Annotated in this window: 61 protein-coding genes and 1 other RNA gene (2 of these 62 only partly in view); 14 read left to right on the plus strand and 48 right to left on the minus strand. The window is 52.0% G+C overall.

Annotated elements, in window-relative coordinates:
- The 6 genes from recG to T458_RS43150 form a co-directional block, all read right to left on the minus strand.
- Positions 1 to 1,232, minus strand: the 5' portion of a protein-coding gene (gene recG, locus T458_RS43125) for an ATP-dependent DNA helicase RecG (protein ID WP_031305868.1). It extends 814 nt beyond the left edge of the window; the window shows 1,232 of its 2,046 coding nt (coding positions 1-1,232); the start codon lies at positions 1,230 to 1,232; the stop codon falls past the left edge of the window.
- Between the two features lie 5 nt (positions 1,233 to 1,237).
- Complete coding sequence (gene sdaAA, locus T458_RS43130) at positions 1,238 to 2,125, minus strand: L-serine ammonia-lyase, iron-sulfur-dependent, subunit alpha (RefSeq protein WP_023557294.1); 888 nt, start codon at positions 2,123 to 2,125, stop codon at positions 1,238 to 1,240.
- 37 nt (positions 2,126 to 2,162) lie between these two features.
- Positions 2,163 to 2,828 carry an L-serine ammonia-lyase, iron-sulfur-dependent subunit beta gene (sdaAB, locus tag T458_RS43135; RefSeq protein ID WP_023557295.1) on the minus strand — a complete coding sequence of 222 codons (666 nt, stop codon included), beginning with the start codon at positions 2,826 to 2,828 and terminating at the stop codon, positions 2,163 to 2,165.
- Positions 2,829 to 2,980: 152 nt separating this feature from the next.
- Positions 2,981 to 3,835 carry a DegV family protein gene (locus tag T458_RS43140; RefSeq protein WP_023557296.1) on the minus strand — a complete coding sequence of 285 codons (855 nt, stop codon included), beginning with the start codon at positions 3,833 to 3,835 and terminating at the stop codon, positions 2,981 to 2,983.
- 20 nt (positions 3,836 to 3,855) lie between these two features.
- On the minus strand, positions 3,856 to 5,556 hold the full coding sequence (locus T458_RS43145; RefSeq protein WP_023557297.1) for a DAK2 domain-containing protein: 1,701 nt from the start codon (positions 5,554 to 5,556) through the stop codon (positions 3,856 to 3,858).
- A gap of 12 nt (positions 5,557 to 5,568) precedes the next feature.
- The gene (locus T458_RS43150) at positions 5,569 to 5,934 is read right to left on the minus strand and encodes an Asp23/Gls24 family envelope stress response protein (protein ID WP_023557298.1); all 366 of its coding nucleotides are present in this window, start codon (positions 5,932 to 5,934) and stop codon (positions 5,569 to 5,571) included.
- 250 nt (positions 5,935 to 6,184) lie between these two features.
- On the opposite strand from T458_RS43150, the gene rpmB reads away from it, so the two are divergent.
- Entirely contained in the window at positions 6,185 to 6,373 is a 189-nt protein-coding gene (gene rpmB, locus T458_RS56535) for a 50S ribosomal protein L28 (protein WP_005831020.1), read from the plus strand.
- A gap of 89 nt (positions 6,374 to 6,462) precedes the next feature.
- Here rpmB and spoVM read toward each other — a convergent pair whose 3' ends face one another.
- The 6 genes from spoVM to T458_RS0128945 all read right to left on the minus strand — a co-directional run bounded on the left by spoVM (position 6,463) and on the right by T458_RS0128945 (position 9,879).
- Complete coding sequence (gene spoVM, locus T458_RS43155; RefSeq protein ID WP_023557299.1) at positions 6,463 to 6,546, minus strand: stage V sporulation protein SpoVM; 84 nt, start codon at positions 6,544 to 6,546, stop codon at positions 6,463 to 6,465.
- Between the two features lie 20 nt (positions 6,547 to 6,566).
- Positions 6,567 to 6,743 (minus strand): hypothetical protein, encoded by a 177-nt coding sequence (locus tag T458_RS57245; RefSeq protein WP_023557300.1) that lies wholly within the window; start codon positions 6,741 to 6,743, stop codon positions 6,567 to 6,569.
- A gap of 207 nt (positions 6,744 to 6,950) precedes the next feature.
- Positions 6,951 to 7,514 carry an energy-coupled thiamine transporter ThiT gene (gene thiT / locus T458_RS43165; protein WP_031305870.1) on the minus strand — a complete coding sequence of 188 codons (564 nt, stop codon included), beginning with the start codon at positions 7,512 to 7,514 and terminating at the stop codon, positions 6,951 to 6,953.
- Between the two features lie 139 nt (positions 7,515 to 7,653).
- Positions 7,654 to 8,376: an amino acid ABC transporter ATP-binding protein gene (locus T458_RS43170; RefSeq protein ID WP_023557302.1), complete on the minus strand. Its 723-nt coding sequence runs from the start codon at positions 8,374 to 8,376 to the stop codon at positions 7,654 to 7,656.
- Positions 8,369 to 9,028, minus strand: a complete 660-nt coding sequence (locus tag T458_RS0128940) for an amino acid ABC transporter permease (RefSeq protein WP_031305872.1) — start codon at positions 9,026 to 9,028, stop codon at positions 8,369 to 8,371. Before T458_RS0128940 ends, T458_RS43170 begins: the two co-directional genes overlap by 8 nt.
- Before the next feature lie 35 nt (positions 9,029 to 9,063).
- Positions 9,064 to 9,879, minus strand: a complete 816-nt coding sequence (locus T458_RS0128945; RefSeq protein WP_031305873.1) for a transporter substrate-binding domain-containing protein — start codon at positions 9,877 to 9,879, stop codon at positions 9,064 to 9,066.
- A gap of 205 nt (positions 9,880 to 10,084) precedes the next feature.
- On the opposite strand from T458_RS0128945, the gene T458_RS43175 reads away from it, so the two are divergent.
- Positions 10,085 to 11,212: a M20 family metallopeptidase gene (locus T458_RS43175; RefSeq protein WP_023557303.1), complete on the plus strand. Its 1,128-nt coding sequence runs from the start codon at positions 10,085 to 10,087 to the stop codon at positions 11,210 to 11,212.
- Positions 11,213 to 11,321: 109 nt separating this feature from the next.
- Positions 11,322 to 11,750 (plus strand): RDD family protein, encoded by a 429-nt coding sequence (locus T458_RS43180; protein ID WP_023557304.1) that lies wholly within the window; start codon positions 11,322 to 11,324, stop codon positions 11,748 to 11,750.
- 64 nt (positions 11,751 to 11,814) lie between these two features.
- On the opposite strand, the gene rpe is transcribed toward T458_RS43180, so the two are convergent.
- From rpe to T458_RS43250, 14 genes are all read right to left on the minus strand, one after another.
- Positions 11,815 to 12,462: a ribulose-phosphate 3-epimerase gene (gene rpe, locus T458_RS43185; RefSeq protein ID WP_023557305.1), complete on the minus strand. Its 648-nt coding sequence runs from the start codon at positions 12,460 to 12,462 to the stop codon at positions 11,815 to 11,817.
- A complete protein-coding gene (gene rsgA / locus T458_RS43190; RefSeq protein ID WP_023557306.1) occupies positions 12,456 to 13,346 on the minus strand; it encodes a ribosome small subunit-dependent GTPase A in 891 nt (296 codons plus the stop codon). The genes rpe and rsgA overlap by 7 nt, the downstream gene beginning before the upstream one ends.
- Before the next feature lie 18 nt (positions 13,347 to 13,364).
- A complete protein-coding gene (pknB, locus tag T458_RS43195) occupies positions 13,365 to 15,344 on the minus strand; it encodes a Stk1 family PASTA domain-containing Ser/Thr kinase (protein ID WP_023557307.1) in 1,980 nt (659 codons plus the stop codon).
- A 5-nt stretch (positions 15,345 to 15,349) separates the two neighbouring features.
- Positions 15,350 to 16,105, minus strand: a complete 756-nt coding sequence (locus T458_RS43200; protein WP_023557308.1) for a Stp1/IreP family PP2C-type Ser/Thr phosphatase — start codon at positions 16,103 to 16,105, stop codon at positions 15,350 to 15,352.
- Between the two features lie 9 nt (positions 16,106 to 16,114).
- A complete protein-coding gene (gene rlmN / locus T458_RS43205; protein WP_031305876.1) occupies positions 16,115 to 17,185 on the minus strand; it encodes a dual-specificity RNA methyltransferase RlmN in 1,071 nt (356 codons plus the stop codon).
- Between the two features lie 201 nt (positions 17,186 to 17,386).
- Complete coding sequence (gene rsmB, locus T458_RS43210; RefSeq protein WP_023557310.1) at positions 17,387 to 18,733, minus strand: 16S rRNA (cytosine(967)-C(5))-methyltransferase RsmB; 1,347 nt, start codon at positions 18,731 to 18,733, stop codon at positions 17,387 to 17,389.
- Positions 18,734 to 18,736: 3 nt separating this feature from the next.
- Positions 18,737 to 19,687 (minus strand): methionyl-tRNA formyltransferase, encoded by a 951-nt coding sequence (gene fmt, locus T458_RS43215; protein ID WP_023557311.1) that lies wholly within the window; start codon positions 19,685 to 19,687, stop codon positions 18,737 to 18,739.
- Positions 19,688 to 19,693: 6 nt separating this feature from the next.
- On the minus strand, positions 19,694 to 20,170 hold the full coding sequence (gene def, locus T458_RS43220) for a peptide deformylase (protein WP_023557312.1): 477 nt from the start codon (positions 20,168 to 20,170) through the stop codon (positions 19,694 to 19,696).
- A 16-nt stretch (positions 20,171 to 20,186) separates the two neighbouring features.
- The gene (gene priA, locus T458_RS43225; RefSeq protein ID WP_023557313.1) at positions 20,187 to 22,622 is read right to left on the minus strand and encodes a primosomal protein N'; all 2,436 of its coding nucleotides are present in this window, start codon (positions 22,620 to 22,622) and stop codon (positions 20,187 to 20,189) included.
- Positions 22,619 to 23,872 (minus strand): bifunctional phosphopantothenoylcysteine decarboxylase/phosphopantothenate--cysteine ligase CoaBC, encoded by a 1,254-nt coding sequence (coaBC, locus tag T458_RS43230; protein ID WP_023557314.1) that lies wholly within the window; start codon positions 23,870 to 23,872, stop codon positions 22,619 to 22,621. Before coaBC ends, priA begins: the two co-directional genes overlap by 4 nt.
- 77 nt (positions 23,873 to 23,949) lie before the next feature.
- Positions 23,950 to 24,156 carry a DNA-directed RNA polymerase subunit omega gene (gene rpoZ / locus T458_RS43235; protein ID WP_023557315.1) on the minus strand — a complete coding sequence of 69 codons (207 nt, stop codon included), beginning with the start codon at positions 24,154 to 24,156 and terminating at the stop codon, positions 23,950 to 23,952.
- A gap of 2 nt (positions 24,157 to 24,158) precedes the next feature.
- On the minus strand, positions 24,159 to 24,779 hold the full coding sequence (gmk, locus tag T458_RS43240; protein ID WP_023557316.1) for a guanylate kinase: 621 nt from the start codon (positions 24,777 to 24,779) through the stop codon (positions 24,159 to 24,161).
- 15 nt (positions 24,780 to 24,794) lie between these two features.
- Positions 24,795 to 25,055: an extracellular matrix/biofilm regulator RemA gene (remA, locus tag T458_RS43245; RefSeq protein WP_015891999.1), complete on the minus strand. Its 261-nt coding sequence runs from the start codon at positions 25,053 to 25,055 to the stop codon at positions 24,795 to 24,797.
- A 23-nt stretch (positions 25,056 to 25,078) separates the two neighbouring features.
- Positions 25,079 to 25,969 carry a YicC/YloC family endoribonuclease gene (locus T458_RS43250; RefSeq protein WP_023557317.1) on the minus strand — a complete coding sequence of 297 codons (891 nt, stop codon included), beginning with the start codon at positions 25,967 to 25,969 and terminating at the stop codon, positions 25,079 to 25,081.
- A gap of 230 nt (positions 25,970 to 26,199) precedes the next feature.
- Between T458_RS43250 and T458_RS43255 the strand changes: the two genes are divergently transcribed.
- The 3 genes from T458_RS43255 to T458_RS43265 are packed head-to-tail and all read left to right on the plus strand — an operon-like array spanning position 26,200 to position 28,776.
- A complete protein-coding gene (locus T458_RS43255; RefSeq protein WP_023557318.1) occupies positions 26,200 to 27,927 on the plus strand; it encodes an Rqc2 family fibronectin-binding protein in 1,728 nt (575 codons plus the stop codon).
- 51 nt (positions 27,928 to 27,978) lie between these two features.
- Positions 27,979 to 28,323, plus strand: coding sequence for a DUF2512 family protein (locus T458_RS43260; RefSeq protein ID WP_023557319.1), 345 nt, complete (start codon positions 27,979 to 27,981; stop codon positions 28,321 to 28,323).
- Positions 28,324 to 28,344: 21 nt separating this feature from the next.
- Entirely contained in the window at positions 28,345 to 28,776 is a 432-nt protein-coding gene (locus T458_RS43265) for a hypothetical protein (protein ID WP_023557320.1), read from the plus strand.
- 95 nt (positions 28,777 to 28,871) lie between these two features.
- Here T458_RS43265 and ssrS read toward each other — a convergent pair.
- The 5 genes from ssrS to T458_RS43285 form a co-directional block, all read right to left on the minus strand.
- Positions 28,872 to 29,065, minus strand: a non-coding RNA gene (gene ssrS / locus T458_RS56540) — 6S RNA.
- Between the two features lie 57 nt (positions 29,066 to 29,122).
- Entirely contained in the window at positions 29,123 to 29,887 is a 765-nt protein-coding gene (locus T458_RS43270) for an enoyl-CoA hydratase/isomerase family protein (RefSeq protein ID WP_023557321.1), read from the minus strand.
- Between the two features lie 18 nt (positions 29,888 to 29,905).
- Positions 29,906 to 31,018 carry a CaiB/BaiF CoA transferase family protein gene (locus T458_RS43275; protein ID WP_023557322.1) on the minus strand — a complete coding sequence of 371 codons (1,113 nt, stop codon included), beginning with the start codon at positions 31,016 to 31,018 and terminating at the stop codon, positions 29,906 to 29,908.
- 122 nt (positions 31,019 to 31,140) lie between these two features.
- Positions 31,141 to 31,497, minus strand: coding sequence for a DUF4870 domain-containing protein (locus T458_RS43280; protein WP_023557323.1), 357 nt, complete (start codon positions 31,495 to 31,497; stop codon positions 31,141 to 31,143).
- 441 nt (positions 31,498 to 31,938) lie between these two features.
- Positions 31,939 to 32,883, minus strand: coding sequence for a GntR family transcriptional regulator (locus T458_RS43285; protein ID WP_023557325.1), 945 nt, complete (start codon positions 32,881 to 32,883; stop codon positions 31,939 to 31,941).
- 138 nt (positions 32,884 to 33,021) lie between these two features.
- Here T458_RS43285 and T458_RS56545 point away from each other — a divergent pair, with 138 nt between their 5' ends.
- A complete protein-coding gene (locus T458_RS56545) occupies positions 33,022 to 33,192 on the plus strand; it encodes a YjzC family protein (protein ID WP_023557326.1) in 171 nt (56 codons plus the stop codon).
- A gap of 63 nt (positions 33,193 to 33,255) precedes the next feature.
- Here T458_RS56545 and T458_RS43290 read toward each other — a convergent pair whose 3' ends face one another.
- Positions 33,256 to 33,501 (minus strand): hypothetical protein, encoded by a 246-nt coding sequence (locus tag T458_RS43290; RefSeq protein WP_023557327.1) that lies wholly within the window; start codon positions 33,499 to 33,501, stop codon positions 33,256 to 33,258.
- Between the two features lie 87 nt (positions 33,502 to 33,588).
- On the opposite strand from T458_RS43290, the gene T458_RS43295 reads away from it, so the two are divergent.
- Positions 33,589 to 34,125: a DUF309 domain-containing protein gene (locus tag T458_RS43295; RefSeq protein ID WP_023557328.1), complete on the plus strand. Its 537-nt coding sequence runs from the start codon at positions 33,589 to 33,591 to the stop codon at positions 34,123 to 34,125.
- A 54-nt stretch (positions 34,126 to 34,179) separates the two neighbouring features.
- Here the strand turns inward: T458_RS43295 and T458_RS43300 are convergent, their stop codons facing one another.
- On the minus strand, positions 34,180 to 34,860 hold the full coding sequence (locus tag T458_RS43300; RefSeq protein ID WP_023557329.1) for a CPBP family intramembrane glutamic endopeptidase: 681 nt from the start codon (positions 34,858 to 34,860) through the stop codon (positions 34,180 to 34,182).
- A 181-nt stretch (positions 34,861 to 35,041) separates the two neighbouring features.
- On the opposite strand from T458_RS43300, the gene T458_RS43305 reads away from it, so the two are divergent.
- Positions 35,042 to 36,247: an MFS transporter gene (locus T458_RS43305; protein ID WP_023557330.1), complete on the plus strand. Its 1,206-nt coding sequence runs from the start codon at positions 35,042 to 35,044 to the stop codon at positions 36,245 to 36,247.
- A gap of 113 nt (positions 36,248 to 36,360) precedes the next feature.
- Positions 36,361 to 36,840: a CcdC family protein gene (locus T458_RS43310; RefSeq protein ID WP_023557331.1), complete on the plus strand. Its 480-nt coding sequence runs from the start codon at positions 36,361 to 36,363 to the stop codon at positions 36,838 to 36,840.
- Between the two features lie 73 nt (positions 36,841 to 36,913).
- Here the strand turns inward: T458_RS43310 and T458_RS43315 are convergent, their stop codons facing one another.
- Positions 36,914 to 37,732, minus strand: coding sequence for a VOC family protein (locus tag T458_RS43315; RefSeq protein ID WP_023557332.1), 819 nt, complete (start codon positions 37,730 to 37,732; stop codon positions 36,914 to 36,916).
- 116 nt (positions 37,733 to 37,848) lie between these two features.
- Here T458_RS43315 and T458_RS43320 point away from each other — a divergent pair, with 116 nt between their 5' ends.
- Complete coding sequence (locus T458_RS43320; protein WP_023557333.1) at positions 37,849 to 39,015, plus strand: CapA family protein; 1,167 nt, start codon at positions 37,849 to 37,851, stop codon at positions 39,013 to 39,015.
- Between the two features lie 60 nt (positions 39,016 to 39,075).
- Here the strand turns inward: T458_RS43320 and glpK are convergent, their stop codons facing one another.
- The 5 genes from glpK to zwf are packed head-to-tail and all read right to left on the minus strand — an operon-like array spanning position 39,076 to position 44,669.
- The gene (gene glpK / locus T458_RS43325; protein WP_023557334.1) at positions 39,076 to 40,569 is read right to left on the minus strand and encodes a glycerol kinase GlpK; all 1,494 of its coding nucleotides are present in this window, start codon (positions 40,567 to 40,569) and stop codon (positions 39,076 to 39,078) included.
- A 31-nt stretch (positions 40,570 to 40,600) separates the two neighbouring features.
- The gene (locus T458_RS43330) at positions 40,601 to 41,218 is read right to left on the minus strand and encodes a cyclase family protein (RefSeq protein WP_023557335.1); all 618 of its coding nucleotides are present in this window, start codon (positions 41,216 to 41,218) and stop codon (positions 40,601 to 40,603) included.
- Positions 41,215 to 42,234 carry a Gfo/Idh/MocA family protein gene (locus tag T458_RS43335; RefSeq protein WP_023557336.1) on the minus strand — a complete coding sequence of 340 codons (1,020 nt, stop codon included), beginning with the start codon at positions 42,232 to 42,234 and terminating at the stop codon, positions 41,215 to 41,217. The genes T458_RS43330 and T458_RS43335 overlap by 4 nt, the downstream gene beginning before the upstream one ends.
- Positions 42,235 to 42,273: 39 nt before the next feature.
- Positions 42,274 to 43,170 (minus strand): phosphogluconate dehydrogenase (NAD(+)-dependent, decarboxylating), encoded by an 897-nt coding sequence (gnd, locus tag T458_RS43340; RefSeq protein WP_023557337.1) that lies wholly within the window; start codon positions 43,168 to 43,170, stop codon positions 42,274 to 42,276.
- A 29-nt stretch (positions 43,171 to 43,199) separates the two neighbouring features.
- Positions 43,200 to 44,669 (minus strand): glucose-6-phosphate dehydrogenase, encoded by a 1,470-nt coding sequence (zwf, locus tag T458_RS43345; protein WP_354702692.1) that lies wholly within the window; start codon positions 44,667 to 44,669, stop codon positions 43,200 to 43,202.
- Positions 44,670 to 45,147: 478 nt separating this feature from the next.
- Between zwf and T458_RS43350 the strand changes: the two genes are divergently transcribed.
- Positions 45,148 to 46,350, plus strand: a complete 1,203-nt coding sequence (locus T458_RS43350) for a saccharopine dehydrogenase family protein (protein ID WP_023557339.1) — start codon at positions 45,148 to 45,150, stop codon at positions 46,348 to 46,350.
- Positions 46,351 to 46,423: 73 nt separating this feature from the next.
- On the opposite strand, the gene kynB is transcribed toward T458_RS43350, so the two are convergent.
- On the minus strand, positions 46,424 to 47,047 hold the full coding sequence (kynB, locus tag T458_RS43355; RefSeq protein WP_023557340.1) for an arylformamidase: 624 nt from the start codon (positions 47,045 to 47,047) through the stop codon (positions 46,424 to 46,426).
- 143 nt (positions 47,048 to 47,190) lie between these two features.
- Here kynB and T458_RS43360 point away from each other — a divergent pair, with 143 nt between their 5' ends.
- Complete coding sequence (locus T458_RS43360) at positions 47,191 to 47,835, plus strand: TetR/AcrR family transcriptional regulator (protein WP_031305881.1); 645 nt, start codon at positions 47,191 to 47,193, stop codon at positions 47,833 to 47,835.
- Between the two features lie 7 nt (positions 47,836 to 47,842).
- Here the strand turns inward: T458_RS43360 and T458_RS43365 are convergent, their stop codons facing one another.
- The 4 genes from T458_RS43365 to T458_RS43385 form a co-directional block, all read right to left on the minus strand.
- Positions 47,843 to 48,322, minus strand: coding sequence for a hypothetical protein (locus T458_RS43365; RefSeq protein ID WP_023557342.1), 480 nt, complete (start codon positions 48,320 to 48,322; stop codon positions 47,843 to 47,845).
- Positions 48,323 to 48,389: 67 nt separating this feature from the next.
- Positions 48,390 to 49,565 carry an AAA family ATPase gene (locus T458_RS43370; protein ID WP_023557343.1) on the minus strand — a complete coding sequence of 392 codons (1,176 nt, stop codon included), beginning with the start codon at positions 49,563 to 49,565 and terminating at the stop codon, positions 48,390 to 48,392.
- 145 nt (positions 49,566 to 49,710) lie between these two features.
- Positions 49,711 to 50,361 carry a FusB/FusC family EF-G-binding protein gene (locus T458_RS43375; RefSeq protein WP_023557344.1) on the minus strand — a complete coding sequence of 217 codons (651 nt, stop codon included), beginning with the start codon at positions 50,359 to 50,361 and terminating at the stop codon, positions 49,711 to 49,713.
- A gap of 641 nt (positions 50,362 to 51,002) precedes the next feature.
- The gene (locus T458_RS43385) at positions 51,003 to 51,404 is read right to left on the minus strand and encodes a sigma-70 family RNA polymerase sigma factor family protein (protein ID WP_051410079.1); all 402 of its coding nucleotides are present in this window, start codon (positions 51,402 to 51,404) and stop codon (positions 51,003 to 51,005) included.
- Positions 51,405 to 51,760: 356 nt separating this feature from the next.
- On the opposite strand from T458_RS43385, the gene T458_RS43390 reads away from it, so the two are divergent.
- Entirely contained in the window at positions 51,761 to 53,056 is a 1,296-nt protein-coding gene (locus T458_RS43390; RefSeq protein ID WP_023557347.1) for a Na+/H+ antiporter NhaC family protein, read from the plus strand.
- Positions 53,057 to 53,158: 102 nt separating this feature from the next.
- Here the strand turns inward: T458_RS43390 and T458_RS43395 are convergent, their stop codons facing one another.
- The 4 genes from T458_RS43395 to pyrF form a co-directional block, all read right to left on the minus strand.
- On the minus strand, positions 53,159 to 54,727 hold the full coding sequence (locus tag T458_RS43395; protein WP_023555990.1) for an IS1182 family transposase: 1,569 nt from the start codon (positions 54,725 to 54,727) through the stop codon (positions 53,159 to 53,161).
- 134 nt (positions 54,728 to 54,861) lie between these two features.
- A complete protein-coding gene (locus tag T458_RS43400; protein WP_023557348.1) occupies positions 54,862 to 55,362 on the minus strand; it encodes a hypothetical protein in 501 nt (166 codons plus the stop codon).
- Between the two features lie 209 nt (positions 55,363 to 55,571).
- Complete coding sequence (pyrE, locus tag T458_RS43405) at positions 55,572 to 56,201, minus strand: orotate phosphoribosyltransferase (RefSeq protein ID WP_023557349.1); 630 nt, start codon at positions 56,199 to 56,201, stop codon at positions 55,572 to 55,574.
- A gap of 56 nt (positions 56,202 to 56,257) precedes the next feature.
- Positions 56,258 to 56,865, minus strand: the 3' portion of a protein-coding gene (gene pyrF, locus T458_RS43410; RefSeq protein ID WP_171819405.1) for an orotidine-5'-phosphate decarboxylase. It continues 97 nt past the right edge of the window; 608 of the gene's 705 nt are visible here — the last part of the coding sequence; the start codon falls outside the window, past its right edge; its stop codon occupies positions 56,258 to 56,260.

Consider the following 56,865-nt stretch of genomic DNA (forward strand, 5'->3'; position numbering starts at 1 on the left):
GTCATGAACAACACGTCAGGAGAAAGTCCCTTGCTGCGCAGAATCCGCCGCTGCTCTACCCCGAAGCGATGCTGTTCATCCGTGATGACCAGACCCAGGTTGGAGAAAAACACATCCTCCTGGATCAAGGCATGCGTGCCGACTACCACATCAATCAGCCCCATCTGCAAAGAGCCAATCACCTCGCGCCGTCTTTTCGCGGTCAAGGAACCGGAGAGCAGCGCCACCTCTACTCCATAGGGAGACAGCAGAGTCGTCAACGACTGCAGATGCTGTTCAGCCAAGATCTCGGTCGGCACCATCAACACCCCTTGATAGCCTGCTTTCACAGCCGCTATCAGGGCGATCGCCGCTACCACCGTTTTCCCGGAGCCTACATCCCCTTGCAGCAAGCGGTTCATCGCGTGGGGAGCGCGCATGTCGTCGAGGATTTCCTTGACGACCCGCTTCTGAGCATCCGTCAGCGGGAACGGCAGGCTGGTGACGAATTGGCGCACCTCGTCCATCGGAATCGCGAGTGCTGTGCCTTCTGTTTGCTGCCGATTGATGCGGCGCAGCGTCTGCATTTTCAGCTGAAACAAAAAAAGCTCCTCAAACATGATTCGGCGACGTGCCTGCCGCCCGTCCTCCGCACCTTCCGGAAAGTGAATGGAATGAAACGCGTCTGCACGCGGCATCAGCCGGTAGCGCTCCACGAGTTCCGCAGGCAAAATCTCCGGAATCTCCCGGCCGTACTGGCGCAATGCCTGCTGGATCAGCTTGCGCAGCAAGGCATGTGTCACATCCCCGCGCAGCGGATAGACAGGTGCCAGCTCGCCTCGCTTGACCGCACGCTCTGAATCGACTTCGGTCATTTCACTTACGGTAATTTGCAGCTTGTGCTTGTCCCATTTTCCGGTCAAAAGCACCTCTTTGCCTGGCGACAATCTGCTTTTTACGAATGTCTGGTTGAACCAGACAGCCGTCACCACGACCCGGTCCATCACGACCTTGACGCTGATGCGCGATTTGCCTTTTCCGTAAAAACGAACAGAGGGTTCGCCGTAGACGGTACCGGCTAGCGTAACCCTCTCCCCGTCCTTGATTTCGGTCAAGTCGCGTACGCGGTAATCCTCATAGCGGGAGGGAAAATACTCCAGAAGATCACCAATGCTCTCTATGCCCATCCCTGCCAATGACCTCGCCCGCTCATCCCCTACCCCGTGCAAAAGGGAGACGGACTTCTCATACATACCGCTCACGGGGTATCCAACCGGACGCCAAAGATCTTGGCTTCGATTTGTTTGCCGGTCTGTGTCGCAGCGAGTCCTCCCTGCGCTGTCTCTTTTAGCGCAGTCGGCATCTCGCAGCCGATTCGGTACATCGCTTCGATCACCTCATCGGTCGGTACGACACTTTTGATCCCGGCCAAAGCCATATCTGCCGCGACCGTTGCAATCGCAGCTCCCATCGCATTTCGTTTTACACAGGGTACTTCCACGAGGCCAGCAACTGGGTCGCAGACCAGACCGAGCATGTTTTTCAGTGCAATCGCGACGGCCTGCGACGACTGCTCCGGCGTGCCTCCCGCCATCTCTACGATCGCAGCCGCTGCCATCGCCGTCGCTGAGCCTACCTCTGCCTGACAGCCACCGGCAGCTCCCGAGATAAAGGCATTGTTGGCGATGCAATATCCAATGGCGCCCGAGGTAAACAGATAGTTCACCATCTCTTCTCTCGTCGGCTGCAATTTTTCGGAAACCGCGAACAACGTGCCGGGGACGATGCCGCATGCTCCTGCGGTCGGTGTCGCTACGATGGTTCCCATCGCCGCGTTCACTTCATTGACCGCCACAGACATGGAGACCGCATTCAACAGCGTCGGCCCAGAGAGAAACGGCTTGGTCTTCATATATTCCTGCAGCTTTTTCGCGTCCCCGCCCGTCAGTCCGCTATGTGAGCGGATATCCTCCGTCAGCCCGCGTTGGACCGCTTTTTCCATAATGTCCAGATTTTTGTACATCTGCTCCATGATTTCATCCCGGCTACGTTGGGATACTTCCATCTCCGCTTCAATCATCACCTGGGAGATTTTCTTTCCCTGTGATTCTGCCAGCTCCACCAGTCCAGCTACATTGCGAAACATGATGTGATACCACTCCTCTATCCCCTCGTCAGGCCCGTTAGCCTAGCGCAAGCAGGGAAACATCAAATATATGGGGAATGTTGCGGATCTCCTCCATGACCTGCTCCGATACGACCGCATCCGTCTCCAGTGCCATCAATGCGCGAGAACCGCGGTCGTGGCGGGAGACCTCCATCAGTCCTACGTTGATCCGCTGCCGCGTCAGCACCTTGGCTACAGCCGCAATCATTCCGAAACGATCCTCATGCAAGACCAGCAGGGTCGGACTGTCAAATCCCAATTGACAGGAAAAGCCGTTGATCTCCAGCACTTCGATCTTGCCGCCACCGATGGATACGCCGACGATCTCTATCGTCTCCTTCTCATCGGACAGCCGGATTCTCGCTGTGTTGGGATGCTCTGTCCGCACATCTGACGTCTGCAGGATCACTTCCATTCCTTCATTTTGCGCAATGCTCAGAGAATCTTTCAAGCGCAAATCGAAAGTATCAAAATCAAGAATTCCCGCCACTGTCGCTACATCTGAGCCATGACCCTGATAGGTTTTGGCAAATGAGCCGTAGAAGGTGATTTCAGCCCGCTTCGGCTGACGGCCCAACAGCTTGCGGGCCACTCTGCCGATCCGTGCCGCACCTGCGGTATGGGAACTAGAGGGCCCAACCATGACGGGGCCGATAATATCAAATACGCTTTTGTATTTCAACCGCTTCTCCTCCTGCTATCAAAGGGGTGGCACGTTCATTCTCATTGTATCGCACAGCATATGAAAGCGCTACATAGGTTTGAACATCCGGCTCTTGAACAAGGCAAAAGCCCCCCTTCGACTGAGGGAGGCTCTCCGCCAAAATCCTGAGCTTACTCTTTCACCATCACGAAGCCCAGCAAACCGGGTCCAGTGTGGGTTCCAATTACAGGACCAATTTCTTGAATATAGGATTCGCTGACCGAGAACTCCTGCTTGATGCGCTCCAGCATTTCAGCAGCCTGCTCAGGAACGCTGCTATGCAGAACGGCCACCTTGACCCGCTGCCCCTGGGCGTATTCCTGCAGGGTTTCCAGCACACGGCTGAGCGCTTTTTTCGTTCCGCGAACCTTGTCAAAAGCACTGACGTAGCCCGCAGGGTCCAGCATCAAAATCGGCTTGATGTTGAGCAGCGAGCCAATCACGGCAGAAGCACGTCCGATTCGGCCGCCTTTTTGCAGGAATTCCAAGGTATCCACGATAAAGTACACCTGCACCTCATCCAGGTAGCGGTCGATCATGTCGAGAATTTGCTGCTTGTTTTTGCCTTCCCGTGCCGCACGGGCTGCCTCGACACAGATCATGCCATGGACAAACGAGGCTTTGCGCGAGTCGATCACTGTGATATCCACTTCGTCTTCCATCATCGTCTTGGCGATCATCGCAGACTGATACGTGCCGGAAAGGGCGGCAGACAGCATGATCACAATAATCTGCACATCTTTTCCGTGCTGTTCCACGATTCCCTTGTACGCTTCGGCAAACTCAATCGGAGAAGGCTGCGAAGTGGTCGGCAGTGCAGAACTTTGCTTTAACTTGTCAAAAAACTCACCTGAGGAAATAGTGACCCCGTCCAGATAGGTCTCCGATCCGAACATGACCTTCAACGGAACACTTACAATCCCCAATGATTGACGTACAGATGCTTCGATATCAGAAGCACTGTCAGTAAGAATCACAATGGACATACGCGCATCTCCTCACACGATTACTCTACAGAATAGATAAAGGGATAAAGGGGTTGGCCACCTTCAAGAATCTCGACTTCCACATCCGGAAATGCATCTGACACGACCGTCTCCAGCTCGGCCGCCTGATCCTGCGTCGCATCAGCGCCGAGGAAGATCGTGACGATCTCTGCCTCCTCATCAATCATGCTGAGCAACAGCGTCCGTGCGCTCTCCATCAGATCCGCGCCTGACGTGACGATTTCCTTTTCTGCAATGCCAATGTAGTCTCCTTCCTTGATTTCCACATCACCCATTCGCGTATCGCGCACGGCATGAGTCACCATACCAGTCTTGACATGGGCAATCGCCCTGCTCATGGCCTCTGCATTCACCTTTGGCTCCGCGCCTGCATTGAACGCCACGAGTGCCGCCATCCCTTGGGGAATGCTTTTGCTCGGGATCACAGTGACAGGCACCTCTGCCAGCTCCGAAGCTTGTTGGGCGGCCATAATAATATTGCTATTGTTAGGCAGGATGAAAATATGCTCGGCGTTGCATCCAGCAATCGCATTTACGAAATCTTCCGTGCTCGGATTCATTGTCTGTCCGCCTTCTACCACGACATGAACACCCATGCTGCGGAAGATGTCTGCGATCCCCTTGCCAGCCGCCACCGCAATCAGACCATAAGGAAGCGCTCCCAATTGCTGGCTTTCGTCGACAGCATCCTGCTCTTTGCTCTCTTCTGCTTTTAAAATGTTGGCGTGCTGCTCCCGCATGTTTTCGATCTTGATGCGGTGCAAGCTGCCGAATTGCTGAGCGTATTGCATCACATTGCCCGGATGCTCGGCATGGATATGTACTTTTACCACATCATCGTCCGAGACGACGAGCAATGAATCTCCCATCTTGTCCAATTGAGCGCGGAACAAGGCTTCGGAGAACGGCTTCTTATTCGGCTCGGTGCTATGGGAGAGCCAGACCATAAACTCTGTGCAATACCCATAATGAATATCCTCTGTCTTGAGATGAACCTGCGCGTTGTGGTGCTCTTGCACCAGCTTGTCGAGTTGCATCTGGTCCTTGGGCTGTGACGAGGCTTGCTTCACTTCAGTGGCCGTCTCCCCGCGCAAGGCACGCAGAAATCCTTCATATATGTATAAAAGACCTTGTCCACCAGAATCAACAACCCCGACTTCTTTCAAGACGGGCAGCATATCCGGTGTGCGCAATAAAGTATCTTGCGCCTGTTCATATGTTTTCTCCATGACGTGGACCACATCATCGGATGTACGGGCAGTACGGACAGCCATGTCTGCTGCTTCCCGCGCAACTGTCAAAATGGTCCCTTCTACCGGCTTCATCACTGCTTGATAAGCAGAATCCACACCGGCTTTTAGTGCGTCCGCAAATTGACGGGCATTGATTTCCTCTTTCCCGTTGACTGTTTTGCTGAAGCCGCGGAACAGCTGGGACAAGATAACCCCGGAGTTCCCCCTGGCCCCCATCAGCAAGCCTTTTGCCAAGGCAGAGGCGGCTTCCGAAATGCTTGCGGACTCTTTGCGCGACAGTTCCTCCACGCCAGAGGTGAGCGTCAAATTCATATTGGTCCCCGTATCGCCATCCGGTACGGGGAACACATTCAATCCATCTACCACTTTGACGTTTTCGGACAGAAAACTCGCTCCCAAGTAAACCATCCGGCTAAACTGCACGCCATCCAGACGCGTATGTACCACTTACGTTCCTCCTTACGTATCTCTGTCTGTACGAACTCCCTGTACGAAAATATTGACGGCAGAGACATCAATTCCAACCGTTTGCTCCAATGTGTATCGAACGCGGCGCTGTACGTTGCCAGCCACTTCTGAAATCTTCACGCCATAGCTGACGATGATATGCATGTCCAAGCTCACTTCGCCATTTTGATTGTGGACAACGACACCTTTGCTAAGGTTGTCCTTTTTTAACAGCTCCGCGATTCCATCTTTTAACGCTTTGCGGGATGCCATTCCTACCAGGCCAAACACTTCCATGGCCGCGCCCCCAGCAATTCGTGCGACAACATCTTCCGTAACGTCAATTTTTCCCAGAGGGGTGCTCAATTCCACTGTCATGCAAGGACTCCTCCTTTTTCAACGGCTTGGCCGTCATCGGTTCGCCTAACTATGCTTCCCCCAATTCTACACTAACATATGGGAGAAATGAAGCGTTTTTGTCGATTGGTAGATTGTCATTGCGGAAAGAGCGGACAAATCCTCATGTCAAGTATTGCAATTGACAGCTGTCATATGCTACTATTATCGAGTATTTGTATTTCCCATCGAAGGAAATCCCGTTTAGATGCAACAAGGGAGGTGGATCGTAATGGCACGTCGCTGCTTTGTAACTGGTAAATCTGCTAAAGCTGGAAACGCTCGCTCCCACTCCATGCGCGCAACTCGCCGCACCTGGGGTGTTAACGTACAAAAAGTGCGCATTCTTGTAAATGGAAAACCGAAGCGCGTTTATGTAAGTACCCGAGCACTGAAATCCGGACTCGTAACTCGCGTATAGTGATTCATGCTACGCGAAAAAAAGCACCCTTGAGGTGCTTTTTTGCATTTCTTTGACCTTTCATCCTTGAGGAGGCCCGTGCCACGCCGTCATTTTTTCTTGTTGAATGCCTCTATGACGGCGCGAATCATGCCACCCAGGAACTTCGGCAACTTGATGGTGTAAAACCGCATGTTACCCCTCCTCACCGAAATTACTTCCCACGATACAAAAACAAGCCGGCCCCCATGAGCGCCACCGATAACAGGCTATACCAAACCCACGGAGGTGCCATGTACAGGAAAATGGTGACTCCTCCGACAGCCAATGCAACACCGAGAACACGTCGCAAGGCGCCCCCCTGTCGCAGGCGAAAGGAGCGCAATCCCATTTCTTGACGCACCTCCTTTAAGGTGTTCTCCCAAACGTGCATATTACATCATATTCTGCTGTCGGATAAACATGTATCCTGCCGCACGAAAATGTAAAAACGATGATTCCAACCAAAGACAAAAAATCAGGCAGCAGGATAGCTGCCTGATTACAATATGCGCGGCTGATGTTAAAAATGCAGGTCCACCCGCGGGAATTTTGCACGTCAGGCCAAACGGCGCTTGCGTGCTGGCTGCAGCAATTGCGGCGCACTGGCCAATACAATGGTCAGGACGATCCCCGAGATCACCATCTCAGGCAAGAGATACGTAATATTGTATACGAACGAATACCAGGCCACATTCATGCCCTCTGGCGCAAATTCGCCAAACCAGACAATCCCCGAGGTGAAGTGGCAGGCAAAACGAATCAGTACACCCGCCAGCAGTGCACCCCATACTGCGAGATTGCGTTTTGACTTATTCTCGAATTCGGAGATACGTACAATTCCAGCCAAGCCCAGTGCAGCAAAAGCAATTGGATAATCCAAGAGAAGCTGGACGACGTTGACGAAATAGCCCCCCATGAATAGCTGCAGCAGGCCGACTATCATACCCGTCAACACTCCCGGAACCATGCCGCGCCGAACAGCAATCAACGCAATAGGAACCATGACCAGAGAGACCGATCCGCCCTGTGGCATTTGAAAGACTTTAATTTCACTAAAAACAAATGCAAGTGCTGCCATAATCGCCATTTCCAGCAATATCAGCAGTCGATTCCGATCCACCATGTTTCACTCCCTCATCATAGATGGTTTAGAACATTGTACAAATGAGAACAATTTCTACTCTTACTGCTCTGATTCTAGCCCAAGTGTTCTGTACTGTCAAAACGAAAAGCCGCGCTCTTTCAGAACGCGACTTTGCTTATCGGACTTTTTCCAAAAACTGCTTGGCGCGCTCACTCTGAGGACGCTGGAAGAAATCAGCAGGCGCCGCATCTTCCACAAGACGCCCTCCGTCGAGAAACAGAATGCGGTCCGCCACTTCTTCCGCGAAGCGCATCTCGTGCGTCACGATCGCCATTGTCATTCCCGAATCAGCCAGTCCCTTCATCACGTCCAGCACCTCTTTGACCATCTCCGGATCAAGTGCAGAGGTAGGCTCGTCAAACAGCATAATCTGCGGCTCCATGACGAGGGAACGAGCGATCGCCACACGTTGCTTCTGTCCCCCGGAAAGTCGGGATGGGTAGGCGTCCGCCTTGTCTGACAAACCGACACGGGCGAGCAGCTCCTTGGCCTTTTGTTCAGCTTTGTCTTTGGACATGCCCTTTACCTTGATTGGTGCATAGGTCAAGTTGTTCAGCACGGTCATGTGCGGGAACAGGTGAAAGTGCTGAAAGACCATGCCGATCTGTTGACGGATTTGCATCACGTTTGCCTTCGGATCTGTGATGGCTTGACCATTGATGATAATCTGGCCGCTAGTCGGAACCTCGAGCAGATTGATGCAGCGCAACAAGGTCGATTTGCCTGAACCGGACGGGCCGATGATGGCCACGACTTCTCCCTTGCCAATCTCGGTCGAGATGCCTTTGAGCACCTCCAGCTGTCCAAACGATTTCGTTATCTGATCGATCTTAATCACTGCGTCTCATCCTCCGTTCCACAAACCGGGCCACCCAAGTCAGGAGCATCACCATCACGTAGTACAGCACCCCAGCAATGATATAAGGCTCTAAGTAGCGGAAGGTCACTCCCCTAACCACGTTGGCGTTCTGCAGAATATCGGCAAGACCAATCGTAGAGACGAGTGCGGATTCCTTCAACAGGGCGATCGTCTCGTTGACCAGTGCCGGAAGGATGTTTTTAACCCCCTGCGGCAGGATGATATCGAGCATCATTCTGCGATAGGGAACCCCGAGGGCCTTGGCCGCTTCCCACTGCCCCTTGTCGACAGCGAGAATCCCCCCGCGAATCGTCTCCGAAATATAGGCAGCCGAATTCAGTGTAAAGGTAAGCACCGCCGCCTCCCACTGCGAGATGCTGTAGCCCGTCAACTGCGGTGTGGCAAAATAGACAAATGAAAGCTGCAAGATCAGCGGCGTGCCGCGAAATACCGAGGTGTAGGCGACAGCAAACCAGTTGAGTGGGCCCAGCTTCGAGATTTTGATCAGTGCCAGCACAGAACCCCAGATGAAACCGAGTACCACGGAAATCAATGTAACTTGTAGCGTGACCTTTATCCCTTCAAAAATAAAAGGGATATAGGGCACGATTTGATCAAAATTCCAATCCATGCCCTTCCCCACCTTTATCAACAGCCTGTTGGCTGTTATTCAGATTCTCGGAACCATTTGTTGATGAGCTTGTCCATCTCACCGTTTTCTTGCATTTTCTTGATTACGTTATTGAAATCTTCGACCAGCGGAGAGCCTTTCGGGAAGGCAATCGCAGTTCCGTTTGTTTCAGGGCTTTCGATGACGGTATATTGCAAGCCCTCATTGTTTTTCACGAAGCCTGCTGCTACCTGGTCCTCGATGATCGCAGCATCCACGCGTCCCGTTTTCACTTCTTCCACGATCTCGCCAATGCGGTTCAGGGAAGTGATTTGCAAGCCTTCTACTTTTTCTGCCAATTCTTTTGCTGCTGTTTCCTGGATGGAACCGAGCTGTACGGCTACTTTTTTGCCAGCCAGCTGCTCTGGTTTTGTCAGGTTGCTGTCTTTTTTCGATACGATAGTATTTCTCGCTTCGTAGTAGATAACCGAGAAATCAGCATTTTGCAGGCGCTCCGGTGTAGGAGTCATTCCCGCCATGACGAAATCAGCGCGCTTGGATTGCAGGGCTGGAACCAGTCCATCGAAGTTCATATCATTTACCTGTACTTCGAAGCCCAGTTCTTGTCCAATATATTTGGCAATGTCGATATCAAAGCCAACGATCTCATCCTTGCCGCTAGTCAGATCATGGTACTCATAAGGCTGATAGTCTGCTGATGTAGCCATAACCAATGTCTTTTTATCTCCGCTTGGCTGCGCAGCATCCTGGCCTGCTTGCGGCTGCTGTGTGCCTGTCCCACAGCCTGTCATCATCGCTACTGCCAGCAACGAGGAAATGGCAAGCGAAAAAACCGACTTTTTGTTTTTCATGATGAAACCTCCGTTTAGTATGAAGAAAGTTTTGATCAACAATTTATATTTATACAACAAAATGATTGGAATAATCAATGCCTAATTTTCGAAGAAACCGCTTCCTTCGATAGTATGTCCGGTTTTTGTCAAAAACTGCACTGTACTCTCGTTGCTTCTGGCATAATAGAATCCAGACAAAGGCGCGTACCAGGGAGGAATGATTATGGAAAACTGGACTTCTTATTTCCAAGAATTGATGCCAGAGATTGTAGAAGAATTACGAACCTATGTAGAGATGGAGACCCCGACTCACAATAAAGAAGCTGTCGATCGGTTGGGAAGTGTGCTTGCTGAACGGTTTGCGGCTTTGGGGTGCCGCGTGGATGTCATCCAGCAGCGCGAATACGGCAATCCGTTGCGAATCGAATACGGCAAGGGTGACGAGCAAATTCTCATATTGGGCCATTTTGACACAGTCAAAGAGATCGGCACCCTGCAGCGAGAGCCATGGCGCATTGAAGACGGTCGCGTGTATGGGCCCGGTGCCTATGATATGAAGGCAGGTATTGTTTTCAGTTACTTCGCCCTCCGTACCATTATCGAGAAGGGACTGCCGCTTCAAAACAAGCTGGTCTTTTTTTGGAACACCGATGAGGAGACTGGCAGTCTGGCATCCGAGCATTTGATCAAGGAGGAAGCAAGAAAAAGCAAGTGCGTGCTGGTCATTGAACCTGCCGCGGGCAATGGAGCCTTGAAAACCAGTCGCAAGGGCGGCGGCGACTTTATCTTGAAAGTGCGCGGACAGGCAGCGCACGCAGGAAATGATCACGCCAAAGGGATCAACGCGATTGAGGAATTGGCCCACCATGTACTGAACATCCAGTCCTGGACGGATTACGCTCTCGGTACGACACTCTCCGTCGGAACGATCAAAGGCGGAAGTGCCTCCAACGTCGTGCCTGATGAGGCAGAAGCTGTGATTGACGTCCGCGTCCAGACGATTCAAGAGTCAGAGCGCATCGAACGGCTGATGCGGCAACTCAGCCCTGTCCTCCCCGGAGCCAGCCTGATTGTAGAGGGCGGGATCACCAAGCCGCCGATGGAGAGAACGGAAGGGACGGAAGAACTGTTTCGTCTGGCTCGGAGCCAAGCAAAGCTGGAAGGAATCGAACTCAAGGAGATTGGGGTAGGCGGAACAAGCGACGGGAATTTTGCCGCTGCGACCGGAACCCCTGTGCTCGATGGCTTGGGACCTGTCGGCGACGGCGCCCACGCTTCCCATGAGCATATTGTCTTGTCTGAGGTTCCCGGACGAATTGCAGTGCTGCTAAGACTCATTACTGCATTGTAATTTTTTTACAAGTCTGCGTATAATGAATAGAGTTAACATGACGTACTCCGCCCGAGTTAAAAAGGCGGAGTTTTGTCTTGTCTTTTCAAATGAATGGGGAGGGAGCAGCATGGACACAGAACAGATAGAATTTTTGGGAATGAACCCAGTGGGTTTTTGGCGTCGTTTTGGGGCTGCCTTTTTGGATGGGCTGCTTTTCGGATTGCCCTTATCCCTGCTCTTGTCTATCATCCTCGGGGGCGAGGAAAACGAATATCTCATCGAAGTCATCACTTTTCTATATTTCCTTTTGCTTCCGTTATTCTGGAATGGCTACACCATCGGAAAAAAAATCATGGGCATTCGCATTGTCAAAATGAACGGAGAGAATGTCGGAATCGGCAATATGCTGCTGCGGGAACTCGTCGGGCGACTGATCTACATCATTACCTTTGGCATCGGAATCATCGTCAGCGCCATCATGGTCGCCGCGCGCGAAGACAAGCGCTCCATCCACGATCTAATCGCTGGGACGTATGTCACATCAAACGAGCCTTAGACTCTTCATTCCCCAAAAAGGGTGTCCAACAGTCTCTATCGACTGCAGGACACCCTTTTTACTCTTACCCGCGAATCGCAGCGATCGCCTGCGCCCGGTCCGGCTGATTGAATACGGCGTTGCCCGCTACCAGAACAGTCGCGCCTGCCTCGATGCACTGACGGGCTGTTTCCTTGTTGACGCCGCCGTCGATCTCGATCTCCACATGTCCGAGACCGCGTTCATCGAGCAGTCGGCGCAGCTCGCGAATTTTTGCGACTACGGAAGGAATGAACTTCTGTCCGCCAAATCCAGGGTTGACCGTCATCAGCAGCACCATGTCCAGATCCGGCAGCATGGACTCGATGGTCACGAGCGGCGTTGCCGGATTGAGCACCACGCCTGCTTTGACCCCCTGCTCCTTGATCAGGTGAATCGTCCGATGCAGATGGCGGCACGCCTCCTGATGAACGGTGATCCAGTCTGCCCCGCTTTTGGCGAATTGCGGGATGTAGCGGTCCGGCTCCTCGATCATCAGGTGGACATCGAGCGGCAGCTTGGTGACCGGACGAATAGCGTCTACGATCAAGGGCCCAATCGTGATGTTGGGAACAAAGTGGCCGTCCATGACATCGACATGAATCCAGTCTGCTCCTCCCCGTTCGACATCCTGAATTTCTTCACCCAGACGTGCAAAATCTGCTGACAGGATAGATGGTGCGATTTTTACCATGGTTTGTTCCTCCGTTGATATTCTTTCAGCTCTTCTCGAAACTGTTTGTAGTGCTCGTAGCGCTCCATGCTTACCTCTCCGGCCTCCAATGCAGCCCGTACCGCGCAGGAGGGCTCGCTGACATGCAGGCAGCCACGAAACTTGCAGTCTGAGCTCAACACGGCGAAATCCCGGAACGCCTCCGCCAGATCCAGCTCATCCATATCCATGAACTCCAGGGAGCTGAATCCCGGCGTATCCGCTACGTAACCGCCGCCTTCCAGCGGAATCAGCTCGACGTGACGGGTCGTATGCTTTCCTCTCCCCAGCTTTTCACTGACATCTCCAGTCTGCAGGCTGATGCCGGGAAACAAGAGATTGATCAGCGAGGATTTGCCTACACCGGATTGCCCTGCGAATACAGAAATGCGGTCGCGCAGCAATTCCTTTACTTCTTCGACTCCGCGCTGATCCACCTTTGAGGTGGGAATGACCCTGTAGCCGATCGCAGTGTACTTGGCGACAATCTCCGCGATCTCCTCCTCGGACGCGTGGTCAGCCTTGGACAATACAATCACAGAGTCGATGCCTGCCTTCTCCGTATGTACAAGAAACTTGTCCAATAACAGCGAGCTGAATTGGGGCTTGAACATGGAAAAGACCAAGACGGCCTGATCAACATTGGAAATGGGCGGGCGGACCAGCTCGCTGGTCCTTTCGCCCACCTCCATGACATAACCTTCTTCCTCGCTGATGACATCATAGACGACCCAGTCGCCTACGAGCGGTGTCACCTTGGCTCCTTTTTTCTTGAACAAGCCGCGCGCACGGCAACTGTAGACGCGGTCCCCGTCCGCTACGTAGTAGAAACCGCTTAGCGCTTTGACAATCCGTCCCTCTGGCATTCAAGTACCTCCACTTATCTACGGCAAGCTGTTGTACGATATAGGAATGGTTTGATATTCAATGTATTGATTGTTCGACCCTTTGATAAACACGCGAATCACGGCATCCTTCTGCGGCGAGAGCACGATCGGCACGTCAAATTCGTTGCTTTCCGTGATGACGTCCTGGTAGGCTACCTGCTTGTCGCCCCGAGCGTCCGAGACCTCGATCTTGAAGTCGACCGTCTCGCCAGGAACGACTTCCACGTAGACCGGTACATTGTAGGACTTGGCATCCAACGGGATTTGTCCATTGCTTACGGTCAACGGAATCGCCACTCCTTTTTCCACCTGCATGCCAGGGTCGTACGGATGAGTAGACAGGACTCTGCCCGCCTCCTGAGTGGTGTACGAAGGCTCCTTGGTGACGTCCCCTACTTCAAGGCCAGCCTTCAAGAGCTCGATTGTCGCCTCTTCTACCGTCTTTCCACGGACTTCCGGCATCTTGACGAAGGATTTGCCCTTGCTTACCTTGACCGTCACGGTATCTTTGCTCGGGTAGACTTTGTCGTTGAACGATGGATCCTGACCGATGACGATTCCAGCTTCTGCCTGGTCGTCCTCTTCTTCCACGAACTTGATGTTCTCCGGTTTAAAGCCCATTCGCTTCAGCATATCTTCGGCTGTCGAACGTGACAGTGTAATCAGGTTGGGCATGTCTTCCGCCTGCTGTCCCTTGCTTACGTAGATCGTGACGGTTGCCTTTTCCTTCAATCTCATCGGCGGAGCCGGATCCTGTCTGATGACCATCCCCTTCTCCAACGTGTCGTTCGCTTCCTCGATCACGTTCGCGACAAGCTTGGCGTCTTCGATTTTTTTTGTGGCCTGCTCTACAGGCGAACCTTCTACATAAGGGACGGGTACTTCTGGTACAGTTGGGAAAAGATTTAAGAGTAAATTGAATCCGAGAAACGCAAGTACAAAAAACAAACCGATGCCGCCCACCCATAGCAAGGCTTTAACCCACCATTTTTTCGGTGGCTTTTGCTCATCATCGTCATCCGTGCGCTCATGGCGGTTGCGCTGGCTTGAACCGGCGCGACCAGAGGCCTGCTTTTCCAACATTTCAGGCGTAATGATGGGTACGACTCTCGTCTCCTCATCATCCACAGGAAAAATCAGTTTTTTCTCATGCAAACGTTCTGGCAACAGGCATGTTTCCAGATCATCCAGCATCTCACGGGCTGAAGCATAGCGCAAAAACGGGTCCTTGACCAGTGCTTTCAAAATGACATTTTCCACACTTTGTGGAATGCCCGGATTGATTTGACGCGGTTCGGGAAGCGGCTCCTGCAAATGCTTGAGCGCCACTGAGATCGGCGAATCTCCTGAAAATGGAAGCTCTCCCGTAACCATTTCATACAGCACGATCCCGAGTGAATAAATATCGGACTTTTCCCCGGTAATGCCGCCCCTTGCTTGTTCGGGCGAGAAATAGTGAACCGAACCCAGCATGGCATTGGTATGCGTGATCGTCGTCGAGGTAACCGCTCTGGCGATGCCAAAATCCGTTACCTTTACGCGTCCATTTTTCCCGATCAGAATATTATGCGGCTTGATGTCCCGGTGAATAATTTGATTTTGATGCGCGTGTTCCAATGCATCGAGGATCTGTTCAGCAATTCGTACTGCCTCTTCTACCGGCAAAGCACCGCGTGAGACAATCATTTCTTTCAGCGTGGAGCCTTCCACGTATTCCATCACCATGTAGTGCGTATCGTTCTCCTGTCCCACATCGTATACGCCGACCACATTGGGGTGAGACAGACTGGCAACCGCCTGTGCTTCCCGCCGAAAACGGTTGACGAAATCTTCATCCGTCCCGAACTGGGAACGCAACACTTTGACGGCCACCTGCCGATTCAATATCAAATCTCTGGCCTTGTATACAATTGCCATGCCGCCACCGCCAACACGGGCTTCCAACTGATAGCGTCCACCCAGTCGCAAACCTTCCATCTCTCTCACCCCTCTTTCTGACTAGCATCGGGCATATTGCGGACAGCGACCAGTGTGATGTTATCTTCTCCACCGGCAGCCAAAGCCTCATCGATCAGGCCGTCTACTCTGTCCTGTAGCGATACCTCTTTATGTAGCCATTCTTCCATTTTCTTGTCTTGCACCTTGTTGCTCAAGCCATCTGAACAAATCAATACAATGTCATCCGCCGACCATGGAAATTGACCCAGGTCGATCCGCACATCCGGCTCCGTCCCCAAGGAGCGCATGATGACATTGCGATGGGGATGGACGGAAGCCTCCTCCTGGGTAATCTGCCCGCTTTTCACCAATTCGTTGACCAGGGAGTGATCCTCTGTTTTGATCAGAAGAGCTCCATCATTGAAATGGTACAGGCGACTGTCCCCGATATGCGCTGTAATCACGCTCTCCGAACTCAGCAAGGCGGCGACGACGGTCGTCCCCATGCCATTGCATTCCGGGTGTTCCAAGGAGTATTCATAGACTTCCTTGTTCGCGTGCAAAACAGCGTTCATCAGTTGTTCCCGGGCATCCTCATCGTCCAGGCCATTTTCCAGATGACTCAGTTCTTTTACTATTCGCTCAACGGCGAGCCGGCTGGCAATTTCGCCAGCCTGATGACCGCCCATACCGTCTGCTACAACTGCCAGCACACGTCCGTTCAGGTCTTCCACACAGGCAAAAAAGTCCTCGTTGACCTGACGGACGCGGCCGACATGGGATTTCATCGCAATTTCCATGGTAACACGTCACCCCACGGTTTCTTTAGCGTGTTGCGCCCTCAACTGCCCACATGCAGCGGCGATATCACTGCCGTGTTCACGTCTGATGGTCACATTGATTCCCTTGTCCTCCAAAATTCGTTTGAACTGAAAAATTTCATTGCGCGGTGTACGCACATAATCCCGCTCCGGCACGTAATTGACGGGAATCAAGTTTACGTGGCAAAGCATATCTCCAATCAAACGGGCCAGCTCTTCGGCATGCTCCGGCTGGTCGTTTTTACCGCCGAACAGGCCGTACTCAAAACTGATGCGACGACCGGTCTTGTTGATGTAATGACGGCACGCCTCCATCAACGTATCGAGCGGAAAACCGCGATTGATCGGCATAAGCTGGCTTCTCAGCTCGGTGTTGGGCGCATGCAGGGAAATAGCCAGATTGACCTGCCCGCCTCTTTCCGCGAACTCGTAGATTTTCGGCACGATGCCGCTCGTCGAGACGGTGATGTGGCGCGCCCCGATATTCAGCCCGCGATTGTCGTTGATAATGGACAAAAAACCCATCAGGCTCTCGAAATTTTCAAAAGGCTCGCCAATCCCCATGACGACCACATGGCTGACACGCTCTCCCTGGGCATCCAGCTTGCGTTGCGCCATCAATACTTGTGAGACGATCTCACCGGCGTCAAGGTTGCGTTTTAACCCGCCCAAAGTGGACGCACAGAACGTACACCCGATCCGGCAGCCCACCTGTGTGGTCACGCAGATGCTGTTGCCGTAGTTATGGCGCATGATGACGGTCTCGATTGCATGGCCGTCGATCAGTTGGAACAGGAACTTGATTGTTCCATCCTGCGACTCCTGATGCATGATCTCCTTGAGCGGATCCATGCGAAAGGTACTCTCCAGTTTTTGGCGCAAATCCTTGGATATATTGCTCATCTCGTCAAAGGAAGCAACGCGTTTCACATACAACCAATCAAAAATTTGTTGGGCGCGAAACGGTTTATCCCCCGCCTCTACCAGCCAATCCTTCATTTCATCGAGGGTCAGACTGTAGATGAGCGGCTTGGCGCTAGTAAATGTTGTTATTGGCATTGCTGTTTTCACATCCTCAAAATCAATGCAACTTGGCATCGTCATTTTTTCATTGTACCCTGCCTGACGCCTGTCTTCAAACGGTTTTCCCCGCCAATTGCGCAATTGCGTCGCTTTACCTAGTGTAAACCAATCCGCGCTTGTGCAAACAAACGGCAAAAAGGAGCAGCACCCTCGATTACGAGCATGCCGCCCCTTCGATTATCTTTTCCGCTTCAAACGGGCGATAAAAAAGCCGTCGCTGTCGAAATCCTGGGGCAAGATCTGCAAAAAACCCTTGGACGGATCCAGCTTGTCCCGGACCGGCTGAGGCATGTCGTCGGCAAGCGTCTCATCCAGGACAAAATCAGGATGTTCCGCTACAAAACGCTTGACGATCTCCTGATTTTCCGCAGGCTCGATCGTGCAGGTGCTGTAGACCAGGAGTCCTTCCGGGGCAAGCATGGACGAGAGTCGTACCAGTAGCTCATACTGCAGCTTGGCAATCTCTTTGACATCCTGGGGAGTTTTGTTCCACTTGAGATCCGGCTTGCGGCGAATGACGCCAAAACCAGAGCACGGGGCATCCAGCAGGATTCGGTCGAAGCTGCCCAAATTCCGATCCGGCAGTTCGAGCGCGTCGCTGACAATCGCATCAATAATATCGATGCCAAGACGATTCGCTGTCTGAACGATCAACTCCCGCTTGTGTGGATGCACATCGCTGGCTACGATTTCGCCCTGGTTGTCCATCCGTTCAGCAAGATGCGTCGTCTTCCCTCCCGGAGCCGCACACGCATCCAGCACGCGCATGCCAGCCTTTGGCGCTACAGCCAAGGCCACCAGCATAGAGCTTTCGTCCTGAATCGTGCAATACCCTTTTTGGAACCAGCTTGTCCCGGCAGCATTGCCTCCCGCCAGCAGGATACCATCCGGGGCAAGCGCTGAGGCTTCTGCTGCTTTGCCTTCTTCCTGCAAGTGGGACAGCAAGGCTTCCCGGGTCGTTTTCAGACGGTTGACCCGAATAGAGCTGTGCGGCGCTTGATTGTTCGCGTCGCAGATCGCACGTGTCGTCTCCTCGCCGTATACGTCCAGCCACTGACGGACCAGCCATTGCGGGTGGGAATATGTGACAGCCAAGCGTTCCGCGAGGTCTCCCTGCGGTTCACGCTCCCATGCATCTGGCTGGCGCAGGACATTGCGCAAGACGCCATTGACCATCGAGGCGATACCTTGGTGGCCGCGGCGTTTGGCGATTTCAACTGCTTCATGCACCGCCGCCCGTTCGGGAATCCGATCCAGATAACGAATCTGGTACAGGCTCAAGCGAAGCAGATTGCGTACCCAAGCCTGAAGCTTTTTGCCCCCGACAAAATGGGACAGGACGAAATCAAGCGTCATTTTGCGCTGAATCGTTCCATAGACCAGCTCGGTTACCAGCCCCGCATCTGCCGCACTCAAATCTGCCTTGTCCAATACAGACTTCAATTCCAGGTTGCTGTAGGATTTCTGTTCTTCCACTCGATTCAGCACATCAAGTGCCAGTTCACGTGCACCTTTTTTTGCCACGGGCTATTCTCCTACCTTTGTGCCGATTTCGATGCTGTTGCCCGCTCCGCGCAAAAAGTCAAGAGCACTCATCCGCTTCTTGCCCTCTGGCTGAAGCTCGGTTATTTTTACCGCGCCACTCCCACAGGCTATGACCAGGCCATCCTCTTCCCGTGCGAGGATGGTGCCAGGTGCCTCTGCGGAGCCCGTAGTTTGGACTTTTTCCACCCACCATACTTTCCACACCTTGCCTTGATAGCTCGTAAAAGCGACCGGCCAAGGGTTCAAACCGCGCACTTGGTTGTAAATCTGCTCCGCTGTGCGCGACCAATCGATGCGCTCATCGGACCTTTTGATATTGGGAGCAAAGGTAGCGGCTTCATGGTCTTGTGCCTCTGCCTTCAATTCGCCCGCCAAAAGGGCCGGGAGTGTATCGATGAGTAAACCGGAACCAGCGACCGCCAGCTTGTCGTGAAGACTCCCTACCGTATCCCGTTCCTCGATCGGGACGATGACCTTGCTGAGCATATCCCCTGCATCCAGCGCCTCCACCATGTACATGATCGTGACGCCGGACTCTTTTTCGCCTTCCACGATACATTTGTGGATCGGGGCGCCTCCCCGGTATTTGGGCAGCAAGGAAGCATGGACGTTGATGCAGCCAAAGCGGGGCGCTTCCAGCAGCTTTTTCGGCAAGATCTGTCCATACGCCGCTGTCACGATCAAGTCCGGCTCAAGCGCCAGCACTTCTGCCAAGGCTTCCTCTGTCTTGATCCGCTCCGGCTGCAAGACTGGAAGCCCATGACGGATAGCCGCCTCTTTTACAGGCGGCGGGGTCATGACTTGTTTGCGTCCTACGGGGCGGTCAGGCTGTGTGACCACTCCGATGACGTGATAGCCTGCTTCCATCAGCGCATCCAGACTGGATACAGCGAAATCAGGCGTTCCCATAAACAGGATGCGAGTTTTATCCAAAGCGAATTATTCCCCTTCCTCGTCCGGGCTCACCGGGTACACCTTGTCTGCCACATCAATGAACAGTACGCCGTTCAAGTGGTCGATCTCGTGCTGAGCGCAGCGGGACAGCAGATCTTCCGCTTCCAGCTCCACGTGATTGCCCAGGCGATCCTGACCGCGCACCTTGATCCACTGATGGCGGCGGACTTCACCGCGCAATCCTGGAATACTCAGGCAGCCTTCCGGATAATCGATTTGCTCTCCTTCATGCTCGACGATCTCGGGATTGACGAGTTCGATCAAGCCGTCGCCGCAATCCATGACGATGACGCGTTTGGAGATGCCGACCTGTGGGGCAGCAAGCCCTACGCCATTGGCGTCATACATCGTGTCTGCCATGTCGTCCAGCAGCTTGTGCAGATTTGCGTTGAATTTGGTCACCACGATCGCTTTTTCCCGCAGGATTGGATCCGGATGTTTGACGATGGTGCGAATAGCCATTTGTATTATATCCTCCCTAAAGCAGTACGTAAGGATCGACGTCAATCGTCATCAGTACCTTCTGCTGTTTGTTCCACTCTTCAAATACAGCCGTCGCTTGTGCCAGCAATTCGGCCACATTCGGTTCATCCCGATATTTTAGCATGATCTGAAATCGAAATCTATCCTTTACCCGTGCGATCGGAGAAGCGACGGGTCCGAGCAGAATGGTCGTCTGCGCTACTTTTTGCCGCAAAAAATCTCCCATGACATGCGCTCCCCGCACGACGACCGGAACCTCTTCATGGCTGAAGGTGATCAGCACGAGCCGGAAATACGGGGGATAACCGGTCCTGCGACGCTGCAGCATCTCGTCTTCATAAAAGGCCGGATAATCGTGTCTGGTGGCGTGCTGGATGCTGTAGTGCTCCGGGGTGTAGGTCTGAATAACCACATCCCCCTCCAGCTCGTGGCGCCCCGCCCGGCCGCCGACCTGCGTCAGCAGTTGGAAGGTCTTCTCCGCAGCGCGAAAATCCGGCAGGTGCAAGGAGGTATCCGCCGCAATAATTCCTGCCAGCGTTACGCGCGGAAAATCCAGCCCTTTGGCGATCATCTGGGTCCCGAGCAGGACATCGCCCTGGCCTTGGCGGAACTTGCTCAGCAGCTCCTCATGGGAGCCTTTTCGCGAAGTCGTGTCCACGTCCATGCGAATGACGCGAATACCGGGGAAGAGCTTCGCCAGCTCTGCTTCCACCTTCTGCGTCCCTGTCCCGAAGAAGCGGATATGCTCGCTTTGGCACTCCGGACAATGCGATGGCTGCGGAATCGTATACCCGCAGTAGTGGCAGCGCGCCGTATGATTGCTTTTGTGATAGGTGAGCGAGATGTCGCAATGGACGCAGCGCATGGTGTATCCGCAGGAACGGCACATGACAAATGTGGAAAAACCGCGGCGGTTCAAAAAGATGACCATCTGCTCCTGCTTCTTCAGCCTGTCCGCGATCATTTCATGCAAAAGGCGGCTGAACATGGAGCGGTTCTCGCTGTGCAATTCCTCGCGCATATCGACGACGTGGACTTGCGGCATGGGGCGGTTGCCCACGCGATCAGGCATCTTGAGAAGCTTATACCTGCCTCGCGTCGCCAGGGCGTACGTCTCCAGTGCCGGAGTGGCGCTGCCCATCAAGAGGACCGCATTGTTCTCTTTGGCCCGCCACAAGGCGACTTCACGTGCATGATAGCGGGGCGTCTCTTCTTGTTTGTAGGAGCTTTCATGCTCTTCGTCGATCACAATCAGTCCGACATTTTCAAAAGGGGCAAAGATCGCGGAGCGCGCCCCGACCACTACCTTTACCTCTTTACGGATGATTTTGCGCCACTCGTCATAGCGCTCTCCCTGCGACAATGCGCTGTGCAGCACAGCCACATCCGCACCAAAGCGCGCCTTGAAACGCTCCACCATCTGCGGTGTCAGCGAAATTTCCGGCACGAGGAAGATCGCTTCCCGCCCTTTCATCAGGGTGTGCTCGATGGCTTCGAGGTACACCTCTGTCTTGCCGCTCCCGGTGACACCGTGCAGAAGATACGATGCGTAGCTCGACTCCTTGATGGAAGTGATGATCGGTTCCAGTGCCTGGAGTTGCAGCGGGGTAAAATCCGGCTTCTGTTTCTCCTGAAATCGGCGATTTGCATACGGATCGCGGTATATCTCGACCTGCTCGATCGCGATCCACCCTTTTGCCTCCAAGCCTTTCAAGGCAGAGCGGTTGATCCCGAATTCGTCGCGCATAGTCTGTACCGAAAAGGATTGCTCCGGGTGCTGAAGAAACACCTCCAGCACTCTGCGCATCTGCTCGGCTCGAGCCGATAGAGAAGCCAGAGACTCCGACAATTGCTGGGGCGTCAAAAGGCTTCTCACAAAGCTTTGCTGTTTTTTCGTGATCCGGTCCCTTACCTGGTACTCCGTCGACAGCAGACCGCTGTGAATCCAGCCCGGCACCAGCATAAACTCGTCCGGGAACTGCTTCTCCACCTCTGCAAGCGGCAATTGGCGCTTGCGGTACAGCTCCCAAAGAAGCCCCGACCTGGAGCATGTCTCTTCGTCCAAAAGATCGCTCGCGGTCAGCCATTTCTGCGCCTTGCCTTTGAGAACGGCCGGCAGCATCGCCTGTACAGCCGTCACCCAGGGACACAGATACTGCCTGGACATCCACTCGCTCATCTTCAACAGTTCGGGTGTCAGCGGAGGTGTGTCATCCATGACCTGCTCCACATCTTTGAGCCGATGAAGGGCCTCCTCAGGTCCGTCGTCCTCCGTGATTCCGATGACATACCCCTGCAGCTTGCGCGGACCAAACGGCACCACCACACGGCTTCCCACGTGTATGAGCGGACTTAGCCATCCGGGTACGCGATAGTCAAACGGCCGGTTGGTCCGACTGACCGGCACATCCACGATAACCTGTGCAATCATGACAGCTCACGCAGCGACCGCTGCTCCGACAAGAGAAGAATGGCATCCAAAAGCTTGTCCGCTACGGCGCGCTTGCTCATTTTGGCCAGCTCCACCTGTTCGCCGGAACGGGCCATCAGCGTGACGATATTGGTGTCGCTGCCCATCCCGGCGCCTTCTGTCAGCACATTGTTGGCGACGATCATATCCAGGTTTTTGCGCTCGAGCTTGGATTTGGCATTTTCTGTCAAATTCTGCGTCTCGGCAGCGAACCCGACCACAAACTGCTTGGTTTTTCGCTCTCCTATGGTTTTCAAGATATCTGGTGCCTTGTCCAACTCCAGGACGAGCGGGCCATCGCCTTTTTTCATTTTATGCTCATGTACCGTTTTCGGCCGATAATCCGAGACTGCAGCAGACTTGATTACGATGTCGCTTTCAGGCAAATCACGCATGACCGCATCGAACATTTCCTGCACCGACTCCACAGCGACAAAGCGCACTCCTGCAGGCTGCGGCAAAGAAGTCGGGCCGCTCACCAGGATGACGTGCGCTCCGCGGTCCCGTGCCGCTTCCGCAATCGCGTAGCCCATCTTGCCCGAAGCGTGATTGGTAATATAGCGCACCGGGTCGATTTTTTCTCTCGTCGGACCAGCCGTTACCAGCACGGTTTTTCCGCTCAAGTCCTTGTCTGTACAGTCCACTTGCCTTTGCTCGGCAAAAAAGGCTGCGACCGCCGCGACGATTTCTTCCGGCTCTGCCAGACGTCCTTTTCCTACCCAGCCACAGGCAAGCAACCCTTCCCCAGGCTCGATAAATCGATAGCCATATTCCGCAAGCTGGCGCATATTGGCCTGTGTTGCCGGATGGTCGTACATGTTCACATTCATCGCTGGAGCCACCAGGACCGGAGCCTTCGTGGCCAGGACGGTTGTCGTCAGCATATCGTCAGCAAGACCGTGCGCCATTTTCGCGATGACATTGGCTGTCGCAGGAGCTACAAGTATCAAGTCTGCCCTGTCTGCCAGATCGATATGGCTGATTACATGCGGGTCGGGCTCCGCAAAAACATCCGTGTGCACAGGCTGATGGGACAAGGCCTGAAACGTCAACGGCTGAACAAATTCCACTGCATGCTTGGTCATGATCACATGGACGGTCGCCCCTGCCTGTGTCAGCTTGCTCGTCAAAGCAGCGGCCTTGTATGCAGCAATCCCTCCGGAAACACCGAGCACAATTCGTTTTCCCTCTAGCGAGTCAAGCGAATGCATCTCATTCTCCCCTTTTCAAGAAAGCTCCTCATCCGAAAAAAACAACCTGCTTGAGGTTGTTTTTACGAGGTTTTGCCCTATTTGCGCGTGTCTTTATTCTCGTACACGAGTTCATCGGAAATCATTTCTTCCAATGCCATCCCGACGTATTTTTTCGACTTTGGTTTTGCGACTTGCATCGGGCTGTTCTCCCGAAGCTGGCGCGCACGTTTGGATGCGACTGTCACCAGAATGTACTTGCTCTCCGCTTTCGCAGTCAGTTCATCAATCGATGGATACAACATGATTATCGAACCTCCTTCAACCATTTGCGATATTTGTGAACCTGGCGCTCCCGCTTCAGATGCTCGGCAGTGATGATCGCCTGAATCCGGTCGCACGCCCAATCAATTTCATCATTGACCACGACGTAATCGTAATGGTCCATCAACTCGATCTCCGCACGCGCCACTTCCATCCGCTTGCGAATCGTTTCCTCGGACTCCGTGCCGCGGCCGATGATCCGGTTTTCCAGTACTTCCAGATCTGGAGGAGCGAGGAACAAAAACGTCCCCTGGGGAAACTTTTCTTTTACCTGCAAGGCACCCTGGACTTCGATCTCCAAAATGACATCGCGCCCGGAAGCCAGCATCGCATCCACAAAGGCACGCGGCGTTCCGTAGTAATTTCCCACGTATTCTGCCCACTCGAGCAATTCGTCTTGCTCGATCATGCGGCGGAATTCTTCCTTGCTCTTGAAAAAGTAATTGACTCCCTCTACTTCTCCGGGACGCGGCTGGCGCGTCGTTGCAGAAACGGAGTACACCAGATCAGGCATACGTTCACGAAGGGCTTTGCAGACGGTACCCTTCCCCACTCCTGCAGGTCCGGAGAGAATCAAAAGGAGACCACGATCAGCCATATCCATGATTTACACTCCTACTTATTCGTCCGATTCATCATCTTTCGTCGTCAGTCTCTGTGCGACCGTCTCCGGCTGCACGGCGGACAAAATGACGTGATCGCTGTCCGTGATAATCACCGCTCGCGTCCGTCTGCCATAAGTCGCGTCCACCAGCATGTTGCGGTCCCGCGCCTCCTGAATGATCCGTTTGATCGGAGCAGATTCAGGGCTTACAATGGAGATGATGCGGTTGGCGTTCACGATGTTGCCAAATCCAATATTGATTAGCTTGATTGCCATGCGGCCCAGCCCATCCTTTCGTCCTACTCGATGTTCTGAACTTGCTCTCTCATCTTTTCCAGTTCTGTCTTGATATCGACAGCCAGGTGCTGAATATGTAAATGATTTGCTTTGGAAGCAATGGTATTTGCTTCCCGGTTCATTTCCTGCAAGAGAAAATCAAGTCCTCGACCTATCGCGTCATCGCGTCCGAGCTGCTCGGAAAATTGGAGGCAGTGGCTTTGCAGCCGCGTCACCTCTTCGCTGATGTCGCTTCGTTCGGCAAAAATAGCGACTTCCTGCACGATGCGCTGCGGGTCCAGTTCTACAGATACCTGGTTTAGCATGTCAGCCATTCGCTGTTGAAGACGTTTGCGATACTCCTCGCTGGCCTGTGGAACAAGCTCTTGAAGCTGGCTTACCCACTCCCTGATCTGCGAAAGCCTCTTGGACAAATCCATTTGGAGTTGGGTTCCCTCCGCTTGTTTCATCGCCAGTAAATCTTCGGCCGCCGCTCTCACAGCATCAAGGATCCAGTCCCCTGTATCCTTCTCGGCATGTTCTTTGCCATCTTTGGTATGTACGACACCAGGCAAAAGCAGCAGGTCCTTGGGTGTCAATGGCGTCTCCAGTGAAAAGCGCTCACCCATCTCCCTGGCAATCTGCACGAATTGATTGGCGAGATGCCAATCGATCTCAACTTCCGATCTCGTCTCGGCCGCTTCCCCTTCCAGCGCAATCGCCACGTCAACGCGTCCGCGCCGAACAAAAGACGCGACCTGTTTGCGAACCGAATCCTCAAGCATTGTCCAGGCTTTGGGTAAACGAACCAGTATGTCCGAAAAACGATGATTGACCGAACGGATCTCCACCGTTACACGCAATGCTCCTTTTTCATCCTCTTTCCGTCCATACCCTGTCATGCTTCGTACCATCGCATTCACTTCCGTCACTGGATTCCGTCTCGATTTTGTCGGATTCACGGCAGACAAGCTGCCAAGAGGACTAGGAGCCACGACCAAAAAATCGTTAATTTATTATAGGAGACAACTATTTGCAGTGTCAACTCATGGAGGTGATAAGGATACAACATTCCTCCCTCTACAGTCGTTTTATGCTACACTGTGAAGGCATCATGCAACCAATTTGAACGAGGTGAATCCAAGTGGCATTCGATGGCGTAGTCACCCGTGCTGTAGCACAGGAATTACATAGATTGGTCGGTGGGCGCATATCCAAGATTCATCAGCCCCACCATAGCGATATCGTTTTGCAGGTTCGTACGCAAGGTGAGAACGTCAAGCTCTTGCTCTCCGCAAATCCCACCTATCCGCGCATCCATGTGACGACAGAGGAGTTTACCAACCCGCTGGAAGCCCCGATGTTCTGCATGCTGCTGCGAAAGCATTGCGAAGGCGGGATGATCGAATCCATCGAGCAAATCGGCATGGAACGCATCATCCACATCGACGTGCGCACTCGCGATGAGCTGGGAGACACGACGGTGCGCAGAATCATCATGGAAGTCATGGGAAAACACAGCAACATCATTCTCGTAGATCCCGCTTCCGGTACAATACTGGACAGTGCCATGCACGTCACCCTGGCGATCAGCCAGTACCGACAGGTTATTCCGGGCCGTCCCTATGTGTCCCCGCCGGGCCAAAACAAGCGCGATCTCTTTGAAGTAGACAAGATGGCGTTTATCACCTCTCTTGACTGGAACACCGGACGCTTGGACAAGCAGCTTGTCGATGCCTATACAGGGGTAAGTCCCCTTTTGGCAAAGGAAATTGTTTATAGAGCGGGACTGGCTACACGAGACAGCCTTTGGGAAGCTTTTTCCGCTATCCGGGACGACCTGCTCGCTCAGCGTTATACACCCATGATCGTGACAACCCGGGAGAAATCGTATTTTCATGTGGTAGAGCTGACCCACCTTGAAGCGGAAGCCCTCACGCCTTATCCCACGGTCCAGGCTTGCCTGCAGGCTTACTACGAAGGAAAAGCTCTGCGTGATACGGTCAAGCAGCGCGCCCATGATCTCATCCGCTTCGTCACGGGGGAACGGAACAAGAACGAGAAAAAAATCGAAAAACTCCTGCAGACGCTAGAAGATGCCAGGGACGCTGAGCAGTTCCGCCTGTACGGTGAAATGATCACGGCCAATATGCATCAAATCAAGCGCGGCGACAAGGAGCTGGTGACTGTCAATTGGTACGACGAAGCCGGGGGGACCATAACCATTCCACTCGACCCTCTGAAGACTCCGTCGGAAAACCTGCAATCCTATTACAAGCGGTACAACAAGGCAAAAAACAGCATTCAGGTCGTCAACGAGCAGATCGAGCAAGCAAGAACGGAAATCCTCTACCTCGATGGATTGTTGGGACAGCTGGAGCATGCCAGCTTGCAGGAGGCCGAAGAAATTCGCGAGGAACTGGTCGAGCAAGGATACATGCGTGACCGCAAAAAACGAGGCATGCGCAAAAAGAAGGATACGAAGCCTGCTCTAGAAAAATACATTTCTTCTGACGGTACCGAAATACTAGTCGGCAAGAATAACAAGCAAAATGATTATCTGACCAACAAGCTGGCATCTCCTCAAGACACCTGGCTGCATACCAAGGATATTCCTGGGTCCCACGTCGTTATCCGTTCACGGCAGTACTCGGAACAAACCTTGCTGGAAGCAGCCAATCTGGCGGCCTTTTTCAGCCGCGCACAGCAGGGAAGCCAAGTCCCGGTAGACTACACCTTGGTCAAACATGTAAAAAAACCCAGTGGCTCAAAACCGGGATTCTGTATCTATGAACAACAAAAAACTGTCTACGTGACACCTGAAGAAGCCTTGGTCCACAGGTTGAAAACGAACGCCAAAGGAAACGCATAGCAGCGGGGGCAACGCTCATACTAAGAGCATGTGAAAGGAGGAGTTCCAGAATTGAACATCCTGATCAAGCTCGTATCTAACGGTATTGTGGCGATTCCTGGACTCTGGTGGTCAGGGACTTCCCTTGCTTTTGCTATTGTAGCCAGCGTGATTATCAGCCTGATCGCCTACGCGATTGGCGATTTGCTGATCTTGCCCAGTACGAATAATACATTAGCGACTACAGCGGATTTTATCCTTGTGTTCGCCTTGTTCTGGGCGAGCTGCTCCCTTTTTAATCAGACCTTCGCGTTGTCTGGTCTATTGTTGACATCCTTGATCATCGGGGTGGAGGAGTATTTCTTCCACGGCTATCTCCAGCGTAAAGGCGTACACCACACCAAACATCCAGGGTGACTTCCTGAAAGGAGCATCGAAATGAACGTGATTGGCATCATCCAGACAGACTTGAATGAGTTCAGCGTCCTCTTCGATCAACAGCAGCAAGGCGACCAAGGGCAGGGTCAAGATCAGCAGCAGAGCAATGCCCACAACGGAGAATCACAAAACAGCGAAGAAAACGATTCCATGTTCCTGAGCTTTCTCGACGAACCGATGGGGGGCGGCAATGACAACAAGTCGGGCTCCCAGCAGCAGCAGGGACAGCAAAAAAACGGCCCCCAAGAAATGACGGTACGCATCAAGGGAATCCCGGAAGGACAAAAGGCAAACTTTTTGCAGATGTATCAGATTCTCCAGGATGCCAAGGATACCAACTCTCTGCACCAGTCCCTAACCATTGTTCAGCAGGGAGACCAGCAAGGACAGCAAGGTCAACAGGGCCAAAAGGGACAGGGAAAAAGCCAGTAATCAAGGGAAAGGAATACGTCCAGTCCTGCCTTTCGAAGGGACAGGATACCAAAAAAACCACCCGGAAACGATGTTCCAGGTGGTTTCGCATTCTTCGTGTACCCGCTCTGCCGTTGACCTCATGTTTCTATAACCTGCGCTCACACAGGTGGGTGACACTATTTCGCGCTTCTGCCTTCCCATGCATCCCAACAGGAGGTGGGCTTGACATCTACAGCGAATTTTCGTCTCCCGAATAACACGTATAAGGTTAGAAACATTTACGGCCTTACGTACATCGCAGGAAGTTGTTGCTCTTACTGTATCACAGAATGCTGAAAGGCTCAACGGATATTCTTTCCAGTTGTTATCGCTTCATTTTTGCACGAATGAGGGCTGCGAACTCCGGATGCTGCAACAAAGCGGGCTGCTGTTCTTTTTCCCACGCCAGCATATGGCCCAGATCATGCTGCAAACTTTGATTGAGCCCTTCTTTTGTGACGGAATACGCCTTCTTGGGCAATTGCCGCAAGCGTCGAAGCAGGTTCTCGACTTCCTGACCCAGAAGATCAGCCGGGACCGCCTTGTAGATCAAGCCGATCTGCTCTGCCTCTTCCCCTGAGATCGGATCTGCCAATAGTGCCAAGCGCTTTGCCTGTGCCAGCCCGACTAGACGCGGGAGCAGGTACGTCCCGCCAAAATCGGTCGTCAAGCCAATTTGAACAAATGGCTCCTGAAGGCGTGCACTCTTGGCAGCGAGTACAAAATCGGCATGCAAAGCCAAATTCAATCCTGCCCCCACCGCTACGCCATCAATAGCAGCTATCACCGGCTTCGGCATCTGGTGTAGACGTGTTAACAAGTCGTTGATGACGGTCAGAGCTTCATGGGCCTGCCTTTCCTCTTTCAACGATCCGAGCACGCTCAAATCTGCTCCCGAACAGAAGTTGCCTCCTGCACCTTTTAACACGATAAAGTGGGCTTCCTCTTCTTCAGACGCTTCCACAATCACGTCACGCAATAATCCAAACATCTCGACAGTCAAGGCATTCAACACCTGCGGACGGTTCAGAGTAATGGTCCATACTCCGTCTCGCTTATCGACAAGAATCTGCTTCTCTTGATCCTCCATCTTCACGTCCCCCTTTTATCACTTCTGGACAGGGATGACGCCCATATCTTCCAGGCGTCGCAATGATGCGTCCGTCATTCTCAGCTTTTTCTTCAGCCATTCATGAGTGTGGTCTTCGTGCCCTACCGGTTCCGCTTCCGGCAATGTATCGGCAATCTCCCTGCTGCGAGCATAGGCATGCTCCGCCCAATCAGCCCATTCTTCAACCGCAGTCAAGCAGCAGTCCACCTCAGCTCCCAGTTCACTCCATTCCGCTTGCGTCCGGGACAAAAACAAATCGCGCAACTCCACGTACAAATCATGATTTCCGCTGATTGTTGCGGTGTGCATAGTCTCCCAGTCAGCTCGTCCAACAGCACGGCAAAAGTTGCGCCAGAATTTTTCTTCTCTGGCGGCGAGGGCTACATACTGACCTTCAGCTGTCTCATAGACCTGATAAGCCACAAAATCGCGGGATGAATCAACTTTTTCCTGTTCTGTGTGGCTGCTCTTTGCAAGAAGGGCTTGTAGGCCTGACCAGTAGGAAAGCAGATCAGCAGATGCGACATCCAGATACGCGCCACGGCCTGTCCGCTCACGCTGCACCAATGCCGCACAGATCTGTTCGCTGGCATAGACTCCCACCGCGAAATCAGCCAATGGAAGCTCTCCTGCCACAGGCCTCCCCTGAGCATCCCGAACGGCGGACAAAAAACCGCTTACGGCCTGGATATTCAAATCACTGCTGCCCAATTGATACAGGTCGCCACTCTGTCCATAATGCGTCACAGAACAAAAAATGACAGATGGATGAACCTCCCACAACCGATCATAATCCAACCCCAGATGACGCAAGACGCCAGGGCGATAGCTTTCCACCACGACATCCGCTTCCTTGGCCAACGCAAATGCGAGCGATCTTCCCTCCACCGTGCGCAGATTCAGAGAGATGCTCTTTTGATTGCGATGTGAGCGCAAAATACTTGCACCCGTCTTCCTGTCGGGACCGCCTGCAATAGAGGAAAATGGAGAGGGATCTTGCGGATACGGTTGTACTTCAAGAACCGTAGCCCCAAGTTCAGCAAGTCGCATGGTACAGATGGGTCCGGGAAGATGGTGCGAAAAATCGACCACAGTAATGCCCGACAGCATGCTGTCACCACCCCGTTTCACCGTTTACCTGCAAGATGATTTCGTGGGGCGGGTTTGCTCTTCCTGCTTTTGTTGGAAAATTCCATCATCTTTGGCGAGTCGCTCCATGGGAGCAGGAGGACTTACTTGATAAAGCGTATGGTTAGAGGATAGCGGTACATGTTCCCCTCATTGGCCTTGATGCAGGCGAGGATCATACAGACGATCCAGAACACAAAAAGACCAAAGAGCAGCACAGCACCAATCAACACGAAGATTAACACGGTAGAAATGGCAGCATATATCGTAATCGACAGATTGAAATTCAATGCTTCTTTTCCATGTGCATCGACGAAGGCGCTTCCCTCACGCTTGATCAGCCAGATGATCAGCGGTCCAAGAACATTGCCGAGCGGGATAAAGCTGCCGGACAAAGTGGACAGATGCGCGACCATGGCCCACGTCCGATCCTCCTTGCTCGATGCAAGATACTCATTCATGCACAACCCTCCATTTTGCAAAAGTAAGATCCTGTATAAAAATATACTTCAAAAGGAGCGCAAATAGTCAAAAAAAGGCGAAAAAGCGCCAAATAGTTGGCGCCTTCTCTCGATGAACTTAGTATTTGCTGTCATAACCACCATGACTAGAAGAGCCGTATCCGTATCCACCGTATCCACCACAACCGCAACTGTGGCCATGTCCATGACCATAGCTTTTTCTGCATTCGGTTTTGTAATATGGTTTGTAGTAACAGTGTTTCTTGTAGTATTTCTTTTTGCAGCATTTTTTGTAGTAGCACTTGTGGCAACTAGACTTTCTGCATCCGCAACCCATTACCTCACCCCCTCCTGATCGTTACATCAACAAAGTATGTAGGTAAGTGGTCATCCGCATGGTACACCAGTCTAGTCCCTAGGAAAATCAGCCTTTATCACGATTTACTGTGTGACAATCTTACGCAGCTTGGTGATGCCGTGGTAATCCGGAATTTCCTGGTATTCTTTCACCTTCGGCAGGGTCAGCAGATGGGGTCGTGTCATGTATCCGGGTTTGGAAATATAGACAACATCACAGTTGGCAATCATGTCAAAGACATCAGGGTGATTGGCTTCGATGATGCGCAGTTCCAAATGGTTGATTCCTGCATTGTGCAAATCCTGAATCATCCCCTCTGCTCCCCGTATGGTCGCACAGATGAGACCCACTTTGGTATGTCGTGGATACGCCTCCATTGCAGGAATGACGGTTGTCGGGTCCGGGATAAAATCGAGGCTGACGACGGGCGGAGCTTCCCTCGGCATGATTTGACGCATCTTCATGCTCGCCGATGGATGTGTGACGATGGCCTTGTACTCCTGCAAAAAGCTGGGGTCCTCCTCCAATCGTTCGGTAAAGTCCTCAAAGGTCCTTCCCTCGACCATGGCGCTTGGCAGATGGTATTGAACCAAGCGCAAATACTCTGCCAGCTCCAGTTCGGTATACCGCAAAAACAAAACAGGAAACTGATTCACTTCCTGAACGACAGCGGACAGGACGCGGGAAAATTCATCGAGGGAATAACCCATTGCTTTTATTTTGTGCAGGGTTTCTTTCGCCAGCAGAGCCAGATGGGCCGGGTTGCGGGTCATGAGCGGGTCATTGACCACATTGCTGACAATAGTCCCCCGTCCTTGCCGAGAATCTACCATCCCTTCCTGCTGCAAGCGCAAGTAGACACTGCGCACGGTATTGTAGTTGATTTTCAACTGGGCAGCCAGTTCTCTGACCGTAGGGAGCTGCTCGTGCGGTGACAATTCCCCGCTTCGGATCGAGGCGGCGATCTGTTGATACAGTTGTTCGTGATACGAGACATTTGAGTCTTTCTGCAAGGTGAGACGAAACACGGACACACCCCTCCGCCTATTAATGATCTAACTGTATATGAATTCGGAATAGAACGTCAATACATAGCCTGGCATGAAGCCTTCGCCTCGGGAGATACTATATGCGGCAAGAGATTCAGCAAGAAGGAAGGTGTATTCGTGGGCGAGCAAAGTCGTTTTCGCGAGGGCGAAAAATCTCCTAAAAACGGCGTCTACATGGAAATTGGCGAGTCCGGATCCAGTGTGCAGGATCCAATGATCATCGAATTGGCCAGAGGAGAAAAGTTCCCTGCAACCCGCAACAAGAATCGCGTCTGGACGCAAAAATAACAGGCAAGATCAAGAAGAACCAACCGCTGCGCATGTTGGTTCTTCTGCTGCCTAATTATGTAGTTAGCTGTCTTCGCGGTCATCCTCGTCCGTCTCATCTTCTTCGTCATCTTGTACATATATGATCGTGACTCCGAGGCTCTCCAGCAGTTGAAGCACTTCTCGATTGAGGTCCGGGTCGAGCAGCAAGCCCAGACTTTCCGCCAATTCCAGCTCCTCCAAATCTCCATTTTCCGCATCCTCAATCAATTCGATGACCTCGGTCATCTGGTTGTTTTCCAGTACCTTCAGCAATTCATCTCTTGTCATTTCTTCTTCGCACCTCGATTTCAACGGTCTATCCTTTATAATAGTATACAAGACGACCGTTGAAAACCAAGCTGTGAGGTGATTGGAATGTATCCTGAACCCTATTTGGAATATCTGATCCAGTTTCATGCAGAGCGGGATTATTTTGAATGTCATGAGATCTTGGAAGAATATTGGAAAAGCGCACCCGCAAATGAACGCCAGCCCGTCTGGGTAGGGTTGATCCAGATCGCCGTAGCCCTTTACCACCATCGACGCGGCAACTTCAACGGTGCAATCAAAATGCTGAGCAGCGCGATTCACATCCTTGACAAGCAACAAATGAAACTTCAAGAATTGGGACTGGATTCGATCACCCTCCTGCGTTTGCTGGAGCAGCGCCTGGAGGATTTGCACCAATCGCTTCCTTATCAGCGCATGGATCTGCCCATCGCCTCTCAAGCCCTGCGGGAATGCTATCAACAGGCATGCCGCCAGCGACATCTGCCCGAGTTCCGCAGCAGCGACATGACCAACGAATTTTTGCTGAACAAGCATACCCTGCGCGATCGGCAGGAGGTACGCGAGGAGCGGATGCGGCAATTGAAGCTGCGAGAGCTTCGGCGCAGCAATGGCAGCAAGTAAACCGCATCAAAAGCCGGTGCTATCCATTTCGGTTGGCATCGGCTTTTCGTCTTGTCAGAACACCCACAGGAGCACCCCTCCAACCAAGCCCGCATCCGCGAGCATATGACTGAACCACGTCGGATAGACGGAGGGAAACATCCCTTTCATCCAAGCCCATAATAGACCGACGATGAACACGACTCCCGTCAGAAGAACACCCCACCAGAACCCGAACAAAACGGCCGCGACAATCAGGTGGTAGAGAGAATAAAAGAAAGTTGATAACAAGATAGCTGCAAGACGGTTCATCCCCCGTAAAAAGCGTTGCAGGACAAACCCCCTCCATAGCAGTTCCTCCAGCAGAGAATTGACGACGGTGAGGTAGAGAGCAAACCACCCAATCCAGCGACGATCCAAACCCCAATGCTCCAATATTTTTCGGATGTGATCCGCACTGCCCGGTGATTGCAGCAACAGCCACATGCCCGCCATGGCCCCCACCATGAAGAGGATTCCCAATCCGAAACCATAGAGAGCGCCGCGCTTCTCGAACCTCCCCCAGGCTTGTTGCCAATGATCGCTTAATCTTCCTTCCCGCCATCCGTGAAAAAGCGGAATTCCGAGACAGACGAGCAGGTGAAAGCTGACAAAGGTCACGAACAGACTTTGGCGTTCCACCAAACCGTAGAAGATGGCAAGCGTGGCAGCAAACCCGTAGCCGATCAGCAACAAAAACGACCGTACTCGCAGCATCTTCAGCAAGCTCCTTTATCGCGTATTGGCCGTAAATCATATGTCCGATAGTTTACCCATTCCAAGGCAGCACCATGTTCTCGACTGCATGAATACGCTCAATGAGAATATACAAATATTTTGACAAGTGCTATACTGTATAAACTTGTTGGTAAAAATTATTTGATAAGGAGTGGGCCCCATGTTGTGGAAAAATCGTACCTTTCTGCTGTTGATGACAGGAGAAGTGGTCGCGGGCGCTGGCATATGGATTTTTATCCTCGCCAACCTGCAGTTTATGCAGGGCCTGATTCCTTCTGATACGCTGAAAGCATTTGTCCTCATGAGCGGATTGGCAGTCAGCATTCTTCTCTCCCCGAAGGCAGGCGTCATCATCGATACATACGACAAACGGAAAGTCCTGATTATTTCCAGCTGGGTGCGCTGTATCAGTCCGGTCTTGATGCTTCCGGCGATCGCTTACGATTCCTTGATCTGGATGATTATCGCCCTGATTGTCATGCAAAGCTCGGCAGCCTTTTATTTTCCCACGTTGCAATCATCCCTGCCCGCCATCCTGACCAAAGATGAATTACTAAAAGCAAATAGTGCTTATTTGAACATCTCGACGCTCTCTCGGATTTTCGGCACGGCTGCGGGCGGAATCCTAGTGGCTGCTTTTTCGTTGTCCCAGCTTTATTTGTTTTCGTTGGTCGCCTACGTCGTGTTGGCCGGAATCACCTTCTTCGTTCAGATTCCGCACGTACAGCAGAGCCAGCAAAGAGAAAAAATTGAATTTCGCGAAGTGTTGACGGCTAGCCGAAAAGATCCCGCTATTTTCGTCGGATTGATCAACAGCGGGCTGATCACCCTTTTCCTCGGCGGGGTCAATCTCATGATCCTGAATTTCAGCTCCATTCAAGGAGAGCCGCAGCTCATGGGCTGGATCTTTGCTGCTGAAGGGATCAGCATCCTGATCGGGGGGCTTTTGGCCAAACGCTGGATCGGTGGACGCAATCTGGTCTCCTCGTCCACCCTGATGCTGTTCTTCTTCGCTGTCTCGCAATTCGGCATGACCTTTGTGGACAATAAAGTGATGGTATTGGCTTCCTTTGCCTTTTTCGGCTTCATCGTCGCCTTCTTCTTCCCGGTGACGACCACCATCTTTCAAAAAAGGCTGCCGCAAAATCAGCACGGGCGCTTCTTTTCTTTCAAGAGCATGCTCGATCGCAGCTTTTTCTTTCTGGCGCTGGCCATTACAGGTGCCTCACTCGATTTGTTGGGCCTAAGCCTGTACCTGATCTGCCTCGCCACGGTAACCCTGTTCGCAGGCATTTTCACGTACATGTACAGTAAAAAGCACAAGCTGGACGTGAGAAGCAGTGATGAAAGTCCTGCCGCAGCCTGATTTCCCTATTATGGAAAGTGCAGTGTCTGCGGCCGGATGGATGCGGAACCTTTGTCTGAGTTTCCGGAATGGTGTACACTTACATCATCGTTAACCTACGGGAGGAAATTTTCATGGACACCTTTTCAACTTCTACCCTTGGGCTGCTGCTCCCGATCGCCATGGCCGCCTTCGTCATTATTTTGCGCATGAAACGCGCCAAGCGACCCGTAACTGCAAAAAGCATCATTCTGCCGCCATTTTTTATGGCAACAGGCTTTGCCATGTTTTTGTTCCCTGGCACGACGACAACTCCAGTTATCGACCTGACTGCCTTTCTGATCGGGATTGTGCTGTCCGTTCCCTTGATCATGACATCGCGATTTGAGGTGGTCGGTGAGGATATTTATCTGAAGCCATCCCGAGCTTTGTTCTTTATTCTCGGAGGTCTGCTTGTGATCCGCGTAATCATCAAGCTCGTCATCAACGATTCATTTACTCCCTTGCAAACGGCTGGGCTGTTTTTCCTGCTGGCATTCGGCATGCTGGCTACCTGGCGGGGAGCGATGTTGTACATGTATCGGCAGATCACCAAAAAACCGCTTCGCACGTAAACTTTCTGACCGCATAAAAAAGCAGGACCCGTGACCCTTGAGGCAAACGTCCTGCTTTCTTTAATGTGAAACGCTATCTGCTCACTGATTCAGTCATGTACATCCCGCCAAACAACTCATGCGAAGTCTTTTCGCAGGCTCCTTTCAAACGGACGAAAAACGGCCTTTCCCCTCTTGTGTCTAGCATGCGCCGTGTCAGTCCTGCCCCGGACGGTTCGCATAAAGTCACATTCCCGCCAGGCAAGAAAAAGCTTCGGCAATGCGCCTCCAGCTCAGCATCAAACACACGGGTACCTGCTTCCCAGCCAAACCAGCGGCTCCAGGTATCCGCCGCCTGCTCAAGATTCCGAACCGCATAACCGACCGAGTCGAGGTTTGTTGCTCCATTCGGGTGATTTCCGATCAGGCCGCGCTTGCTCAGCTCCTGGAAGCGCTCCTCATCCCCTTGTTCCCATTGGATAAAAAACGGCGGGTGCATCCCGCTTTCTGGATCGCGCGCAAACAGCATCTGCCAGCGTACAGTAGTCCCGTCCTCTCTCTGGCGGCTGCCTGGGACCGGACCTGTAACCTCCAGACCAGCAAGAGCCAATCGCTTGCTCCACTCCTGGATTTGCGTGGTGCGAAGGGCAAGCTGGCCGAAGCCCTCACCAGCCGGTTTTTCATCAACCAATTGGCGAATCAGTGGATTGTCCGACTTGTCTGCTATCTCTTCGACTTCGACAGCTAAACATTCGATATAGGAAAGTCCAAAGTAACTGACACTATTCCAAGTCCCCCATGAGGTGTGACGTCCACCTGGTGCAACATGATATCCCGCCTGCGCAAGTGAAAATCTCCCTTCCGCAGGGGGACGATGAAGAAAATGGACGAGATGATCAAAGGCGGCTTCCATCAGGCAAACTCCCTTCTCATTGGATCTGGCAGGCTGGCCGACTGGTTTTGCCAGCTTTCGATTTGCTATACTATAGAAATGTTTCACAATAGTCCTGGAAGATCAAGGGGGGTAGAATGAAACAGACGCGAACACAACGGGTGAAGGAACAGCGCAATAAAAAGCGCCGCATATGGATACAGATTAGTATGCGAACAATTCTTTTTTGCTTGCTCGCCGTACTGGCAGTCGGTGCCTATTCGTTCTTCAAAACCTTCTTTTCCGATCCGGACGAAGCTAGCCGATTTCCCGAGACCGTGCCTGACAGTGCAAGCCAGATGCCCGAACCTGCACCAGAACCACATATTCATCTGTCCTTTGTCGGTGATGTCATGATGGCAGGAAACGTCGAGAAGATGCTGATAGAGAAGGGTTTTGACTACCCCTACACAGAGGTAGCAAAATGGTTTGCCCAAGACGATATTACGATCGCCAACCTGGAAACACCCGTGACGACCAGAGGAACCCCGCCTGAAAACAAAGCATTTATCTACAAATCGCCGCCCGCCGCACTGCCTGCCCTCAAAGAAGCGGGCATTGACGTGGTCAACCTGGCCAATAATCATTCCATGGACCAGGGAGTAGAGGGGCTTCTCGACACGTTTTCTTTTTTGGATAAAAACCAGATCGCTTATATCGGAGCAGGAAAAGACATGGAGCGGGCTTATGCTCCTGTCATCGTCGAGAAAAACGGGATTCGGGTCGCTTTCCTTGGGTTCAGCCGCGTCATTCCTGACGTGAGCTGGTACGCCGGAAAAAACAAGCCGGGGATGGCTGCCACCTATGATCCCGCCCTTGCAGTCAAAGCGATTCAGGAAGCCCGCACCCAGGCCGATCTGGTCGTCGTCATCCCCCATTGGGGGGAGGAGCGCAAGGATAATCCCGTCGATCATCAGACGCAACTCGCACGAGCCTACATCGACGCTGGCGCTGACCTGGTCGTAGGCGGACATCCCCATGTCCTGCAAGGCTTCGAGACGTACAAGGATAAATGGATTGCATACAGCCTGGGCAATTTCGTCTTTACGCGCTCGACCGAGCCGCGTACCTGGGAGAGCATCATTTTGCAGGCAAGCTGCACGAAATCAGGGAATTGCGCGCTGAAGGCGATTCCGGTACATGCTGAACTGGCACGGGCTGTTCCGATGAATGATACAGACGGACAGATGTTGCTCAAGCGTCTGGAGTCCATCTCCCTCAATGCCAGGATTCATTCGGACGGCAGCGTATCAGCCAAGGACTAATCACCTCTACTGGTTCCCTCATGCCTGGCTGTCCTTCACCTTGATGGATAGCCAGGCTTTTTACACAAAGGCAATGGCTGCCTGCACGGCTTTTTGCCAGCCCGCATAAAGCCGTCCCCTGCTTTCCTCCCCCATCTCTACCGTAAATGAGCGATCCATCCGCCAGTTTTCGGCGATCTCCCGTCTATCCTTCCAGAAGCCTACAGCCAGACCAGCCAGATACGCTGCTCCCATTGCGGTCGTCTCATTCACCTGTGGACGATCGACAGGAACACCCAGCATATCGCTTTGAAACTGCATGAGGAAATTGTTGCTCACCGCACCGCCGTCTACCCGCAGCCTTTTCAACTGAATTCCCGAATCGGCCTCCATAGCATTCAATACGTCCTTGGTCTGATAGGCCAGGGCCTCTAGGGTAGCACGGACAAAATGCTCCTTGCTGGTTCCCCTCGTCAAGCCGAACACAGCCCCACGCACTTCACTGTTCCAATAAGGCGTTCCCAGCCCGACGAATGCCGGGACGACATAGACGCCATCGGTAGAGGACACACGCTCCGCATATCTCTCGCTCTCGGAGGAGGTTTTCAGCATGCGCAGTCCATCTCGCAGCCATTGAATCGCAGAGCCTGCGACGAAAATACTTCCCTCCAAGGCGTACTCCACCTCTTGCCCGATCCCCCAGGCGATCGTCGTCAGCAAGCCATGCTCGGAGCGAACTGCTTGCTTGCCTGTATTCATCAGCATGAAGCACCCTGTCCCGTAGGTGTTCTTGGCCATGCCTTGTTCAAAGCACGCCTGACCAAATAAAGCTGCCTGCTGGTCTCCAGCAGCCCCGCTAATCGGTACAGATGCGCCAAAGAACAGATTTTTATCCGTATAGGCGTATACTTCTGAGCTGGACCGTACCTCGGGAAGCATCTGTACAGGTACGTCGAGGATGGAGAGCAGTTCTTCGTCCCAGCGAAGGGAATGGATATCGTACATCAATGTACGCGATGCATTCGTACAGTCTGTGACGTGTGCCGCACCGCCTGACAGCTTCCAGATCAGCCAGGTGTCTATGGTGCCAAACAGCAGTTCCCCACGCTGTGCACGCTCCCTGGCCCCTTCTATATGATCCAAAATCCACTTCAGCTTGGTTCCGGAAAAATAAGCATCGATCAGCAAGCCTGTCTTGTCTCGAAAAAGCTGAGTCCATCCCTGCTGCTTCAACGTATCGCAAATCTCCGCCGTCTGTCGCGATTGCCAAACAATGGCGGGGGAGATCGGCATCCCGGTCTCTTTGTCCCAGACAAGTGTCGTCTCCCGCTGATTCGTAATGCCGATCGCGGCGACCTCATGGGCTGATATTTGCTGGTTAGCCAGCACTTCGCCGATGACACTAACCACGGAAGCCCAGATTTCCAGGCCATCCTGCTCCACCCAGCCCGGCTTCGGGAAATACTGCTTGAACTCTTTTTGAGCGATTCCGATGATCTTTCCTGCTTTATCGAACAAAATCGCCCGTGAGCTCGTGGTTCCCTGATCAATCGCAAGCACGTACTGCTGTTCCATGATTGATTTTCCCTGCCTTTCCTCCTCGTCGCTATAACAGTCCTTCAAACAACAAAACGCGGGCCGGCGCAGCATCAGTCCCGATCAGCTTCAGCGGCGCTGCGACCATGAAGTACCTCGCCTCTGCCACTTCTTTTAGGCGAAGGCCCTCGATCACAATCATTCCAGCCGAGAACAAGATCTTGTGAGTGGGATGCCCCTCTTGATTGCGCTCAATCCCGAGCGCATCTGTCCCGACGCCCCTAACGCCCAACTCTGCCAGATACTCTGCGCCGTCCTGGGCTAGATAGATAAACGAAAAGGAAAACTCGTCGCTGTACGAATTTTTTGTCTTAAACAGCAGGAAGTCCCCTTTTTCAATCTCAAAACGCTCCAAATCCTGCCTCGTGATTCGGTCTGCTACTGCTGTCAGATCCAGCACCTTGCAGCCCCCGACCAGCTTTTCCATCGGGATGGACTCCATCGTCTCTCCATCCACGACCATATGGAGCGGCGCATCGACATGCGTCCCTGTATGTACATCCAGCTCGATCCTGGATTCTGTGACGTAGCCGTTGGTCTGCGGCTTGATTCTTGGCTGTTTTTCCGTTTTGTTTTTGTAGACAGTCATCCCCTCGTAGATCGCACCTGTAACATCGTACATTTTCATGTTCCCGTCTCCTCCTCCTGTTTACCCCAATCTGCGTGCGCATCAGCCGGAAAGCGCAATCCGATCTGTCTGCGCGCTTCGTCCATGATCTGCATCGCCATAAGAGAGTTTTGATGAGAGTTGGTCGCCGATTCTCTTTTTCCGTTCTGGATCAACTCCATGAATTCACGAATTTCATATTGCATGAGGTGGGGGGTTTGCGGCACTGTGAGGTCCTCGACACGTCCATCGCGGTAGCGTATCTCCACCTTTTGCGGGCGATTGATCTTATCGATGACCATCGTGGCGTCCTCGCCTTGGATTTCGGCAGGCAGAAAAGAGGTAGTGATCTTGGAGTACATAACTGCTGCTTCACAGTCCGGGTAACGCATGAGGATACTCCCCTGTCCGTCTACACCTGAGTCAAGCATGACTGCTTCAGCCTGAATGCGCTGGGGTTTGCCCAACAGGACAACGAGCGGGTACACGCAGTATATGCCAATGTCCATCAGCGCTCCGTTGGAAAAGGCCGGGTTGAAGGCATTGGGCATCTGCCCTGCCTTGTAGGCGTCATAACGGGAGGAATACTGCCCGTTGCTTGCGACATAGCGGCGAATCGGCCCCAATTTGTGCAGATTGCCCTGAATCGCCCGGAAATTGGGAGCAAGCGTAGATTTGACGGCCTCCATCAAAAGGACCTCATGCCTGCGTGCAGCCTGAATCATCTGCAAGACTTCTGCGGCGTTGGAGGCCAGCGGCTTTTCACAAAGGACATGCATGCCATGCTCCATGCAGACCAATGCTTGCGAGGCGTGAAATGAATTGGGACTGGCAATATAGACCGCATCGATCCGCTTGCTTTTGACCATGTCTTCGAGGTCCGTAAACCAATACGGAATCCCCTGCCTAGCAGCAAATTCTCGAGCTCTTTCTTCCGTTCGCGAATAGACGGCCTCCAGCGAGAAGCCATCCACTTCCCTGCCGGATCGAATGAATTCCTCGGTAATCCAGTTGGTTCCGATCACGCCAAAACGCACGAGTTCTGCCCTCCTTGTGAAAAGACGCTTTCCTCTATTTTATTCGTTTTTTTCCACGGCATGTCCTCCAAACTGATTGCGAAGGGCGGCAACCACTTTACCAGAAAAAGTATCCGCCTCCAGCGAGCGGTAGCGCATCAAAAGAGACATGGCAATCACCGGTGTGGCTGCCTGCAGGTCGAGTGCCGTCTCCAATGTCCATTTGCCCTCCCCGGAGGAGTGCATGATTCCTCTGATCTCATCCAGACGGGCATCCTGGGCAAAAGCCTGTTCAGTCAGTTCCATCAGCCAGGAGCGAATGACGGAGCCGTGGTTCCACACTCCTGCCACCTTCGCAAAGTCGTAATCGAACTCGCTTTTGGCCAAGACCTCAAACCCTTCCCCGATCGCTGCCATCATGCCGTACTCGATGCCGTTATGAATCATCTTGAGAAAATGCCCGCTGCCCGATTTGCCTGTGTACAGATAGCCGTTCTCCACCGCTGTATCGCGGAATAGTCGTTCGACCTGACTCCACGCCCGCGGATCTCCGCCTACCATATAGCAAGCCCCATGTCTGGCTCCGCTAATCCCGCCAGATGTCCCTGCGTCCAGATAAAAGATCCCGTGCTCCTCCATCTGCGCTGCACGTCGGATGGAATCCTTGTAATGCGAATTGCCTGCTTCGACGACGATATCTCCTGCAGCGAGCAACGGAGTCAGATCCTCCAATACGCCGTCTACGTGCTCATGCGGAACCATCAGCCAGACTACGCGTGGCGTATCCAATGACTGGACCAGTTCCGCAAGGCTATTTGCCCCGGTTGCTCCTGCGCCACTGATTTCTCTTACCGCATCTGCATTCACGTCGAAGGCGGTTACCTCATGTCCGCGCTCCAGCAATTGCAGCCCCAGATTCAGACCCATTTTTCCCAAACCGATCAACCCGACCTTCATTGTCAACGCCCTCCATTTTCCTCCATTTTTTACCTTGCATGCACAGGTGTCAATAAAGGCTCGTCCTCAGGGTCCAGCCACCAGGTAAAGCCGTCCTCCTCCAATAAACGGTTTGCTGCATCCGGGCCGTTCGTACCTGCCGGGTAGTGATGCAGCGGCACGCGATTTTCAGCAAATGCCGCGAGAATCGGCTCCACCCAACGCCACGCAAGCTCCACTTCCTCCCAGTGGGCAAAATGCGTCCGATCCCCCCGCATCGCTTCAGCCAGCAGCATCTCGTAGGATTCGGGCAGATGCTTCTGATTAGGGACATACGCCATTTCGACAGGCTCGAGCTGCCCGGGCATGCCAGGAGCATGCAGATTCAATCGCAAGGTCATTCCTTGATTCGGCGAGACGTGAATCACGACCAGATTCGGCAGCTCTGCTTCCTCCGAACTTTTGCACTGAACTACGATCCGGGTCGACTTTTCATTCATTCGCTTGCCGGTTCGAAGGTAAAAAGGCACCCCTTGCCAGCGGGGCAGATCAATGAATAGGCGGGCAGCGACGAAGGTATCGGTCATTGACCTTGGCGCTACACCTGCTTCGTCCCGGTATGCGCAAACAGGGGTTCCGTCTATCGATCCGTTGCTGTATTGCCCGCGAACAACGTGCAGTCTGACATCCTCCTGGCCAAGTGGACGCATGGCTTCTATCACGCTTCGCTTCTCGGCGCGTACCTCCTCCGCAGTCATCCGCCCAGGTACGTGCATCGCGGTCATTATGGCCAACTGCAGCAAATGATTTTGCAACATATCTCGAATCGCCCCGGTTTGATCATAGTAAGCAGAGCGTTCCTCCACCCCGATCGTCTCGCTGGCGGTAATTTGCACATTGGCGATGTAGGGACTGTTCCAGACCGCATGGATGATCGGATTCACTGATTTCAGCGTTCCCAAGCTCTGAACCATCGGCTTGCCCAGATAATGATCGATGCGGTAGATTTCCTCCTCGGCAAACACCTCACCCAGCTTGCGATTCAGGTCACGTGCAGACGCCAGGTCTGAACCAAACGGTTTTTCGATCATCAGCCGTCTCCAGCCATTCGTCTGACTTAGTCCGCTGCTTTGCAGATTCCCGGCTATTCCTGCAAACAAATCGGGTGAAACAGACAAATAGAAGAGGCGATTATCACCGATCAGCCGTTCGCCCTCCCCGCTTCGTACATATTGGTGCAAATTCAAATAGGCTTGCGGCTGCCTAACATCCATCTCGTAATACTCGACCCTTTGCAAAAAGGCAGGAAGCCTGGAGAAATCAGCTGACCGATCCTGGCAAAAATCAAGCAGTGACTTCTCTACGCGGGATCGGAACCGCGACTGGCTCCAAGCTCTCCTGCCGATTGCGACAATCCAAAAAGGCTCAGGAAGCTTCTGGTCCAGAAACATGCGAAACAAGGCAGGGAATAGTTTGCGGGCTGCCAAATCACCTGTCGCGCCAAATAACAGCATGGTCATCGAATCCAATTTTGATTGCCCCTCCTTGTCATCATCACGAACAAGCTAACACCGTTATTATTAGGCAAATACCCGGTTTCATCAAGTAGCACCACCTGCGAAGCTGTGGTCCTTTTTTGAAAGGGAAGAGGATTTTTTTGACTTATTCGTGAACCATATAGGAGAGCAGGCAAAATAATTACCTAAGCGATTGTCAGAAAAGTCTGCCATCCGTCATTTCAGGCTTGCTCTCCTGGCATGGGACGTTGCGGGAGTCTCATACCATATAAGGGGAAGGCAATGGCTACTGAGAGGAGGTGCCCTTTCTCTCCACTACCGTGAAACTTGATTGAAGGAGGTTTTTGTCTTGAGACTTCGTCCGCGTGAACCCATTGACGTCGTCATGTATGTATCGACTTGTATCGCTGATCAGGATTGGCATTTGCAAAAATGGTTGTTTCGAATGCGAAGATAGTTCAAACCATGGGAGGAGGACTCTATGCGAGTCGCGATAGTAGGCGTTGGAGGAGTAGGACAAGTAAGTGCGTGTGAACTGGTAAAATCACAGTATTTGACCAAGCTGGTATTGGCGGATATTTCCATAGCCCCTGCTGAGGAATTGGCCGCAGAACTGCGCCGTGAGACCGACGTAGAAATTCAGGTAAAACGGGTGGATGCAAGAGACGTATCCAGTGTGCAGGCCATCTTGGACGATATTGATGTCTTGCTGCATATCGGTTTGCCGGAAAATAACTTTGAAGTGATGAAAGCGTGCCTGAATACAAGAACGCATTATATCGATACCGCTTCTTCGGGACCGCAATGGCTCCGCAAGCAGCTTGCCTGGAACGATAAATTCCGTGCTGCCGGAATCCTCGGCATCATGGGCTTGGGTTGTGACCCTGGTTTTTCCAATATTGCCGCGCGCTACGCCGTCGATCAACTGGACGAGGTAGACGCGATCCTGATCCGTGACGGCGATAATTCAGTCGTTGATTACGATGGTTTTTGCTCCTATTTCAGCCCGCAGACCGCTATCCAAGAATGCCTGGCCAAACCCAATTACTGGACGGCGGATAAAGGTGAGCAGTATCTCCCGACCCCTTTTGCCAACAAGGAGGAGTTTGAGTTCCCTGAACCAATCGGCTGGCTCGACTGCTACAATGTCGAGCATGAGGAAGCGACCACGCTGGGTGAAACGATTGGCAGGGCGAAAGGCTGCAAATACGTCGACTTCAAATACGCCTTGCATCCCGATTTTGTCAATACGCTTAAGGTCTTGAGCTATTTAGGCCTGGACAGCGACGAGGAAATCGAGGTCAAAGGCGTAAAGGTGGCCCCTCGCGATGTCGTCGTCACCACGATGCCCAAACCGGTTGATCTGGCTGGCAAAATCCATGGCTACTCGAGCGTGGGTGCCTTGGTCAAGGGCAAGAAAAATAACAAACGTAAAGAAGTTTACGTCTACACCATAGCCAATCATGACGAGGTGTTTTACAAAACCGAATTTCAAGCAACGATCTGGCAGACTGGAATTCCTCCCGTCGTTGCCGTCGACATGATTGCGGAGGGGTTGTTACAAACGACAGGCTGCATTCCACCGGAGTTGATTGACCCAATCCCCTTTTTGGAACGGCTGAAAGCTCGCGGTATGGCTTTTGGTGTCATCGAGAAGACATCCCCTCTCTCGCAAGGCACGTAGCACGTAACTTGAGATAAAGAAAACCGTTCACCCTGATGTTTGGGGCGAACGGTTTTTTCACATGCTGTTACTTCTATTTTCGCAGCACCGCTCGTACAGGACTGCCATCCGCATCGGCGAGAGGCAGCGGCAGTGCGATCAACTCATAGTCGCCCGGCTCGACATGATCCAGGAGCAGACCCTCCAAAATATGGATGTCGTGCTGGTGCAAACCGTGATGAGCAAGCAATTCCTTGCTGTCCAACGGATCGACCGATGGCACATCTACCCCGATCAGTCGGATTCCTTTTTCAGCCAGAAAGGCAGGCAGATCAGGACGCAGATAGCAGATCTCCTCTGGAAAGTGCTTTGGGTCACTCCAGGAGCCTGTACGAATCAACAAGCGACTGACGCCTTCCAAATCCAAATGGGCGAGATCTTCTGCCCCGATGCTGGGTTTGTCCAACAGTTCCACGACCCGAGCCATCCCGACGTACAGGTCGATGTCCAGATGGAGCATCCTTCTCCCGTCGTCATCGAAGTGAAAAGGGGCATCCACATGTGTTCCGGTATGTATACTCATGGTCAGCTTTCCTACATTGACAGAGCCGCTTGATGATTTTGGCCAGTTCACTTCATAGGTAAAAGGCGTATCACCCGGCCATGTCGGTGTCCCTGCCACCAGCGGGCGTGATATATCCAGCAATTTCGCACACATACGAATTTCCCTCCCCTTCCACTACGCTTCTTTTCCACAGATTACAGAATAGTGGAACCAGCGTCAACATTCACGCGAATAATCGGGTTCTCTCTTTTCATTTGTGACCATTCCCTGTATCGTAAGAACATAGAAAGGGGACGATGGAAGTGGAACAGAGCCATTCCCAGACTGATGGTCGCCACCTCAGATCGCAGCAGACACGGCAAAAGCTATTGGAAGCTGCACGACAAATTTTTCTCGAAGAAGGCTTTCAAAAAACAACAATCTCGCAAATCATCAAGCGTGCCAATACCGGCTATGGGACAGCTTATGTCCATTTCAGCGGAAAAGATGATTTTTTGATCGTTCTCATGGAAGATGTCATGGCTGCCTTTTACGCGATCGCGGAATTGCCTTTCTTTCCCCAGACGCGGGAAGAGGCCCACGAGATGATCCTGCATCAAACCACGACCTTTTTGAATCTGGCGGTATCCGAACGCAAAATGCTTCAGCTGTTTTCCGAAGCGATGGGAGCTTTCCCCACCGTCCAGCAAAAATGGGAGGAGATCCGGGAGCAGTTCGTCCAGCGAATCGCCCAGGATATTTGCCATGCCCAGCGTCAAGGCTTGGCCCGAGCAGAAGTAAACCCCGAGCTTGTCGCCCGGGGCTGGTTCTACTCGCATGAAATGTATTTGTGGGACATCGCGAAAAACAAAAACCAAGCTACGTTAGACGAGATCGCCAGTACCCTCGTCGCGATATATACCGGCGGACTATACGAGCCTCCCCCTGCATCGTTCGGGTAAAACGGGTTTAGAGCTGGATTCCGTAGCCTTGGGCCAATTGCTTCATGCTCTCTTTACTTTCTTTCACCAGGGTCCTGGCCTCTTCCAGCTTCTCGCGGGCAGTGGTCAGGCCTGCCTTGTCCTTGTCCTTGAGCGCAGTGACGATCAGTTGAAATGCCGCTTGCTGGGCGCGGGTCGCAGCCATGTATTTTTCATGGACCTCCTGTACATCCTTGGTCGCAGGCTTGATCTTCTCCAGTTCCTGCACAAACGCCTCATAACGCGGCAATACCTGATCGTTCAATCCCTGGTACAAGGCCTGCGGGTCCTTCAGGGTTTGTGACATGCTGCTAAACTGGGTCATAATCTCCTGCTCCAGGGAGGCTACCTTGGGCAATTCATCTTTAAAGTATTGGTTCGCGTCTTCCTCGACTGGATCGCTGCTGCAGCCAGCCAGCAAAAAAATGGCCGACAGAACAATGAGCATCCATGCTTTTGTTTTTGTCATGATTTTCTCCTTCCCAACAACTGCTGCAAATAGAGTACCACAATTTGTACAATCGTGGATTAGTAAGTTACAACCGATTTTGGTGGAGAAGATAGGATTCCGCTTCCTTGTATAGGCCTTCTTGATCAGCGTATTTCAGATAGCTTTTCATCGTCCGCAGCCACTCGACAGTCGTAGAGCGGGTCGCAGCGATCGATTCGCGCAAATCACTCATCTGGATCGGGCGTTCGATGCCCTGCGTCAGCAAATCATGCAGGACCTGCTCCGTCGCCAATTCTACTACATACTCGATATCCGCAGCCGAATAAAAGGAGGTCCAGGCGGCAAGCTGCGCGAAATTAAGCGGTTCCGATGGACGGCCGGACAATTTTTGGCGAAAAATGGCTTCGCGGGCTTCCAGATCTGGTGGACCGACAAATATCTGCTTGTCAAATCGTCGATGACAGGACGGATCGACGTCCCAAGGCATGCTGGTAGCCGCGACGATCAGCATTTTTTCGGGGCTGCATTTGATCTGATCCATCTCCCATAGCAATTGGTCGGTCACTCTGCGCAAGAGCAGGGAGGAAGCTTTTCCTCTGTTGTTGCTCAGCGCGTCCAGTTCATCCAGGAAGAGAAGGGTCGGTTTTTGCGCCCGCGCCCGAGCAAATAAGTCTTTGATCTGTTCTTCATCGACTCCCTGATAGGGTGAAAGACTATCTGCCAGAGAGAGTGGCAAAAAATGCGCCTCGCATTCTCCGGCGATTGCCTTCGCCAAGGTGTTCTTGCCGCACCCGGGCGGCCCATATAGGAGGACGCTATCACCATAACCCTTTTTGCGAAAGATCCCGGCTGCCCCTGGCGTAACAAATGGTTGGACAATCTTCTGCTGTACCTCATCCTTGATCGTCGTCATTCCCCCAATGTCAGCCAGCGTCATCGGTCGTTGCTTCGTCGCTTCACTGGTACCCTCTTCGTCCGATTGACCTCTCTGCGTCAAGAGCATGGGAACCGATTCATAGGCAAGGAAAAAATCCGTATCCTCAATCGCCTTTTTGAGCGGAGATTCTTGCTGATATGGATTTCCCTCTTTCACGATCATATGTCTGATCTCTTCATCCCCGAGTGTCAATGCCTGGGTAAAGGCATGCAACGCTTCATTGCGCTCCCCCATCTCTGCATATTCCAGTCCAAGCAGATACCAAGTCAATGCATTCGTCTCGTCTCGAGTCAGCATCGCTTTCAATATCTCTATCTTTGTCATTGGTTTCTCCCCTGAAAACGATAATAAGCACATAGCATCATCTTATTATAATGCATATGGCCTACGAGAAGAATATGGGAATAGGAAGAAGGATTGGAAGCAAATAAAACCACCTGCCCCATTTGGGAAGCAGGTGGTTCTCCTTTTACACCAGTACGCGCTGGAAAAAGTCTTCTAATTGGCTAACATCTGTAATCCGCTTGTTGCATTTCTCGGCATCGACACACATGTAATTGCCAACCGCCTTGTAATAATCCGGCGAAAGCGAGGATTTTGCTTTCGAAATCGCCGTCACCAGCGCCACTTCTTCATGGCCGTGGCACAATGAACAAAGATTTTTCTTATTCCCCGGCGTAAATTTGCCTTCTACCCCGATGAATTTTCCGTTTTCTGGATACACGAAATAAATCTTGTTCGTTGCGATGTCAATCCATCCCAGGTAGGTGAGCTTGGAGATTTCCATATTGGCGAGATCTGGAAGCTTGAGCTTCTTGGTTTTCGGAAAGAGCTTTTTGATCTGCGCTTCCGTAATCGCTGGAAAATCTATCGTGTACTCGCTTAGTCTGTTAAGGTACTCCGCGAAGTCCTGTGATGTTTTGCAAGTCGTAATCGGTTGCAGCAGCTCTTTTTGTTCCTTGCTAAGTTCAGGGAACTGCTCCATGATCTTGGATTCGGCAAGAAAGATGACTGCTTCGACAACTTTCGGATCAGACACCGTATTATGAGTACGGAGGACATGATCGGCCTGTTTTTTAATGAAATTGTACTGATGGTTGCGGATAAATGGCTGGGTCATAGTGGACACACCTCTAACTTGTAAGATCAGGGCACCAACATCCATCTGCCCCGGGTTGTAGAATGGTATTGTCCATTCCTCCCATTCATCTTAGGCAATTTGGCCTGCCTGCTAAATAGGCAGTTTTGCAAAAGAAGGGAGGACAAGCCCGGCATCTGCCGCGGGTAAAGCGATCCAAACATATCGTTTGAGTGATCTATGTCATGATACTTGGGCAACCGTCCGGCGTTTAACTTGCTTTCCCTGCCCCTGTGAGATTCGCCGATCCGATAGCTTCATCAAACTCGAAACTTGTCGTACGCTTCACCACGGGTTGGTGCCCAGTTATTGTTTTTGAAAAATAGGTTATTTCCGTCTTGCTATCCATATTTCTTGTAGCGGCCTTATTCGCTACAAGCGTTATCTTAATCTGCACACGCGCAACCACCCTCAATCGAGCAGGGAAATAATTACATACTTTACACCCTCTTTTGCGAAGATGCAAGAGGAACCTTTTGTATTGCGATGGGGAGAAAAAAGGAAAGAGGGTAATCAGGCACGAAAAACTCGTACAAGAAAGTGCGCTCAGCAAACAATACGTGTAATCACCCCATGACCAAGAGCATGTAAGCGAATATGTTTCTTGTTTTATAAGTCGACTCCTAAACCCGGGTAAGCTTTTCCGGGTTAAGGACGATGTAGATTTCGGACAGCTTTCCATCTCTGCATTGTAAAAGGATAGCGGCCACGGTTTTGTCCCCTGAAAGGAGTAGGATACCGGTCTCGCCGTTCAGAGGGGCAAGCACTGCCTGAAGACTACCCTGATAATAGGGTTTTATGCCCTCGATAGCGCCGGCAAGGATTCGGGCCACTTGATTGCGCATTTGTATCGGACGCGTAAACGCGTGTACCTTTCCGCCCCCGTCTGAGACGAGCAGAACATCTTCGGTCAGCAGGGACAACAACTGATTGATGTTACCCTGCTCGAGAGATGTGAGAAACCGGCTCACCCATTCCAATTCGACCGCTTCCGCCGCGACCGACTCATCCTCGGATATTCCCATCTTGCTTTTTGCCCGGCTCATCAGCTTGCGGCAATTCGACTCTGTGACATACGAATTCAGACGTTACTGACCGTTTTGAATGATAGGGAAATATTTCCGTATATTTTAGACTGGAATGAAATATGCAAGAACAGCTATACTAATATAATCTTCCATTCTACAGCTAAAAATATCCAGATTTTTTCTTCTTATCAAGAGAGATGGAGGAACTGGCCATATCCTGTGAATAAACGCTTGATAGATAAAAGAAGTGTTCTAGAGAAGTAAGGCCTCTTCTTGTTATTTCAAGATGAGGCCCTTTTTCGGGGCTAAGACTGGACAAAAGACTTGTTCCTTATATATTTGGAGGTAGAACCATGAAGCCAGGGAATCCATGGGCGCTGATCCCATTTGTTGTTTTTTTGATTTTATTTATTGGTTCAGGGGTCATTACAGGTGATTTTTATGCCTTCCCTGTTATTGTAGCCATTGCCATCTCGGGTGCTGTTGCTCTGATGATGAATCGAAAAGAGTCGTTTGCTCGAAAGATTGATATTTTTTGCCAAGGAGCAGGAAATGGAAATGTCATGCTGATGGTTCTGATTTTTCTTTTGGCAGGGGCCTTTTCAGAAGTAGCAAAAGGTACTGGGGCAGTGGACTCAACTGTTAACTTTGCTCTCTCGGTCGTTCCGCATAACCTGATTGTCGTAGGCTTGTTCATCATTGCCTGCTTTATCTCCCTGTCAATGGGTACATCGATGGGAACCATTGTTGCACTGGCGCCAATTGGTGTGGGGATTAGCGAGCATACCGAGCTTTCCATGGCTTTAGTGATCGCGGCGATTATTGGCGGTTCGATGTTTGGAGATAATTTATCCTTTATTTCGGATACAACCATTACTGCCGTTCGTTCACAAGGTGCACAAATGAGGGACAAATTTAAGGTGAATTTTTGGATTGTGCTACCGGCAGCTATTGTAACGTGCATGATTTTATGGGCCATCACGATGGGTGAAACGGCACAAGTGGAACATGTAAGCTATCATTTGGTAAAAATTGTTCCTTATATTTTGGTTATTATTTTGGCGTTGGCTGGCATGAATGTTTTCCTTGTTCTAGCATCAGGGATTGTTCTCGCTGGGGCTGTTGGCTTGGCGGATGGCAGCTACCATCTTATGAGCCTTTTACAAAAGATTGGCCAAGGAATGGCAGGCATGTATGAAATGGCCTTTCTTGCGATATTCATTGCTGGAATGGTAGAGGTTATGAAATATAATGGCGGAATTGACTTTCTGCTTCATCTTGCGACACGAAGGATTACATCGAAAAAGGGTGCTGAATTTGGGATTGCCGGTCTTGTGGGCTTAACGAATGTATCGACAGCCAATAATACGATTGCTATTTTAATAGCCGGTCCGCTTGCAAAAAATATCGCTGACCAGTATGGGATTGAGCCGCGAAAATCCGCAAGTATTTTAGATCTTTTCTCCTGTTCCATTCAAGGCCTTCTCCCTTACGGAGCCCAATTCCTGGCGGCCGCAAGCGTAGCCGGAATATCGCCAGTGAGCATCCTGCCTTACTCCTATTATCCAATCCTCATCGGAATCTGCGGAATCATCGCTATCCTCATCGGATACCCGACAAAAAAGAAAGCCAACATCTCATCATCATAAAATGACGAGGGCATGTCCTTACTGTAATGAGGGTGTCCCAAAAGTAAACTCTGGAACACCCTCATCAGAAAAATTAGATGAGTTTCGGAAGAAACTAAGAGGCTAAGCGGTCCGTTCTCGCTTAGCTTCTTGGTTTTTAGCGTCTACCGCTGCTTTCTTGAGCAGATTGTGGGCAAGGGAAAGCCACCCGACCTCCAGACTTACTTTTGGTAAGCCTCGAAGCAGGAACCTTTTAAAGCCTCGATTGTTCTTCATATCGCCAAATACGGGCTCCGGCTCGATCATGCGCCTCACGGCCAGAGCATAGCCTTCTTCGCTGCGGAGTTTTTGCCTTGCTTGGTTCTTTAGCCGCCAATACTTCATGCTGACTTTGATCTCTCGATCTCCTTGGGCTTTCGTACACTGAGGCTTTAGCGGGCACTCCTCACAACCGGCGCTGCGGTAATGACGGTATTCGATTTCATACCCACTTTCTGTTTTCTCCTTACTTACTCGGCGGAAATGGAGCGTTTGACCCGCTGCACATGTCCACGTATCCAGTTCGCTGTTGTAGGTCCAATTGTCAATTTTGCTGATGTCCTTTTGCCATGCCTTACTTTTTTCGCGGTGGTACGTACTGTATTTGACGATGGCTTCAACTTCGTTCTGCTCCAAGTAGTCATAATTCTCCTCGCCGCCATAGCCCGCATCGGCAATGACGGTGTTTGGCAGTTTGCCGAACTGTGATTTTATTTTCTCCAGATGAGGGATGAGACAGCGAGTATCGGTTGGTCGCTGGTGGACGCTGTAGCCGAGAATGAACTGATTTTCGGTGCCGATCTGAACATTGTAACCCGGCTTGAGCTGGCCGTTTCGCATGTGGTCCTCTTTCATCCGCATAAACGTGGCATCATGGTCCGTTTTGCTGTAGCTGTTTCGCGTGCCTAAAATTGTCTCATGCGTCTCATACTTTTGGAGGCGAGGAAGCAGATCCTTGCGGATTGTGCGTACCGCTTTCTTTAGTGGTTTGTCTTTTGGTTTCTCCTGCAGACGCTCTTCCAATTGCTTGACAGCATGCTCCAACTTTTCACTGGTGATGGTAGAAGATTCGCCTATTTCAAGAAGATCCTTGCCCTCGTGGATTCTTTCTTCATACTTCTCAGCTTCTTCAATAGTGGCGAACAAAGTCTGGACTTTCTCCTGAAGTTTGGCCTTGTGCTTCACGACAGCTTTTCCCCAAACAAATGTATACCGATTGGCATTGGCTTCGATCTTGGTGCCGTCGACAAAATAATGCTCCAGTTGCACGTAGTTCTCCTCAACCAGAAATTGAAGCACCGCGGTAAACACGGTCTCCAGTACGGCTTTCATGCGCTCTGATCGAAAACGGTTGATAGTACGAAAGTCTGGGCGCTGCCTGCCTGCGATCCACATAAACATGATGTTTTCACGGACGGCCTTGGCGATCTGACGAGAAGAGTAGATACGCTGAGTGTAGGCGTAAATAATGATTTTGGTGAGCATCTTGGGGTGATAGCTGTCTCGTCCGCCTCCGGGGTAAGCCGCATCGAAGATGGCGTCGTCAAGACGATTGACAGCGGCGTTGACCACACGAACGAGGTGATTTGCGGGAATGTCTTCTTCTAAATCCATTGGTAAGCAGAGTTGATCCATGGTATATTGAATGTACAAAGAAACCGGCTCCTTTTTGTAAATGGTGGGTGGAACTTCCATTTTAACAAAAAGCGGTTTCTTTTTGTTTAACTTAATGAAAAGAGGGCCGTCCCTCAGTCATTTATGATGACTTTTGGGACACCCTCTACTCTTTATCCAGCAATTTTTTTCATTCGATGCTGGAACGACAGAGTTGCCATAAATACCGTTACTCCCCACAAGAACAATCCTCCGTACGTTACGATATACACCCAAATGGCAAACCCTTCGGTGTATCCTTTTGGAAGCACTCCTAAAAATTGAAGAACCGTCAAGAAGCTAATGAGAACTGTTAAGACCCCAACTGACCATCCTGCTATGATTAATAACCATTTGGGCAGTTTCTCCCCCCAAGAAGTCACAAGAGCTAAAGCAAATAAAGATGCCAGTATCGCCAAGATAGCTGTAAAGTCTATTCCAATGGTATATAACGTGTATAGAAAAGCAGAACCTTCCTTCAAGGTAATCCCAAACCCTGCTACATCTTGTACAGCTTGTTTGGTTGTAAGTCCTACCGTTGATCCCCATGCCCAAAGCGACTTTACAATCGCATACGGCAACAGAGCAAAAGCGGCAACATAGCCCCATCCTTTAGTAAAATATTGTAAACTCAAAAAAATTCTCCCTTCTCAAATAAGAAATGAAGCCTGTTCGTTTTAAATTATACTAAAAGTAGAAATTTTTAACAGACCCCAATTTTTAGTTCCAGCAGCGCAGCACAGCTCCAAAAGTGACATCCTCCCATATATACTTATTTGTCATTTTAGGTTTGGAATGAAAAAAGAGTGAAAGCGGCAACTCCACCACCTTCACTCTCATTTATTTAAGCAAAAAACGTTTTTGGTGCTTTGCGCCATTCTCCCAGCAGCGTTACTTGTTCGGCTGTGATCGTACCTTGCTCCTTCGCTGCTTCCAGCAACGCCGTGTAATGGGAAATGGTCGTGCACGGAATTCCCGCGTCAGCAAACAAGGCTTCGGCATCCGGGAACTGATAGCTGAAGATCGCCGCGACTCCGAGCACTTCGCCTCCTTCTGCCTGTACGGCCTGTGCCGCTTTGAGCGAGCTTCCGCCTGTCGAGATCAGGTCTTCGATGACAACCACTTTTTGACCTGCAGCGAGTGCGCCTTCGATCTGATTCTGGCGGCCGTGTCCTTTTGCCTTGTCGCGCACGTAGATCATCGGCAGATCCAACAGCTCCGCCACCCAGGCAGCGTGAGGAATCCCTGCTGTCGCTGTCCCCGCTACGACCTGTGCTTCAGGGTACGTTTCGCGAATCAGTTCGGCAAACGCCTGGGCGATCTGGCGGCGAACGGACGGATAGGACATGGTGATTCGATTGTCACAGTAGATCGGCGATTTGATGCCGGATGTCCAGGTAAAGGGTTGATCAGGGCGCAGATGGACTGCACCGATGGCAAGCAGGCTGCTTGCGATTTCTTTCGCCTTCGTCATGCTATCATGTCCTCTCTTTTCCAGATGGGGTTGTAGTAGCTCTTATAGGGGCAGAGCTAGCTGCGGTCCGCCTCGACCGCTTGCACGATGCTCTCCCAAGCGGCCGCCGGGTCTTTCGCCGCGGTGACGGCGCGGCCGATTACCAAATAGTCGCTGCCTAGTCTAAATGCCTGCTCTGGTGTCGTGATCCGTGTCTGGTCGCCTTGGTCAGTGCCAAGCGGTCGAATCCCCGGGGTAACGGTGACAAAGGAGTCACCCAACGCTTTTTTGATCACAGGAATCTCCAGCGGAGATGCGACGACACCGTCCAAGCCTGCTGCCTTCGTCATTTTCGCGTAGTGAAGAACCACGTCCTCCACCTCTCCGGCAATGGCCAATTCGTCGTTCATCATCTGCTTCCCGGTCGAAGTCAGCATCGTCACGCCGATCAGCAAAGGAGCAGCAGCACCAGCTGCCGTTCCCTGCTCCAATCCCTCGCGTGCCGCCTGCATCATCGCGACGCCTCCGGCAGCATGGACATTCACCATATCCACGCCGTGGCGCGCAAGGCTGCGCATCGCGCCTTTTGCCGTATTGGGAATGTCATGCACCTTCAGGTCGACGAAGACCTTCAGTCCCAGCTCCTTCAGGTAATGAAACACGGCTGGTCCTTCAGCGTAAGTCA

The organism is Brevibacillus panacihumi W25, from assembly GCF_000503775.1.
Lineage (GTDB): Bacteria > Bacillota > Bacilli > Brevibacillales > Brevibacillaceae > Brevibacillus > Brevibacillus panacihumi_A.

Coding starts and splice junctions, on each gene's coding strand:
- sdaAA (WP_023557294.1), bottom strand. CDS start 2,125: ATGTTTCGCAATGTAGCTGGACTGGTGGAGCTGGCAGAATCACAGGGA.
- T458_RS43140 (WP_023557296.1), bottom strand. CDS start 3,835: ATGTCCATTGTGATTCTTACTGACAGTGCTTCTGATATCGAAGCATCT.
- T458_RS43150 (WP_023557298.1), bottom strand. CDS start 5,934: ATGACAGTGGAATTGAGCACCCCTCTGGGAAAAATTGACGTTACGGAA.
- rpmB (WP_005831020.1), top strand. CDS start 6,185: ATGGCACGTCGCTGCTTTGTAACTGGTAAATCTGCTAAAGCTGGAAAC.
- spoVM (WP_023557299.1), bottom strand. CDS start 6,546: ATGCGGTTTTACACCATCAAGTTGCCGAAGTTCCTGGGTGGCATGATT.
- T458_RS57245 (WP_023557300.1), bottom strand. CDS start 6,743: ATGGGATTGCGCTCCTTTCGCCTGCGACAGGGGGGCGCCTTGCGACGT.
- T458_RS0128940 (WP_031305872.1), bottom strand. CDS start 9,028: ATGGATTGGAATTTTGATCAAATCGTGCCCTATATCCCTTTTATTTTT.
- T458_RS0128945 (WP_031305873.1), bottom strand. CDS start 9,879: ATGAAAAACAAAAAGTCGGTTTTTTCGCTTGCCATTTCCTCGTTGCTG.
- T458_RS43175 (WP_023557303.1), top strand. CDS start 10,085: ATGGAAAACTGGACTTCTTATTTCCAAGAATTGATGCCAGAGATTGTA.
- T458_RS43180 (WP_023557304.1), top strand. CDS start 11,322: ATGGACACAGAACAGATAGAATTTTTGGGAATGAACCCAGTGGGTTTT.
- rpe (WP_023557305.1), bottom strand. CDS start 12,462: ATGGTAAAAATCGCACCATCTATCCTGTCAGCAGATTTTGCACGTCTG.
- rsgA (WP_023557306.1), bottom strand. CDS start 13,346: ATGCCAGAGGGACGGATTGTCAAAGCGCTAAGCGGTTTCTACTACGTA.
- pknB (WP_023557307.1), bottom strand. CDS start 15,344: ATGGAAGGTTTGCGACTGGGTGGACGCTATCAGTTGGAAGCCCGTGTT.
- T458_RS43200 (WP_023557308.1), bottom strand. CDS start 16,105: ATGGAAATTGCGATGAAATCCCATGTCGGCCGCGTCCGTCAGGTCAAC.
- rlmN (WP_031305876.1), bottom strand. CDS start 17,185: ATGCCAATAACAACATTTACTAGCGCCAAGCCGCTCATCTACAGTCTG.
- def (WP_023557312.1), bottom strand. CDS start 20,170: ATGGCTATTCGCACCATCGTCAAACATCCGGATCCAATCCTGCGGGAA.
- priA (WP_023557313.1), bottom strand. CDS start 22,622: ATGATTGCACAGGTTATCGTGGATGTGCCGGTCAGTCGGACCAACCGG.
- coaBC (WP_023557314.1), bottom strand. CDS start 23,872: ATGCATTCGCTTGACTCGCTAGAGGGAAAACGAATTGTGCTCGGTGTT.
- rpoZ (WP_023557315.1), bottom strand. CDS start 24,156: ATGTTGTATCCATCGATTGATGAACTGACTGCGAAAGCGGAGAGCAAG.
- gmk (WP_023557316.1), bottom strand. CDS start 24,779: ATGGATATGGCTGATCGTGGTCTCCTTTTGATTCTCTCCGGACCTGCA.
- remA (WP_015891999.1), bottom strand. CDS start 25,055: ATGGCAATCAAGCTAATCAATATTGGATTTGGCAACATCGTGAACGCC.
- T458_RS43250 (WP_023557317.1), bottom strand. CDS start 25,969: ATGGTACGAAGCATGACAGGGTATGGACGGAAAGAGGATGAAAAAGGA.
- T458_RS43265 (WP_023557320.1), top strand. CDS start 28,345: ATGAACGTGATTGGCATCATCCAGACAGACTTGAATGAGTTCAGCGTC.
- T458_RS43270 (WP_023557321.1), bottom strand. CDS start 29,887: ATGGAGGATCAAGAGAAGCAGATTCTTGTCGATAAGCGAGACGGAGTA.
- T458_RS43275 (WP_023557322.1), bottom strand. CDS start 31,018: ATGCTGTCGGGCATTACTGTGGTCGATTTTTCGCACCATCTTCCCGGA.
- T458_RS43280 (WP_023557323.1), bottom strand. CDS start 31,497: ATGAATGAGTATCTTGCATCGAGCAAGGAGGATCGGACGTGGGCCATG.
- T458_RS43290 (WP_023557327.1), bottom strand. CDS start 33,501: ATGACAAGAGATGAATTGCTGAAGGTACTGGAAAACAACCAGATGACC.
- T458_RS43295 (WP_023557328.1), top strand. CDS start 33,589: ATGTATCCTGAACCCTATTTGGAATATCTGATCCAGTTTCATGCAGAG.
- T458_RS43300 (WP_023557329.1), bottom strand. CDS start 34,860: ATGCTGCGAGTACGGTCGTTTTTGTTGCTGATCGGCTACGGGTTTGCT.
- T458_RS43305 (WP_023557330.1), top strand. CDS start 35,042: ATGTTGTGGAAAAATCGTACCTTTCTGCTGTTGATGACAGGAGAAGTG.
- T458_RS43310 (WP_023557331.1), top strand. CDS start 36,361: ATGGACACCTTTTCAACTTCTACCCTTGGGCTGCTGCTCCCGATCGCC.
- T458_RS43315 (WP_023557332.1), bottom strand. CDS start 37,732: ATGGAAGCCGCCTTTGATCATCTCGTCCATTTTCTTCATCGTCCCCCT.
- T458_RS43320 (WP_023557333.1), top strand. CDS start 37,849: ATGAAACAGACGCGAACACAACGGGTGAAGGAACAGCGCAATAAAAAG.
- glpK (WP_023557334.1), bottom strand. CDS start 40,569: ATGGAACAGCAGTACGTGCTTGCGATTGATCAGGGAACCACGAGCTCA.
- T458_RS43330 (WP_023557335.1), bottom strand. CDS start 41,218: ATGAAAATGTACGATGTTACAGGTGCGATCTACGAGGGGATGACTGTC.
- gnd (WP_023557337.1), bottom strand. CDS start 43,170: ATGAAGGTCGGGTTGATCGGTTTGGGAAAAATGGGTCTGAATCTGGGG.
- zwf (WP_354702692.1), bottom strand. CDS start 44,669: ATGACCATGCTGTTATTTGGCGCGACAGGTGATTTGGCAGCCCGCAAA.
- T458_RS43350 (WP_023557339.1), top strand. CDS start 45,148: ATGCGAGTCGCGATAGTAGGCGTTGGAGGAGTAGGACAAGTAAGTGCG.
- kynB (WP_023557340.1), bottom strand. CDS start 47,047: ATGTGTGCGAAATTGCTGGATATATCACGCCCGCTGGTGGCAGGGACA.
- T458_RS43360 (WP_031305881.1), top strand. CDS start 47,191: ATGGAAGTGGAACAGAGCCATTCCCAGACTGATGGTCGCCACCTCAGA.
- T458_RS43365 (WP_023557342.1), bottom strand. CDS start 48,322: ATGACAAAAACAAAAGCATGGATGCTCATTGTTCTGTCGGCCATTTTT.
- T458_RS43370 (WP_023557343.1), bottom strand. CDS start 49,565: ATGACAAAGATAGAGATATTGAAAGCGATGCTGACTCGAGACGAGACG.
- T458_RS43375 (WP_023557344.1), bottom strand. CDS start 50,361: ATGACCCAGCCATTTATCCGCAACCATCAGTACAATTTCATTAAAAAA.
- T458_RS43385 (WP_051410079.1), bottom strand. CDS start 51,404: ATGGGAATATCCGAGGATGAGTCGGTCGCGGCGGAAGCGGTCGAATTG.
- T458_RS43390 (WP_023557347.1), top strand. CDS start 51,761: ATGAAGCCAGGGAATCCATGGGCGCTGATCCCATTTGTTGTTTTTTTG.
- pyrE (WP_023557349.1), bottom strand. CDS start 56,201: ATGACGAAGGCGAAAGAAATCGCAAGCAGCCTGCTTGCCATCGGTGCA.